The 48,288-nt window shown below is 44.1% G+C and carries 44 protein-coding genes; 19 read left to right on the forward strand and 25 right to left on the reverse strand.

The annotated features are described in order from the left end of the window. The first annotated feature begins 211 nt into the window (after positions 1–211). Positions 212–757 carry a gamma carbonic anhydrase family protein gene (locus CWC03_RS00915; RefSeq protein WP_138580211.1) on the forward strand — a complete coding sequence of 182 codons (546 nt, stop codon included), beginning with the start codon at positions 212–214 and terminating at the stop codon, positions 755–757. Here CWC03_RS00915 and CWC03_RS00920 read toward each other — a convergent pair. Continuing rightward, a complete protein-coding gene (locus tag CWC03_RS00920; protein WP_095729685.1) occupies positions 743–976 on the reverse strand; it encodes a DUF1488 family protein in 234 nt (77 codons plus the stop codon). The genes CWC03_RS00915 and CWC03_RS00920 overlap by 15 nt on opposite strands. Continuing rightward, complete coding sequence (aroE, locus tag CWC03_RS00925) at positions 973–1,791, reverse strand: shikimate dehydrogenase (RefSeq protein ID WP_138580212.1); 819 nt, start codon at positions 1,789–1,791, stop codon at positions 973–975. Before aroE ends, CWC03_RS00920 begins: the two co-directional genes overlap by 4 nt. Positions 1,792–1,820: 29 nt before the next feature. Between aroE and CWC03_RS00930 the strand changes: the two genes are divergently transcribed. Together CWC03_RS00930 and CWC03_RS00935 are read left to right on the forward strand one after the other, a co-directional pair. Then, complete coding sequence (locus tag CWC03_RS00930) at positions 1,821–2,270, forward strand: group II truncated hemoglobin (RefSeq protein ID WP_010379482.1); 450 nt, start codon at positions 1,821–1,823, stop codon at positions 2,268–2,270. A gap of 105 nt (positions 2,271–2,375) precedes the next feature. Further along, positions 2,376–3,983: a methyl-accepting chemotaxis protein gene (locus tag CWC03_RS00935; RefSeq protein ID WP_138580213.1), complete on the forward strand. Its 1,608-nt coding sequence runs from the start codon at positions 2,376–2,378 to the stop codon at positions 3,981–3,983. Positions 3,984–4,031: 48 nt separating this feature from the next. Here the strand turns inward: CWC03_RS00935 and hemF are convergent, their stop codons facing one another. The 6 genes from hemF to CWC03_RS00965 all read right to left on the reverse strand — a co-directional run bounded on the left by hemF (position 4,032) and on the right by CWC03_RS00965 (position 9,039). Continuing rightward, positions 4,032–4,943 carry an oxygen-dependent coproporphyrinogen oxidase gene (gene hemF / locus CWC03_RS00940; protein WP_138580214.1) on the reverse strand — a complete coding sequence of 304 codons (912 nt, stop codon included), beginning with the start codon at positions 4,941–4,943 and terminating at the stop codon, positions 4,032–4,034. Positions 4,944–4,951: 8 nt separating this feature from the next. After that, positions 4,952–5,530, reverse strand: a complete 579-nt coding sequence (tsaC, locus tag CWC03_RS00945; RefSeq protein ID WP_138580242.1) for an L-threonylcarbamoyladenylate synthase type 1 TsaC — start codon at positions 5,528–5,530, stop codon at positions 4,952–4,954. Next, entirely contained in the window at positions 5,527–6,093 is a 567-nt protein-coding gene (locus tag CWC03_RS00950; RefSeq protein ID WP_138580215.1) for a DNA topoisomerase family protein, read from the reverse strand. The genes tsaC and CWC03_RS00950 overlap by 4 nt, the downstream gene beginning before the upstream one ends. Before the next feature lie 198 nt (positions 6,094–6,291). After that, a complete protein-coding gene (locus CWC03_RS00955) occupies positions 6,292–6,765 on the reverse strand; it encodes a DUF494 family protein (protein ID WP_138580216.1) in 474 nt (157 codons plus the stop codon). A 4-nt stretch (positions 6,766–6,769) separates the two neighbouring features. After that, the gene (gene dprA, locus CWC03_RS00960; protein ID WP_138580217.1) at positions 6,770–7,852 is read right to left on the reverse strand and encodes a DNA-processing protein DprA; all 1,083 of its coding nucleotides are present in this window, start codon (positions 7,850–7,852) and stop codon (positions 6,770–6,772) included. 47 nt (positions 7,853–7,899) lie between these two features. Then, a complete protein-coding gene (locus CWC03_RS00965) occupies positions 7,900–9,039 on the reverse strand; it encodes a LysM peptidoglycan-binding domain-containing protein (RefSeq protein WP_138580218.1) in 1,140 nt (379 codons plus the stop codon). Positions 9,040–9,166: 127 nt separating this feature from the next. Here CWC03_RS00965 and def point away from each other — a divergent pair, with 127 nt between their 5' ends. Genes def through trkA form a run of 4 tightly spaced genes read left to right on the forward strand, consistent with a single transcriptional unit; the run spans position 9,167 to position 13,339 of the window. Continuing rightward, positions 9,167–9,679, forward strand: a complete 513-nt coding sequence (def, locus tag CWC03_RS00970) for a peptide deformylase (RefSeq protein WP_138580219.1) — start codon at positions 9,167–9,169, stop codon at positions 9,677–9,679. 33 nt (positions 9,680–9,712) lie between these two features. Next, complete coding sequence (gene fmt, locus CWC03_RS00975) at positions 9,713–10,660, forward strand: methionyl-tRNA formyltransferase (RefSeq protein WP_138580220.1); 948 nt, start codon at positions 9,713–9,715, stop codon at positions 10,658–10,660. After that, positions 10,657–11,940, forward strand: a complete 1,284-nt coding sequence (rsmB, locus tag CWC03_RS00980; RefSeq protein ID WP_138580221.1) for a 16S rRNA (cytosine(967)-C(5))-methyltransferase RsmB — start codon at positions 10,657–10,659, stop codon at positions 11,938–11,940. Before fmt ends, rsmB begins: the two co-directional genes overlap by 4 nt. A gap of 22 nt (positions 11,941–11,962) precedes the next feature. Continuing rightward, a complete protein-coding gene (trkA, locus tag CWC03_RS00985) occupies positions 11,963–13,339 on the forward strand; it encodes a Trk system potassium transporter TrkA (RefSeq protein WP_138580222.1) in 1,377 nt (458 codons plus the stop codon). Between the two features lie 13 nt (positions 13,340–13,352). Here trkA and CWC03_RS00990 read toward each other — a convergent pair whose 3' ends face one another. From CWC03_RS00990 to CWC03_RS01015, 6 genes are all read right to left on the reverse strand, one after another. After that, the gene (locus tag CWC03_RS00990; protein WP_138580223.1) at positions 13,353–14,036 is read right to left on the reverse strand and encodes a flagellar brake domain-containing protein; all 684 of its coding nucleotides are present in this window, start codon (positions 14,034–14,036) and stop codon (positions 13,353–13,355) included. A gap of 128 nt (positions 14,037–14,164) precedes the next feature. After that, positions 14,165–14,692, reverse strand: a complete 528-nt coding sequence (locus tag CWC03_RS00995; RefSeq protein ID WP_249313912.1) for a hypothetical protein — start codon at positions 14,690–14,692, stop codon at positions 14,165–14,167. Positions 14,693–14,849: 157 nt separating this feature from the next. Further along, positions 14,850–16,301 (reverse strand): TrkH family potassium uptake protein, encoded by a 1,452-nt coding sequence (locus CWC03_RS01000; RefSeq protein WP_138580224.1) that lies wholly within the window; start codon positions 16,299–16,301, stop codon positions 14,850–14,852. Between the two features lie 62 nt (positions 16,302–16,363). Further along, the gene (locus tag CWC03_RS01005) at positions 16,364–16,981 is read right to left on the reverse strand and encodes a YigZ family protein (RefSeq protein WP_138580225.1); all 618 of its coding nucleotides are present in this window, start codon (positions 16,979–16,981) and stop codon (positions 16,364–16,366) included. A 67-nt stretch (positions 16,982–17,048) separates the two neighbouring features. Then, on the reverse strand, positions 17,049–18,371 hold the full coding sequence (pepQ, locus tag CWC03_RS01010) for a Xaa-Pro dipeptidase (protein ID WP_138580226.1): 1,323 nt from the start codon (positions 18,369–18,371) through the stop codon (positions 17,049–17,051). A gap of 94 nt (positions 18,372–18,465) precedes the next feature. After that, positions 18,466–20,355 (reverse strand): transglycosylase SLT domain-containing protein, encoded by a 1,890-nt coding sequence (locus CWC03_RS01015; RefSeq protein ID WP_138580227.1) that lies wholly within the window; start codon positions 20,353–20,355, stop codon positions 18,466–18,468. 280 nt (positions 20,356–20,635) lie between these two features. On the opposite strand from CWC03_RS01015, the gene fadB reads away from it, so the two are divergent. From fadB to tusA, 3 genes are all read left to right on the forward strand, one after another. Beyond that, on the forward strand, positions 20,636–22,798 hold the full coding sequence (gene fadB, locus CWC03_RS01020; protein WP_138580228.1) for a fatty acid oxidation complex subunit alpha FadB: 2,163 nt from the start codon (positions 20,636–20,638) through the stop codon (positions 22,796–22,798). Between the two features lies 1 nt (position 22,799). Beyond that, positions 22,800–23,969: an acetyl-CoA C-acyltransferase FadA gene (fadA, locus tag CWC03_RS01025; RefSeq protein WP_138580229.1), complete on the forward strand. Its 1,170-nt coding sequence runs from the start codon at positions 22,800–22,802 to the stop codon at positions 23,967–23,969. Between the two features lie 209 nt (positions 23,970–24,178). Continuing rightward, positions 24,179–24,418, forward strand: a complete 240-nt coding sequence (gene tusA, locus CWC03_RS01030; RefSeq protein ID WP_010376829.1) for a sulfurtransferase TusA — start codon at positions 24,179–24,181, stop codon at positions 24,416–24,418. A 68-nt stretch (positions 24,419–24,486) separates the two neighbouring features. Here tusA and CWC03_RS01035 read toward each other — a convergent pair whose 3' ends face one another. The 7 genes from CWC03_RS01035 to dnaA form a co-directional block, all read right to left on the reverse strand. Further along, positions 24,487–24,933, reverse strand: coding sequence for an early set domain-containing protein (locus CWC03_RS01035; RefSeq protein WP_138580230.1), 447 nt, complete (start codon positions 24,931–24,933; stop codon positions 24,487–24,489). A gap of 71 nt (positions 24,934–25,004) precedes the next feature. Continuing rightward, positions 25,005–27,074 (reverse strand): glycine--tRNA ligase subunit beta, encoded by a 2,070-nt coding sequence (glyS, locus tag CWC03_RS01040; RefSeq protein WP_138580231.1) that lies wholly within the window; start codon positions 27,072–27,074, stop codon positions 25,005–25,007. Continuing rightward, positions 27,074–27,976, reverse strand: a complete 903-nt coding sequence (glyQ, locus tag CWC03_RS01045) for a glycine--tRNA ligase subunit alpha (protein ID WP_010376835.1) — start codon at positions 27,974–27,976, stop codon at positions 27,074–27,076. The genes glyS and glyQ overlap by 1 nt, the downstream gene beginning before the upstream one ends. A 176-nt stretch (positions 27,977–28,152) precedes the next feature. Further along, complete coding sequence (gene gyrB / locus CWC03_RS01050; RefSeq protein WP_138580232.1) at positions 28,153–30,570, reverse strand: DNA topoisomerase (ATP-hydrolyzing) subunit B; 2,418 nt, start codon at positions 30,568–30,570, stop codon at positions 28,153–28,155. Between the two features lie 12 nt (positions 30,571–30,582). Continuing rightward, the gene (gene recF, locus CWC03_RS01055; protein ID WP_138580233.1) at positions 30,583–31,671 is read right to left on the reverse strand and encodes a DNA replication/repair protein RecF; all 1,089 of its coding nucleotides are present in this window, start codon (positions 31,669–31,671) and stop codon (positions 30,583–30,585) included. Between the two features lie 4 nt (positions 31,672–31,675). Next, positions 31,676–32,779 carry a DNA polymerase III subunit beta gene (gene dnaN, locus CWC03_RS01060; RefSeq protein WP_128727325.1) on the reverse strand — a complete coding sequence of 368 codons (1,104 nt, stop codon included), beginning with the start codon at positions 32,777–32,779 and terminating at the stop codon, positions 31,676–31,678. Positions 32,780–32,789: 10 nt separating this feature from the next. Then, entirely contained in the window at positions 32,790–34,190 is a 1,401-nt protein-coding gene (gene dnaA, locus CWC03_RS01065; RefSeq protein WP_138522627.1) for a chromosomal replication initiator protein DnaA, read from the reverse strand. A gap of 608 nt (positions 34,191–34,798) precedes the next feature. On the opposite strand from dnaA, the gene rpmH reads away from it, so the two are divergent. The 4 genes from rpmH (at position 34,799) to yidC (ending at position 37,493) form a co-directional block, all read left to right on the forward strand. Further along, positions 34,799–34,933: a 50S ribosomal protein L34 gene (gene rpmH, locus CWC03_RS01070; RefSeq protein WP_010376846.1), complete on the forward strand. Its 135-nt coding sequence runs from the start codon at positions 34,799–34,801 to the stop codon at positions 34,931–34,933. A gap of 6 nt (positions 34,934–34,939) precedes the next feature. Continuing rightward, positions 34,940–35,374 (forward strand): ribonuclease P protein component, encoded by a 435-nt coding sequence (rnpA, locus tag CWC03_RS01075; RefSeq protein ID WP_010376847.1) that lies wholly within the window; start codon positions 34,940–34,942, stop codon positions 35,372–35,374. 173 nt (positions 35,375–35,547) lie between these two features. Beyond that, complete coding sequence (yidD, locus tag CWC03_RS01080; protein WP_010604158.1) at positions 35,548–35,850, forward strand: membrane protein insertion efficiency factor YidD; 303 nt, start codon at positions 35,548–35,550, stop codon at positions 35,848–35,850. 8 nt (positions 35,851–35,858) lie between these two features. Beyond that, complete coding sequence (gene yidC / locus CWC03_RS01085) at positions 35,859–37,493, forward strand: membrane protein insertase YidC (RefSeq protein ID WP_138522625.1); 1,635 nt, start codon at positions 35,859–35,861, stop codon at positions 37,491–37,493. Positions 37,494–37,568: 75 nt separating this feature from the next. Here the strand turns inward: yidC and CWC03_RS01090 are convergent, their stop codons facing one another. Beyond that, on the reverse strand, positions 37,569–37,784 hold the full coding sequence (locus tag CWC03_RS01090; RefSeq protein WP_138580234.1) for a DUF1496 domain-containing protein: 216 nt from the start codon (positions 37,782–37,784) through the stop codon (positions 37,569–37,571). A gap of 228 nt (positions 37,785–38,012) precedes the next feature. Between CWC03_RS01090 and CWC03_RS01095 the strand changes: the two genes are divergently transcribed. From CWC03_RS01095 to CWC03_RS01105, 3 genes are read left to right on the forward strand one after another with little or no spacing between them, the layout of a single operon-like run. After that, on the forward strand, positions 38,013–38,684 hold the full coding sequence (locus CWC03_RS01095) for a cytochrome c biogenesis protein CcdA (protein ID WP_138580235.1): 672 nt from the start codon (positions 38,013–38,015) through the stop codon (positions 38,682–38,684). 17 nt (positions 38,685–38,701) lie between these two features. Next, positions 38,702–39,160, forward strand: a complete 459-nt coding sequence (locus tag CWC03_RS01100; RefSeq protein WP_138580236.1) for a TlpA family protein disulfide reductase — start codon at positions 38,702–38,704, stop codon at positions 39,158–39,160. Further along, entirely contained in the window at positions 39,160–39,897 is a 738-nt protein-coding gene (locus tag CWC03_RS01105) for a TlpA family protein disulfide reductase (RefSeq protein ID WP_138580237.1), read from the forward strand. Before CWC03_RS01100 ends, CWC03_RS01105 begins: the two co-directional genes overlap by 1 nt. A 3-nt stretch (positions 39,898–39,900) precedes the next feature. Here CWC03_RS01105 and CWC03_RS01110 read toward each other — a convergent pair whose 3' ends face one another. Further along, on the reverse strand, positions 39,901–42,081 hold the full coding sequence (locus CWC03_RS01110; protein WP_249313913.1) for a winged helix-turn-helix domain-containing protein: 2,181 nt from the start codon (positions 42,079–42,081) through the stop codon (positions 39,901–39,903). Between the two features lie 211 nt (positions 42,082–42,292). Between CWC03_RS01110 and mnmE the strand changes: the two genes are divergently transcribed. Further along, positions 42,293–43,657 carry a tRNA uridine-5-carboxymethylaminomethyl(34) synthesis GTPase MnmE gene (gene mnmE, locus CWC03_RS01115; protein WP_138580239.1) on the forward strand — a complete coding sequence of 455 codons (1,365 nt, stop codon included), beginning with the start codon at positions 42,293–42,295 and terminating at the stop codon, positions 43,655–43,657. 71 nt (positions 43,658–43,728) lie between these two features. On the opposite strand, the gene CWC03_RS01120 is transcribed toward mnmE, so the two are convergent. Together CWC03_RS01120 and CWC03_RS01125 are read right to left on the reverse strand one after the other, a co-directional pair. Continuing rightward, positions 43,729–47,316: a hypothetical protein gene (locus tag CWC03_RS01120; protein WP_138580240.1), complete on the reverse strand. Its 3,588-nt coding sequence runs from the start codon at positions 47,314–47,316 to the stop codon at positions 43,729–43,731. Positions 47,317–47,442: 126 nt separating this feature from the next. Then, positions 47,443–47,748 carry a hypothetical protein gene (locus tag CWC03_RS01125; protein ID WP_138580241.1) on the reverse strand — a complete coding sequence of 102 codons (306 nt, stop codon included), beginning with the start codon at positions 47,746–47,748 and terminating at the stop codon, positions 47,443–47,445. A gap of 239 nt (positions 47,749–47,987) precedes the next feature. Between CWC03_RS01125 and CWC03_RS01130 the strand changes: the two genes are divergently transcribed. Next, entirely contained in the window at positions 47,988–48,143 is a 156-nt protein-coding gene (locus CWC03_RS01130) for an isocitrate lyase/phosphoenolpyruvate mutase family protein (protein ID WP_249313914.1), read from the forward strand. Positions 48,144–48,288 lie beyond the last annotated feature (145 nt).

Raw genomic sequence — 48,288 nt, forward strand, 5'->3', positions numbered from 1 at the left:
CAGCGTAGCGCCCCGTGTCAGTGGGGTCGCATTATAGGGCGATCCGATTTTAGTGCAACCCTTTTTTTAAAGAAAATTGCGAAAAAACGTTTGTTCGAGCAAAAATGAAGCGAAACGCTTATTTTTGACACTTTTACTTATCTTTTTGCAGTTTTTTCGTACTAGAGTTTTACAATTCAACACTCTACACTAGTGACACAAGACACGAAAGATGAGTAATCTAGACATGCTTAGAAGTTATAAAGGTAAATTCCCGCGCTTGGCACAAGGCGTTTATATTGATGAATCATCCGTTTTGGTCGGTGATATAGAAATTGGCGAAGACAGCAGCGTTTGGCCATTGGTTGCAGCCAGAGGCGATGTGAACTACATCAAGATAGGGAAACGAACCAATGTTCAAGACGGCAGCGTACTGCACTTAACAAGAAAAAGCGCTTCAGTACCTGACGGTTACCCGCTTATTATTGGTGATGATGTGACTGTTGGTCATAAAGTCATGTTGCATGGTTGCAAACTTGGTAATCGTATTCTTGTGGGTATGGGTGCAATTATTATGGATAACGTCATCGTAGGAGATGACGTTATTATTGGTGGTGGTGCACTTGTCCCGCCTAATAAAAACCTTGAGTCCGGTTTTTTATATGTCGGTAGTCCGGTAAAACAAGCCAGACCCCTCACCGAACAAGAACTACAATTTTTAAAAGTGTCCGCCCAAAATTACGTGGAGCTGAAAGATGAATATTTAGAGGAAAGCTAAGCTTATCTCTCCCGCCTCGTTAAACGCTTCATCCTCTATTAATTGCTCAGCCTGCATTTCATAATCGAATTGGTGCTGAGCAAAGTGCGCTATTGCGGCTTCCTGCTCAAGCTCGGTTGCAATTTTACAGCGGATCAGCTGACCACTGGCCATCGCCGTAAACGTTAATTCTCCCTGTTGATAACTGATGTCATCATTAAACAGTATTGCTTGGTTCATATTTCCCCTCTAATAAGCCTAAATGTTTCGGACGTATCAGGCCTCATCCCTCGCCATTGGTAAAACGCTTCTGCGGCCTGCTCAACTAACATACCTATGCCATCTATCAATTGCGTTTGTTGATTGTGTTGCGCCACCCAGTCTAAGAAACTTGTTTGCTGGTCGCTGTAGAACATATCGTAGGCAACTAAGCAGGATGTAATAACAGTAGGGCTAACGTCTGGCACCTCCCCTGTGATGCTCGATGAGGTGGAGTTAATCACAATATCGAAACCGATGTCGGGGGTATTGTTTAAGCCACACCCTGTAACCTCTCCATACGAGGCAAATTGCTTTGCTAGTTGCAATGCCTTTGACTCAGTACGGTTGGTCACGACGATCCGTTTTGCTCCGGCCTGAAGGAGCGGATAGATACAGCCTTTGGCTGCACCACCGGCACCAATCAATAGTACGGTAGCCCCCTCAAGTTTAGTTTGGTGTTTCACGAGATCTCGTACAAGACCTGCACCATCAGTATTGTCGCCTGTAATACTGCCATCTTGCTGTTTGATTAGGGTATTGACGGCACCAGCGAGCCTAGCTCGTTCGGTGAGGGTATCTGCAAAGGCAAATGCCTGCTCTTTAAAAGGTAAAGTCACATTCGCACCACAACCACCTTGGGCAAAAAATGTCGATGCAGTTTGAATAAAGGCATCTTCTGGTGCCAAAATAGCCTCGTATTCTAATTGCTGCTGGCATTGCTGTGCGAATTGCGCATGGATTGCTGGCGATTTAGAATGTTTTATCGGATTACCGAATACCGCGTATTTGTCCATCGTTATAAGAGCGCCTTGAAAGAGTCATTATGAAGCAGTTAATTAAACGTATCTTTAATAAAGATGCAACCGTAGAACAAACAAATAGTGCCCCCACTCCAGAAAAAACACCTTATGAAATCATTGGTGGAGAACAAGGCGCCCGCGATCTTGCCAACCGCTTTTACGATATTATGGCAACTGATCCCTATGCAAAGCCGCTTTACGATATGCATCCACAACCATTAGACAGGATCAGACAGGTATTTTTTGAATTTCTTTCTGGTTGGTTAGGTGGCCCAGATCTTTTTGCAGAGAAATATGGCCACCCACGTTTAAGAATGCGCCATATGCCCTTTCCTATCGACCAAGATTTACGGGATCAATGGATGCACTGTATGAATAAAGCATTAGACTTAGAGGTAGGAAATCCATTATTAAGAGAAGGATTAAGGCAGTCCCTCGCTCAACTTGCGACACATATGATTAATCAAGAATAAAACTAAAGTATTAGTTGATTAAAATTACACGGCTATTTTGCGCTAGGTCAAACCCCGTTCTTGAGTAGAGATGCATAATTACTGTTCTAATTATGAACAGGTGCGATGCGTGTGAAATCTATTCAACATAAAATTTATGCGTTACTGGCAGTGACGGGTGTCCTCGTTTTGATTGCCAGTATCCTCAGTAGTAGCAGTCAACAAAAGACTCTTGCTGAAGAAACAGTTGAAAGTAACATTAGGTTACTAGCAGATAATTACTTTGACTCTATCAATACTATGATGCTGACAGGCACCATGGCAAACCGTGAAATTTTGAGTGACAAAATTCGTAATCACCCTAATATCGAAGATGCTCACATTATCCGCTCCGAGCAAGTTAATAAGCTTTACGGTCCTGGTAATGCAAATCAAGCACCTAACTCTGAAGCTGAGTTTGATGCATTGAATGGGAAAGAAACCTTAGTTATAGAACAGCGCGATGGTAGTCGTATCATGACTTACTTAAAGCCAATGATAGCCAAGGAGGACTATAAAGGAACCAACTGCTTGGGTTGTCATCAGGCACAGGAAGGAGATGTGCTCGGTGTTGTGCGGATCAGTTACTCTTTGGATGATATTGATAATACGGTACACACTAATACATGGTTTAGCACTGCGCTTCTCTCTACTATCTTTATTACCACCTTTGTGATTTTAGGCGTACTTTTTAGGAAGCTCTTTATAGTGCGACTAAAAACGCTGGGCCGAACCATGCGCCTCGCAACGACGAACAAAGACTTATCATTACGAATAGACGACCAAGTCGATGACGAGCTTGGACGCTTGGCGATTAACTTCAATAAAATGATGGATAGCTTTAAAGACAATATTGCGCAGTTATCCAACTCTTCAAAAATACTTATTCACTCAGCAGAATCTATATATGCTTCAGCGGAAACTACCGAGCAGGCCATTCAAGAGCAAAAACAAGGGACGGACTCTGTTGCAGCCGCAATTAATGAGCTTGAAAGCTCTTCAAGTGAAGTAAAAAATACCACCCACTTTGCATCAGAAAAGTCTGATAGCAGCAATCACCTCGCAGAGGAAAGCATGGCTGTTGCTAATCATACTGAGCAAAGTATCAACCAATTAGCACAAGATGTAAGGCAGGCTGCAGAACAAGTTTCTCAGCTTCAAGCACAAACTCTTGAAGTGGGTAAAGTACTCGAAGTGATCAGTAGTATCGCGGAGCAAACCAATCTCTTAGCGCTTAATGCAGCAATAGAAGCCGCACGCGCAGGGGAAGCAGGTAGAGGGTTTGCAGTTGTTGCCGACGAAGTCAGAACACTTGCTACACGTACCCACGACTCAACCGATGAAATCAAACGTACTATCGATAAGCTACAGTCCGAGGCACAGCAAACCGTGGCAGCAATGAGTGCTTCTTGCGAAGAAGCAGATGATCGTGCACAGCAGGTCAAGAAAGTAGCCCAAGCGCTTAAAGACATCTCGACGCAGATGCACGAAATTAATGCCTTAAACCTGCAAATTGCCGATGCCACTGAGCAACAAAACTTGGCCGCTGAAGAAATCAATCGTAGCGTAGTGGCGATTAGCGATAATGCTGAGCGCTCGTTAGTTGATGCCCATGGCTCTAAACAGATCAGTGAAGAGTTGCTCACCCTTGCACGAGATTTAGATGAGCAAGTACGCGGATTTAAATTAAACTAAGTGAACCGCTAAAAGCAAAAAAGGAGCCGCGGCTCCTTTTTTACTCTATTACATCGCCAGCCAATTCTTTGGGGTAAGGTAATTATACAGCTCAGCTTCTTTCGACCCCGGTTCGGGCTGGAAGTCATACTCCCAACGTGCCAATGGTGGCATCGACATTAAAATAGACTCGGTACGTCCACCCGTTTGTAGACCAAACAACGTACCTCTATCCCAGACCAGATTAAATTCAACGTAACGGCCTCGGCGATATAGCTGGAATTGACGCTCCTGTTCGCTATACGGCGTATCTTTGCGTTTTTCAATAATAGGCAGATAAGCATCAAGGAAGCCATTGCCTACAGCTTGCATAAACGCAAAGCTCTTCTCAAAGCCCCATTGGTTTAAGTCATCAAAGAATAACCCACCCACACCCCGAGTCTCATCTCGATGTTTTAAATAGAAATATTCATCACACCACTTTTTGTAGTCACTGTATACTGCGCCACCAAATGGTGCACACAAATCCTTTGCAACTTGATGCCAGTGCTTCACATCCTCAAGAACTGGATAAAATGGGGTTAAATCAAAACCACCACCAAACCACCAAATCGGCTCTTCACCTTCTTTCTCAGCGATGAAAAAACGCACATTGGCGTGGCTAGTTGGAATATTGGGATTCTTCGGGTGGATCACTAAAGACACGCCACAGGCATGGAAACTTCTTCCTGCTAACTCTGGACGGTGCGCCGTCGCTGAGGCTGGCATAGAAGCGCCAAAAACATGTGAATAGTTTACCCCGCCTTGCTCAATAACATCGCCATTACGGATCACGCGAGTGCGACCGCCGCCACCTTCAGCACGTTCCCAAGCATCCTCAACAAACTGAGCGTTACCATCGGCAGCCTCTAAGCCTTGGCAGATATTATCTTGTAGTTGTAATAAAAAAGCTTTTACGGTATCTAGGTTTATTTTACTCATGGTACATTTTATCCTCGGATCACTTGGCCAGTCATTGCATTTTTAATGACGCTTGGGGTCGTATTACCGCCTAACTCACCTTCAACATAATAGCCGACTTGTGAGCCGAACTGGCGACGCGCTTCCAACAACGAAACAACCGGAGTTTGACCTGTTACATTGGCACTGGTAGATACAATCGGCTTACCAAAGCGTTGACACAACTGCTTTACAATTGGGTGGCTAGTAACACGAATAGCGATAGTGTCGTGCCCCCCTGTTAACCAATGCGGCGTACTGACTTTCGCCGGCAATAACCAAGTAATGGCTCCTGGCCATGACGAAAAAATATCAGCGCGCTTATCCATCGGGATTATATTGTCATCCACGTAGGGCAAACATTGACCATAATTGTCGGCGATTAAGATTAACCCTTTTTCTATGGGTCGAGATTTGATTGTTAGTAACTTAGTGACCGCATCTTGGTTATCAGGATCACAACCTAAACCATAAATGGCTTCCGTCGGATAACAGATCACTTCGCCGGCTTGAAGTGCTGACTCGGGCGTTTCTATTGCCACGGCATCCGCTTTATTGTCATTACTCACGGTATTTCCACTATCTTTTGACATGATTTCTGCGGGCATTGTAGCACAGCTTTACCCGCTCGGGTTTTCTCCACTAGCACGGGCCAATGACACTCAGGGCAAGCCTGCTCTACAGGCGTAGCGTTCAAGGTATACTTACAACTTGGATACGTGTCACAACTATAAAAGTGTTTACCAAACTTATTTTTACGCTGAATTAGATTACCTTTTTGACATTTTGGACACGCGGGTAAGGCCACCGAGGGTGGTGCATCTTCATGACCAATATAGTGGCAATCAGGATACCCCGTACAGCCGATGAACATGCCATAGCGGCCATTTTTTATCACTAGATCTTTGCCACATTCAGGGCAAGCCACATCTTCTAGTACTTTAATTACATGACTATCATGATGTGCTAAAGGGCGAATATAATCACAAGTTGGGTAGCTAGCGCAGCCAATAAATGGACCATTTTTACTGTTTTTGATTACCAGCTCAGAGCCACATTCTGGGCATACTTCATACTCTTTTTCTAATGCATGTTTGTCTGCATTAAATAATGCATGGTCTATTTTACTCATCGCTTTACCACCGCCCCCTTGTGCAAGTATGCGCCTAATATAATCGCCTTGTTTTTAGGGTCAAGGAAATGATGGAAATTCCCCCTGCGAATACTTGATATCCGCATTTTTAACGAAGCAAGAAGCGTTATTTGAAAGGCGGTAAGTTGAAGTTTTGACCTCAACTTACCGAAAGAAACTTATCGTGCTAGAGCAGAGCTAATGAACTACAGATGCAGGCTCGGTAAAAATCAGATCTTCCATCTGCGCATAAGCATGCTCTTTACCCGGTACATTAAATAGCACCATTAGTATCACCCACTTTAAATCATCTAGGCTCATATAGGTTTTATCCAAGGCGAATAAGCGATCCATCACCATCTCTCTGGTGGTACTGTCAATCACTCCGACTTGTTCCACAAACATTAAAAAACCACGGCTCTCAACATCTAGCATATTGCATTCGCTATCGGTGTAAATCCGCGTTGCATGGTCCGGTTTAGCATTTAAATAGGGGTTTTCGTCACTGTGTTGTAAATCTGCAAGTTGCTCAAGCCAATCAAGCGCTTTGTATATTTCGCCTTGATTAAAGCCGGCGCGAAGGAGTTCATCGGTGAGTTCGTTTTGTTCGACAAAGATTTCTGCCTCACTGTGAATATAGTTCTCAAATAAATACATTAAAATATCAAACATCTTCTTAACCCCTCGCGAGTTTTATGTAGCCGTCGAGTACACGCTCTACTTTATCTTCGAGTTCTAGGTCCAATAGTCTGGCAATCACCTGCTCTACTGGCCACTGGGTCCTTTGCGTTAAAGTGTCTACAGTCGTCACCTCAAAGCCAAGGTTTTCTAATACGGGACATTGCTCCTCTTTTTGCTCCCCTATTTCTATACTATATAGACTGTTTTCACAAAAAAAGCTCACTTCTTCCAAAATATCCTCAATATTTTCGGTGAGTTTTGCCCCTTGCTTAATCAGGTAATGACAACCGCTACTTAATCGATTTTTAATCGAGCCTGGGATCGCAAACACTTCTTTGTTTTGCTCCAGTGCATAGCGTGCGGTGATCAGCGAGCCACTTTTTACTTCGGCTTCAACCAACAAAACACCCAAAGATAAACCCGAGATTATGCGATTACGCCGTGGAAAGTGATTACTATTTGCTTGAGTGTTTGGTAAAAACTCACTGACTACCAAGCCATGCTGTACGATGTCTTCATAAAGCCGTTGATGGCGTTTGGGGTAAACAACATCAACACCTGTCCCTAGCACGGCAATGGTTCCTCCTTGAGCATCAAGTGCACCTTGGTGCGCTGCGCCATCAATCCCTCTTGCCATACCCGATGTCACCACCAACCCCGAGCGACTTAAGCCCTGTGCAAATTCATGTGCAAGCCCAAGCCCAGTTCGCGTTGAACTGCGACTACCAACAACCGCAATTTGTGGTTGCTTTAATAACGCAATATTCCCTCGGCAAAATAGTACTAAAGGAGGGTTACAGATCTCTTTAAGTTGCTCGGGGTATTCAGGAGAAAACAAAGATACAATATAAATTTTCTGACGTTGACAGTAAGCCTGTATGTGCTCGATACGAGACCAATCTGTGCTCGCTAAGTTAGTAGCAACATGTTCTTGCAGCCCAAGCTTACAAAGCTCAACTTGGCTTAATGTGAATAACTGCGCAAGGGGGACTTGATTAAGTAATGCAGTGATGGTTTTGATACCCAGCCCTTGGCACAGGCTTAATGCCAAAGCTTGAGCTAGTTTAGCTTGTTTCATACTCTCTCCTTGAGTTTGCTGACTCACTCAAGGAGAAATTTTACCACTTAGTTACTGGCAGTTTCCTTGAGTGCTTGTACATGATCACCAACGCGGATCGGCTCCGAAGTTTCGACAACCATAGCGTAGCTTAAGTCTTCATACACTTTAAAGACCATCAGCTCACCGACTTTTTCCTTTGGCATATGCCAAACTACGCTATCGTCATCGTTTTCCTCACCAAACCAAGATCCCATTTCGGTGATCAGTTTGTCGAGTCGTGATGCATCTTCAATATAGCGCGGACCGTGCTGGCTTTCTATAACTGTAGGTGATTGCCTCACGATATCAAGGACATGCCCCTCTTTTAGCTGTGCTTTACTCCCCACATCCAGCACGACTACACTCATGGTACTAAACTCTCTGAGCTTATTATCGCTCGCAATAATACGGCCCACAGTTTGCTGCTCAGGGCGAGACATAGAAAACTGTGCCGGAAAGATTTGTCCGGTAGATATGGGTAGCACGATATCCCCGGCTCTAACTTCTTGCTTTGCAACTTCCAACTGTAGCTTTGCCGGACGTCCCGCCACGATATCCCCCTGCTCAACCACATGGCCAGAACCAACTAATACGGCTTCCAAGCCAAGTAATTGTTGGCTGTCTAAGGTACGGTAGGTTTCACCACGACGATAGATGGCATAGTGCCCACCTTTGACTAAATCAGCTTTAACGTACAAAAGGTGACCCGGAGTCGCATTTTTAATATTGCGATTGGCTCCCAGTACAATTGGACTATCTGAAAATTCCGACTCAGAAAGTGCTTGCTCGAAACGCAAAAAAGGTTCCATGATGGGGAGTGGTAAGGTAGGAATGGCAGATGCTTTTTGGTTAACAATACGCGTATGCGGTGACAATTTCTTCACGCCTTTGTCTAACACCAGCATAGGATTACCATTTTCATCGTAAAGTAGCTTAAGACTGTCTCCCGGATAAATCAGATCTGGGTTTTGAATACTAGGGTTCCACTGCCACAACTGCTTCCACTTCCATGGCGAACGTAAGTACATTTTTGAAATATCCCACAAGGTATCGCCTTTTTTCACCACATAACGCTGCGGCGCATCTGCTTTTACAGATAAAGTGTCCGCTTTCACGGAGAAAATTGAGCAGCCAGCGAGTATTAATGCAGCAATCGGATATTTCATGATGGCTTCCTTGTGGTTATTTTTGGTTATTATCCACCAAAACCTGTTAAAGGGGAACTTGAATGGCTAAAATAAGACCATACACTAGCTTACAACAGCTTACACGATAAATTGATTTAGGGTAATCATGGCCATATTAGAAGTTTTAAAGTTTCCAGACGAGCGTTTACGCACCGTTGCACAGCCTGTAGCAGAGGTTAATGACGAAGTACGTCAAATAGTTAAAGACATGCTGGAAACGATGTACGATGAAAACGGTATCGGCCTTGCGGCTACGCAAGTTGATATTCATCAGCGAATCGTCGTTATTGACGTTTCTGAAGAGCGCAACGAGCCGCGCGTATTAATCAACCCAGAAATAACCAAACGCGATGGTTCAACTGTGAGTGAAGAAGGTTGCTTGTCTGTGCCATATTCATACGCAAAAGTAGATCGCGCTGAAACTGTCACTGTGAAGGCAACAAACGAACATGGTGAAACGTATGAGTTAGACGCCGATGGCTTACTTGCCGTTTGTATTCAACACGAATTAGACCATTTAGTTGGTAAGCTATTTATCGATTACCTATCACCACTAAAGCGTGATCGTATTCGTAAGAAGCTTGAAAAAGAAGCTAAGTTCGCTGCAAAGCAAGCTTAACCAATCTCCAACTAACTGACTTTAGGGTATTTCGTGAGTAATCCTTTGCGTATCGTTTTCGCAGGCACGCCTGATTTTGCAGCGCGCCACCTTGACGCTCTTATACAATCACATCATGACGTCGTGACAGTGTACTGCCCACCCGACCGCCCAGCAGGACGCGGGAAAAAGCTCAAAGCATGTGAAGTAAAAGTGTTAGCACAAGAGCACAACCTGCCAGTGCTACAACCGCAATCATTAAAAACATCGGAAGCACAGGCAGAACTCGCTGCACTTGATGCCGATGTCATGGTTGTTGTCGCCTACGGAGTATTATTACCAAAAGCCATTTTAGATACTCCTCGACTAGGTTGTCTAAATGTTCATGGCTCAATTTTACCACGATGGCGAGGCGCTGCACCCATTCAGCGTGCCATTTGGGCTGGCGACAATGAAACTGGCGTGACCATCATGCAAATGGACGAGGGCCTAGATACCGGTGATATGTTGCACATCGCTCGCTGCCCTATTACAGCTACCGATACCAGTGCAGATCTCTACAGCAAGCTTGCTGAACTTGGCCCTGACGCGCTTATTGATACGCTAGCACGCTTATCTGCGGGCGAGATCACGCCAGAAAAGCAAAACGATACGCTAGCAAATTATGCTAAGAAACTAAGCAAAGAAGAAGCCGACATTGACTGGCAGATGGAAGCTGCGCAAATTGAACGTAACATCCGCGCGTTTAATCCATGGCCGGTTTGCTTTACCAATATGGCGGGTAACAGCGTCAAGATTTGGCAGGCGAAGGTCGTTGACGAGCAAGGTGATGCAGGCCATGTGCTACGTGCAGACAAACACGGTATCGTAATTGCCTGTGGCACACAGGCATTGGAAATTCACACCTTACAACCACAAGGTAAAAAGCCCATGTCTGCACAAGACTTTTTGAATGGTCGAGCCGACTGGGTAGCAATTGGTGCTAAGGTTGGTGAAGCGTGAGTAATGTGCGCGCACTCGCTGCCCAAACCCTATTTCAAGTCGTCGATAAAGGCGCGTCGTTAAGTGCTCAATTACCACTTGCCACCAGCCAGTTAGACGGTAAAGACAAAGCCTTGCTACAGCAGATTTGCTATGGCGTATTGAGATATTTGCCTTCACTTGAACACTATTGCCAGCAGTTACTTGAGCAACCGCTTAAAGGTAAGCGCCGTGTTTTCCAGTTTTTGCTGTATGTGGGTATTTACCAACTACAACATATGCGCGTACCAGCTCATGCTGCAGTAGCCGAAACGGTAAACGCATTGACGCCACTAAGAGCGCCCGGCATGAAAGGCTTAGTTAATGCAATTTTACGCAGCTTCCAACGTCATCAGGTCGAACTAGAAACCAGTGCAGCCGAAATCCCAGCTTGCTTATACAACCACCCGGGCTGGTTTATCAATCAACTAAAAGCGGCTTACCCAACTCAATGGCAAGCTATTTTAGAAGCGAATCAACAACAAGCACCAATGTGGCTGCGTGTTAACCAATCGCAATTCTCTACTGCCGATTATGCAGCTCTGCTAGACCAAGAAGGGATAGCCTATCAGCTTCATAGCGAATACCCAGACGGGATCTTGCTTGATAGCCCGATTGACGTTTATGCGCTACCACAATTTGCCGCTGGTGCTTGCTCAGTACAAGATGCCGCCGCCCAAAAAGCCGCGAGATTATTAGCGCCACAAGCAGGTGAAAATATTCTTGATGCTTGTGCTGCTCCAGGCGGTAAGACTTGTCATATTTTGGAGTTGGCAAACGCCAAAGTGACTGCAATTGACGCTGATGGTGATCGCTTGCTACGTGTGGAGCAAAACCTTGAACGGATCGGATTGTCAGCCAAATGCCTTGAGGGCGATGCAAGTGACCCTGAAACATGGTGGGATGGCGAGCAATATGATCGCATCTTATTGGATGTACCTTGCTCTGCAACTGGCGTCATTAGAAGACACCCAGACATCAAATGGCTAAGACGCGCTTCTGATATTGATAACTTGGTGACGTTACAGGCACAAATTATTGATAAGATCTGGCCATTGCTTAAGCCCGGTGGCACACTAGTTTATGCTACCTGCTCAGTACTGCCACAAGAGAATCAGCAACAGATCACACGCTTTCTTTCTGTGACCCCTGATGCGACGCTTGTACCTTTGCACGATGCAGACACACAAACACAACCAGGCTTGCAGCTATTACCCGGCTTGAGTGATGGGTTTTACTACGCAAAGTTGACAAAACAATAATAGAAAATCGACCGTAACCAATATGAAAATCATCATCTTAGGCGCCGGCCAAGTCGGCGGAACACTGGCAGAAAACCTCGTCGGTGAAGAAAACGAAATTACTGTTGTCGACATCGATGGCGAGCGCTTAAGAGAGCTGCAAGACAAATACGATCTACAAGGGGTCACTGGCCACAGTGCGCACCCAGATATCTTACGCCAAGCAGGTGCTGAAGATGCCGACATGATAATCGCCGTAACCAGCTCGGATGAAGTCAATATGATTGCGTGTCAGGTTGCCTATAGTATTTTCAATACGCCGACCAAAATTGCGCGGATCCGTTCTGAGCAATACTTAAAGTACAAAGAAAAACTGTTTCATAATGACGACCTACCAGTCGACCATTACATCGCACCAGAACAGCTAGTAACACAATATATCCGTAGGTTAATAGATTACCCAGGCGCTTTACAGGTGCTGCAATTTGCCGAGGGCATGTTGTCACTCGTCGCGGTTAAAGCTTATTACGGTGGTTTACTTGTTGGCTATGCACTTTCTGCATTAAAAGAGCATATTCCAAACGTCGATACCCGCGTTGCCGCTATTTATCGTCAAGGCAAAGCCATCAAGCCACTCGGCACCACTGTAATTGAAGCCGATGATGAAGTCTTCTTTATCGCCGCAACTAAGCATATTCGTGCGGTCATGAACGAGCTACAAAAGCTCGAACGCTCTTACAAAAAAATTATGATTGCCGGTGGCGGTAACATAGGTGCGGGACTCGCCAGTTCATTAGACAAGAACCACAGCGTCAAGCTTATTGAGCGCAATCAAGCTCGGGCCACACAATTGTCTGAAACGCTAGACAATACGGTGGTTTTTTGTGGCGATGCCTCAGACCAAGAATTGCTATCAGAAGAACATATAGAGCAAGTGGACGTGTTCATCGCGGTGACGAACGACGACGAAGCCAATATTATGGCTGCGATGCTTGCAAAACGTATGGGCGTACAAAAAACCATGGCGCTTATTCAACGAGGAGCCTATGTCGACCTCGTGCAGGGTGGCGACATTGATATTGCTATCTCACCACAACAAGCGACTATCTCAGCGCTACTCACCCACGTTCGCCGTGGTGATATCGTTAACGTGTATTCATTGCGTAAAGGTGCAGCAGAGGCCATTGAAGCCGTCGCACATGGCGATGAAAACACCTCAAAGGTTGTTGGCCGTGCTATTCGGGATATCAAATTACCACCTGGCGCGACTATTGGTGCCATTGTCCGTGATGAAGATGTACTGATCGCACATGACGATACTATAATTCTCTCTGGCGACCATGTGATCATGTTCCTGATCGACAAAAAGCAAATCGGCGTTGTGGAAAAACTCTTCCAAGTAAGTGCTTTATTTGTCTAAAGCACTATGTTCGCTAAGTCTCTTGTTGATCTTGAAAAATAGACAAGTCGATAAGGTAATCTTTTAGTACACTACGGATTATGTCCGGAGCTGAAGTTAAGTGAATACCTAAAGAGACGATTTGATCATGGCTTTTTATACGCCGAATATCTCCCTCTAGCGTGATCTGATTCCCTTCTTTACCTTCAATGAAAACCTCACATTTCAGCCCCTCTTCCATATGCTCGGCATCAATCGACGTTAAGTCTAGCTGTAAACCAGCAAGTGAAATGTCCTTTATAACCCCGACATCTTTACTGCCATGACAGTGAAATTTTGCGGGAATCAAGGTTGGCACCCGGTTTTGCGAGCGGAGTTTGTAGGTTTGTACTTTTTCAGGTAAATAAAGAAAAATAAGCCGCGCGGGATGGACTGAGACCGCTTTTATTTGCGATTTGAATGCAATGACCTGACCATCGCCATTTTCGAGCAAAGCTCGGACGATAACCGAAGTCCCTTCCATCACAAAGTCCAGCGCCGCGCCTAATCGCTTAGGGTTGGGATGGTTAAGAATTAAAAACGCCCCTTGGAGCATACCGACGTATTCTGTTTTTACTCGCTTGCTATTTGCCGGTAAACAAATTTCTAAATCAACAATACTTCCAGCGCTGATAGCGGTGAGCAAAGTATCTTGCCCAACCTCCTGAGTTTTTAACATGGATCCAACCCTTCCTGAGTTCACTCTACTACTTTTTTATTGTAGCAGTTTTAGTGGAAGGCCATTTAAAACTGAATTCAGATTAATTACAACTCTTCGACTATCAAAAGAACCTAAAAAAGGGACGGTTATTTTACTAAAAAGTGACTTTTTAACATTATTGCGCCATCTCTTAGCGTCATCATTCTACTTTGTACTTCAAGTGAGCTTTGTGGTAGTGCGAGCTCTTCAGCTTCAATAAACAACATCATAGGTTCGCTATTGCGCTTAGCAACAAATAATATGCCCGAGACATCACGCTTGACTACACAGCCCACTGTCTCAAAATCATCGACAATTGCTGGTATCTGGCGCCTTTGCCAGAGCTCATTTTCTGAGATCACTTGGACAACGAAACGCGCACCGCTCTCACAGCCAACTTGATGAAATAAGTCATAGCTCTGTGCACGCCCTAATGTAAGCTGATTAAGCTGCAAGTAACCGACTTCATCAATTAAGCTATTCAACTGCATTACGCTTCGTTCTATAAGCTGCATACCTAAGCCCTGCTCATGGCTAGCAGCAAATCCCTTTATTACTTTAAATCCTTTATCTGAAAAGCGTGTGGCAAGCAATATCGTCGCCTCCAAGTTAAATCGTTGTAAAAATACTGACACTTGAAAACCCCGAAAATCCGAGTTTTTGAAATTTTTATTAACTTTTTCTTTGCGAAGTTCAAAAATAAGATGACAACTTGTCACTGTAGCAACAGAAGCGAAGTAATAATACTGTCAGTTGTAGGCTCTTAGCAAAAGAGCCACAACTTAAGCACAGTTACCCACGCCAGAAGGTAGGAGTAAATAAGACTAACAGTGTAAAGATCTCTAAGCGACCAAAGACCATTGCAAGCGTAAGGATCCACTTTGCAGTATCACTAATATCACCATAATGCGCCGCAACCTCTCCCAACCCTGGCCCCAAGTTGTTTAGACACGCCGCAGTTGCTGAAAATGCGGTAATGTTATCGAGCCCCGTACCCAACAATGCAATCATAATAATCACAAACACCAGTGCATAAGCCGAGAAAAACCCCCACACCGCTTCGACCACTTTGTCTGGTAGTGCCTTTCGACCCAATTTTATCGAGTATATGGCACGCGGATGCACTAAACGATTAAGCTCACGGATCCCCTGTAAATAAAGCAAAAAGACACGTACAACCTTCATCCCACCACCCGTAGAGCCAGCACAACCACCAATAAAGCTGGAGAAAATCAGCAGAATAGGTAAAAACAGCGGCCAGGTTGAGAAACTATCGGTCGCAAAGCCTGCGGTAGTGCTAATTGACACAGCCTGAAACATCGCTTGATCTAAAGTTTCATCACCCGTTTCATAGACATTGTTTGACGACAATACCGCAAAGCAAATCACCACCAACGCCAACTGGATAAATAGAAAGACTTTAAACTCAGGATCTCGCAAATAAGCTTTAATATTACGGCTCGATACAGCAGCATAATGTAGCGAAAAGTTAATGGCAGCAATCAATAAAAAGACGACACAAATAACATTAATAAATGGATTATCGAAGTAACCCATAGAAGCATCATAGGTTGAGAAGCCGCCGATGGCTATCGTGGCAAACGCATGACAGATAGCATCAAACCAATTCATTCCTGCGACCCAATAGGCCAGTGTACAAGCCGCCGTTAGCGATACATAGATATACCAAAGGTGCTTAGCGGTATCGGCAATGCGCGGTGTCATTTTTGAGTCTTTAACTGGACCTGGTGTTTCAGCACGATATAACTGCATACCACCAACCCCAAGCATAGGGAGGACGGCTACAGCTAATACGATGATCCCCATACCACCAAGCCACTGCAACTGCTGGCGATAGAACAATACCGCTTTGGGTAAGTGTTCTATACCCGTCAATACCGTGGCCCCTGTCGTTGTCAGCCCAGAAAAAGCTTCAAACACGGCATCTGCTAGAGATAGATTCGGTTTATCTAAGAAAATGAGCGGCAATGATGCAAACGACCCCAGTACCAGCCAGAATAAGACAACGATTAAGAAGCCCTCTCTGGCTTTAAGATCACCGTTTTCCTTGCGGTTTGGGTAGTACGCAAACAGACCCATTAGCACACTAAAAATGAAAGCTAAAACAAAAGGTACACCACCACCATCTTTGTATATCAAAGATACAATGGCTGGTGGCACCATAGTGATACTAAATAGAGCGACTAACTGCCCGAGTATTTTTATTATGGTACGAAATTGCATTTGTACGCTGCGCTTTTTGTTGTTTAACCTGAGGTTAATGAGTGAATGTAAAGAAGTAGATCCTACTCCTTGAGTTGCTTAAATAATACAACACCATTGGTTAATTCATAAATAGCATCAATGATTTGTTGTGTTTCACGACTATCTACTACTATTTGCCAAGTAATATTAGCAGCGTATTCTTTATCTAAATTTAGCACTGTAAACTGACTTTGTAATAGCTGTTCTATCACACCCTGAAGATGGTAATCACTCTGGCCAACAATGATAGAAGCAGGTACTTTTTTAGTCGTACTTAGCTGTGCTAGCGCGTTGTTAAGCGTGCCCCCATAGGCTCTGACTAACCCCCCAGTGCCAAGCTTTATACCGCCAAAATAACGTGTCGTCACCGCTGTGATCTCACCAATTCCAGATCCCATCAGTACATTTAGCATAGGCTTACCCGCTGTGCCATTGGGCTCACCATCATCAGAAAACCCTAATACATGACTGCCACCTGGAGCTCCAGCAATATGTGCCCAGCAATTGTGTCTTGCATCAGGATACGCATCATTAATCTGTTTTATGAACGCTTTTGCATCTTCGATGGTTGGCGTATGGGCCAAATGTACGATAAACGTACTTTTCTTAATTTCCTCGTGATGGCTTATAGACTCACTCGGAATGAAGTATTCAGACATAATGTTCCAAACTAAAAGGGAGCCAATCGGCCCCCAAATATACTTGTTTTCAGCGCTAGAAATTAGCTTACTCGAGACCGAAGTCTCGCGTCATGTTTTCTAATCTATCTTCATGCACAATGATATTATCTTCAATACGGATACCACCGTAAGGCTTCAGTGCATCAATCTTATCCCAATTGATATACTGCTTGTTATCTGTTTGCGCCAAGTCTTCTAGCAATGAATCAATGAAATATAACCCAGGCTCAATAGTGAACACCTGATTAGCCTCTATCTTACGAGTACAGCGCAAAAACGGGTGGCCTTCTGGTGGTGCTTGGTGCGTACCAGCTTCATCAGCCATAAATCCGCCCATATCGTGTACCTGCAGGCCAATATGATGGCCAAGACCATGAGGGAAGAAAGTGGAAGTAATCCCCTTCTCGACGATAGCCTGAGCATTAAGCTTAACAATACCAAAGTCACTCAATACTTGCGCCACACGATTATGACAATCGATATGCAGCTCACCGTATAGTTTGCCCGGTTGCAATGCTTTGCCTAACTCTATTTGGTGACCGTTCATGACTTTCACCAATTCGGCAAACTCACCTTGTTTAGCGAAATCATAAGTACGGGTAATATCTGACGCATAACCGTTAAAGTTTGCACCGGCATCAATTAAAAATGATAAGTGCTTGCTCGGCGCTTTACGCTCAAAATGGGTATAGTGCAAAATCGCACAATTTTCATTCAGGGCAACAATATTGCCGTATGGTGTATCGTTTTCCATATGCTGAGTCGCATTTAGATAAGCTTGTTGAATTTCAAACTCGGAGCCACCAGCAAAAAAAGCATCGCGCGCCGCCGTGTGGCCAAGCACACCTAGACGGCTTGCTTCACGTAAACATGCCATTTCATACTGAGTTTTATATGCACGATGATAATGCAAGAAGTTCATCACCGGCTCTGGATTCACTTGAGTAAAGCCAAGTGCTTGTGCAACTTCTAAATATTCACCGATATAGGCATAGTTTGCTTTGTCGTACGGTAGTAACTGTTCAACCTGATCTGGCTTAACCAGCAGTTGAATATCAAAATACTCTGCCCAAAAATCTCTTGGCTCGTCAGGCACTTTATGCCAAAAATCAACCGGGCGATAAAAAATGAGTTTCGGCTTGTCACTACCATTGACCACAATCCAGCAGTGCGGGTTATCGATAACAGGCAACCAAGCTTTAAATTGCGGGTTAACTTTAAACGGGTAGTACATATCATCAAGGAATTGGCGCTTTGCTTGCCCCGAGTGGATCACAAGCCCATCCAGCCCTTCTCTATCTACTATCGTTCTTGTACGCTGTTGCAACGTGGCAATATGCTCTGCGTATAAATTTGCTAACTTATCCATGGTGTACCCATTTTCAAAAATTCACATACTTTCGAGTCTATCATAGCTGTTACCTAAAAACGACGAACTGAGTCTAAGCACCAGCCATGTGCGGTCATTTCACAATTTTCATATCCAAGATGCTTGCCAATATATTGCCATCACGACCAAGGCGAGTATGGTAAACCTGTCGATATGCCATCACATTTTTCACGTAGTCTCGTGTTTCTCTGTACGGGATCAACTCAATCCAAAGCTCAGCTGGCATGGCCTCTGAAGGCAGCCAACGCTTAATTCTATGATAGCCCGCGTTGTACGACGCTGTCGCCAAGATCTCATTCCCGGCATTCTTACGCTTCAAATATTCTAAATAACTAGTCCCCAAGCGAATGTTTGTGGCCGGATGATAAAGGCGATTTTTTGCCACGCGCTTGCGGTTGTTGACATATTTGGCGGTGCTTGGCAGCAGCTGCATTAAACCGTGGGCATTCGCACTCGAACGTGCATCCGGTGCGAAAGAGCTTTCTCGGCGAGCAACCGCGATACTCCACGCAACATCGACTCGATTACGCTCACTATATTTAGTGAACAGATCTTTAAACGCCATCGGGAAACGTAAATCAACGTAGTCCCATGCTTTGATCTGTGCAAGGGTAAAAATAGTGCTGTCATACCAATCAAACTCTGCAGCCAATATGGATGCAGCAAGCTTTTCTTCTTTGCTTGAGGTGTTAGTAAGGTAGTTCCACTCTCGGCGTGCTTGAGTATACCTTTCCAGTTCGTATAAAGCCTTTGCCCGCTTAAAGCCAGGCGCATGGGATACCCGTTCTACAATGCTAGGTTCAACATTTAACGGCGTTTCATTCAGTGATACTGGTAATCCTAATCGGGCAGCAGCCAAAAAGCCGTAGTAATCACGCTCTTGTGCTAATTGCTGCCAAATCTCGTTAGCTTTGGCCAACTCGCCACGCTTCGCGAGGCTGTATGCAAGCCAATATTGCTGACCATTGCTAAGCTGCTCGTGACCCACGAATAAGGCCGAGATCCCTTCCCAGTCTTGCTCTTTTAGCATGTTACTCATCAACCACTGTAGTAGCTTTTTGTCCTGCAGCGATTTAGGCACTTTATTAAGCCAAAATCGTGCATCTTCGTGGCCTTTAGACGCAAGCGCTAAAGCAAAGCGATAAGCAACGCTATCCTTTTGCTGCTGAGTAAAGGTAAACATATCCTGCATTTTCTGCCAGGCACGCAGCGCTAAATCTGGATCGCGCCAAACTAGGCGTCTTACACCATATACCGCAATTTCGGCTTCTTTTTCAGTACGCTTACTAAACCGATAAAGTCCAGCAGCCGCACTCGGATCTTGGCGAACTTTTTTATAAAGCTCGGCAAGATAAGCCTCATTTTTTGGTAACAGCTTCTCAAGATAATCTAGCAATGAAGTCTGACCGGATTGCGCGGCATTAGTAATTCGCTGCCAGACGCGATCGGGCGTCCTATACCCCGCTTTTTGCCATTGGTTAAAAAGACCATCACAAGCTCTGGGCTGAGACTTCCCCACCGTCCAAATATCTGTCACCTGATCAAGAATCGCTTTTTTGGGGGCGCCCAAATCCAACTGATACGCCAAATACGTACACTTGAGTTCAACATCACTGGTCTCACGATAGAACTCAATGAATCGTGCTTTCTTTTTATACCGCTTTAAATAATCGAGCCAAGCAGAGCGTACTGGCCATTCTAATGGGGTATGCTCGTATACCGTTAAAAAGTGCTGAATTTCTTGCTGGTACTTGAGCTTAGGGTGACGCTTGTAAAACGCCATTTCAACGTATGGCTTAAGTGGGTGATCGAGCTGCGCTATTGCAGCTTTAAAATTACTATAATTACCAGACCAAGCGACACGCTCGGCCTGTTTAAATTCGTCGTGAGTGCTATCGGCTGCACAGAGCCAGCTCACCATACATAAGCTGCCTGCAGCTAAGCGGGGTAACCAATATGTCATGCAAACCCTTTTTTATCTGCCAAAAGAATACACACCTAAATTGAAATACAGCCAAATTATGCTTATCTAAAGGTGGCGCTGAAGACCAAAACTCGGCTTGTCATTTGCGAGCATGCTCATAAACGACACTAAATGCGAGGTGCGTAAAGCCACCATAGCAAACCGACTCAGGTATTTCAGTAAATGCGCGGTAAATTTTTCATTGCAATTTGCCGCCAAAGGATCCACACTGATTGAAATTACAACTCATCGTACCAGTGTAAAGCACGGGAGAACATGTATGTTAATCAAACGCGAGTCCTTTGTAGTTGATTTTTGCAAAGGCAATATCGCTGAGTTTAAGTTTTGCCTACCAGGCTCAGTAAACAAACTATCTCAGCAAGTACTTAAGGAAAGCCACAAAGCGCTTATCGAATTGAGCCAGCGCGACGACATTGATGGCTTAATTTTTACCAGCGACAAAGACCACTTTATTGTTGGCGCTGATATTTTTGAATTCCTTCCGACTTTCCAACGCCCAGAAGAAGAACTTGTTGGCTGGATTAAAAGCGCAACCGATGTCTTCGACGCAATAGAAGATTTACCTTTCCCTACACTATCTGCAGTAAATGGCCTTGCGCTTGGCGGTGGCTGCGAGTGGTTGCTCGCCACGGATTACCGTATCGCAACTGACAACGCAAAAATTGGCCTACCAGAAGTTAAGCTTGGCATTATGCCGGGCTTTGGTGGTACCGTAAGGCTTCCTCGCTTAATCGGCGCTGACAACGCAATGACGTGGATCACCACAGGCCAAGAAAACCGAGCGAATGATGCGCTAAAAGTTGGTGCGGTTGACGGTGTAGTGCCTGCTGACAAACTCATGGCTGCCGCTATTCGTACCTTAGAGCAAGCTATTGCAGGTAAATTGGATTGGCGCGCAAAACGCCAAGTTAAGCTTGACCCATTGAAAATGAATCGTGTTGAGCAAGGCATGAGCTTTGGTATGGCAGAAGGCATGGTAATGGCAAAAACCAAGGGCCATTACCCAGCACCAATGATGGCGGTACAAACGCTTAAAGCGGCAGCTAACCTTAGTCGCAGCGAAGCGATGGCACTCGAAAATCAAAACTTTGCTAAACTTGCCAAAACGGCAGAAGCGGCAGCGCAAACTGGTATTTTCTTAGCGGATCAATACATCAAAACGGTTGCTAAGAAGCAAGCGAAACAAAGCAACACCGAGATTAAGCAAGCGGCTGTGCTAGGTGCTGGAATTATGGGTGGCGGTATCGCTTACCAGTCAGCATACAAAGGCACACCAATCGTCATGAAAGACATCCAGCAAGGTGCCCTAGACCTTGGTATGGGCGAAGCTGCAAAACTACTCGGTAAGAAAGTACAGCGCGGCCACATGTCGATGGATAAAATGATTGCCACTTTAGGTAAAATCAAACCAACGCTTAACGACCAAGACTTGCAAGGCTCAGATATTATTGTTGAAGCCGTTGTTGAGAATCCAAAGATCAAAAAATCGGTCTTGGCGAGTCTTGAATCGCAACTGCCTGAGGGCACAATTCTCACATCAAACACATCGACTATTCGTATTGATGAGTTAGCAACCGCACTTGAGAAGCCAGAAAACTTCTGTGGCATGCACTTCTTTAACCCAGTGCCAAAGATGCCATTGGTAGAAATCATTCGCGGCGAACAAACATCGGATGAAACCGTTGCCGCAGTAGTAGATTATGCCTTAAAGCTTGGCAAGTCTCCTATCGTTGTTAACGATTGCCCAGGTTTCTTCGTGAACCGCGTCCTATTCCCTTACTTTGCTGGCTTCAGCCAACTTGTTGTAGAAGGTGCTGACTTCGCAAAAGTAGATAAGGTGATGGAAAATGTCTTCGGCTGGCCAATGGGTCCTGCGTACTTACTAGACGTAGTGGGTATCGATACGGCAAACCATTGTACTGGTGTAATGGCTGATGGCTTCCCTACTCGCATGGCACGTAAAGACAAAGACCCTGTCGCTGTACTTGCGGCTGCCGAACGCTTTGGTCAGAAAAACCAAAAAGGCTTCTACCAATACGCACCAGATCGCAAAGGTCGTCTGAAGAAGAGCAAAGACGACAGCGCGCTTGAGTTGCTGAGCAGCATTTGTGACGCACCCACTGAATTTGATAAACAAACGATTATTGAGCGTTGTATGGTGCCAATGATCAATGAAGTGTTACTGTGTCTACAAGAAAACATTGTTGCTTCACCGCAAGAAGCAGACATGGCACTGATCTACGGTATCGGCTTCCCTCCATTCAGAGGTGGTGCGTTCCGCTATCTAGACCAAATAGGCCTCGCAAACTTTGTAGCAATGGCTGACAAGTACGCTCATCTTGGTGAAATTTATCAAGTTTCTGAGCAAACTAGACAGTGGGCAGATGAAGGTAAAGTGTTCTATCAAGTGGAGGGCCAGTAACATGGAAAACGCGGTAATCGTAGATTGTATTCGTACCCCAATGGGCCGTTCAAAAGGCGGTGTATTTAAGCATAAACGTGCCGAAGACCTCAGCGCACATTTGATGAAGGGCCTACTTGAGCGTAATCCTCAAGTAGCACCAGACTCAATTGACGACATCTACTGGGGCTGTGTACAGCAAACGTTAGAGCAAGGCTTTAACGTTGGTCGTAACGCTGCACTCTTAGCTGGCATTCCTCATACTGTACCTGCGGTAACGGTTAACCGTCTATGCGGTTCATCAATGCAAGCATTACATGATGCAGCTCGCGCTATCATGACAGGTGCTGGTGACACTTACCTTATCGGTGGTGTTGAACACATGGGTCACGTACCAATGACACATGGTAATGACTTTCACCCAGGCCTTGCGACATCTGTAGCACAAGCTGCCGGTGTGATGGGGTTAACAGCTGAGTACTTAGCGCTGATGCACGGTATCAGTCGTGAGCAGCAAGATGAATTTGCAGTACGCTCACACCAACGCGCACATGCCGCAACCCTTGAAGGGCGTTTCGCAAAAGAAATCCTGCCAATGGAAGGTCATGATGCCGATGGTACACCAGTACTTGTCGAGCATGACGAAGTTATCCGCCCAGAGACAAGCCTAGAAGGTCTTGGGCAGCTACGTCCTGTATTTAACCCAGCATCGGGGACGGTCACTGCTGGTACCTCTTCAGCGCTGTCTGACGGTGCTTCTGCTATGTTGGTCATGAGCGAGTCTAAGGCAAGAGAACTCGGCCTTCCAATTCGTGCTCGTATTAAGTCAATGGCAGTAGCAGGTTGCGATCCTTCCATCATGGGTTACGGTCCAGTTCCGGCATCACAAAAAGCCTTGAAGCAAGCGGGCATTACTATTGATGATATTGATGTTGCTGAACTAAACGAAGCCTTTGCAGCGCAATCACTACCAGTGCTAAAAGACCTAGGCCTACTAGACAAGGTAGATGAGAAAGTAAACCTCAACGGTGGTGCAATTGCACTCGGTCACCCACTTGGTTGCTCAGGTTCACGTATTAGCACAACGCTTATCAACCTAATGGAAGAGAAAGACGCGAAGTACGGCCTTGCAACTATGTGTATTGGTTTAGGCCAAGGTATTGCTACCGTATTCGAGCGCGTAGATAACTAATTCCAACCAGCTGGTACTGGACTTTTATAAGACAATACCAGCACACAACTTCAACTTGGTGACCAAGGCAAAACGGCACAACTGTTTTGCCTTTTTTATTACCTGCATTTACCTTACCTCGGTTGGCTAAGACTTGAGTTATCCAAACTTGAGCTTACTTACAACATGCGGTTAAAATAGCGGTTTTCGTAACTAACAAGGCCACCACAATGAGTTTTGATAATACCGACCATACCTTAGATGCAGTAGGCTTACGTTGTCCGGAACCGGTAATGATGATTAGAGGCATGGTGAGGCGGATGAACTTAGGTGAGACGTTGTTAGTTATCGCAGATGATCCCTCAACGACAAGAGACATTCCGAGCTTCTGTGAATTTATGGATCACACTTTGGTAGCCAAAGCAGTGGCTGAATCTCCTTACAAATATGTGATTAAGAAAGGTCAGTGATCTCCTCTTTAACACACTGTTTGAACTCATAAGTCATAGACAATAAAAAAGCGGCATCTGCCGCTTTTTTAAGATTTTACAATCACCACCTTTGGTGAGCGAGGATTACGATAATCTAAGCGGATTTCGTACCAACCTTTTTTACTTGGCTTAAAGCTAAAGTAGTTATACACCGTGTTACAATCCGCGACCAGCGGTTGTCCTAGCGTTAACTGCCCTTCACTCTTATAGCCACAGTTGTAGCCTTCACTCCACTGCTCATCAGCAATTTTAAATTCATACACTTTACCTGGGCTCATGAATCTTGCTTTTGTTGCGTAGATCCCCGGTTGTGCTTCTTCAAGGCGATACTGAGGTTCGGCATCCCACAGAGTGAAGTCACCGCGTAAATACATTGTCTTATCCAACTCACCAGCAACAACCGGTGAAGTTGACGTTGTTGGCAATTGAAAGTTACTACTACAAGCGGTAAGTGCTAATAGCGCAATCGCCATTGCCCCTTGTTTTTTAATCATAGCTAGACAGCCTTTTACTTGCTTTTACCAATCAGCAAAAAGCCAGCAGTTGCTGGCTTTTGTATCAGCAATTAATTTTGTAACACTGAAATATCTGCAGTATTAAGGAATAACTTACTCAACTGACTAAGTAGTGCTAAACGATTGGCTTTAACCGCTTCATCGTCCGCCATTACCATAACGTTATCAAAGAAGTTATCTACTGCTTCACGTAAACTCGCTAAACGCGTCAGTGCAGTTTGATAATCACCTTCAGCATAAACAGGTGCAAGCTCAGCAGTTAACGCAGCAACTTGTGCAGCCAATGTTTGCTCAGCTTCTTCTTGCAGGAGTGAGCTCTCCACCGCAGCTTCTGACGCGACGTTATTCTTCGCTAGAATGTTGTTTACACGCTTATTGGCAGCGGCTAACCCCTCAGCTTCCGTCAACGTTCTAAAGTGACTAACCGCTTTTACTCGGCGATCAAAATCAACTGGACTCGTTGGACGTCTTGCAAGTACAGCCTGGATCACATCAACGCTAATACCTTCATCTTGGTACCAAGCACGGAAACGACCTAACATAAACTCAACCACTTCATCGGCAACATTTGCATTGCTTAGCTTATCACCGAATAACGTCATTGCTTTGGCAACGATATCCTGAATATCTAATGGTAGTTCTTTTTCTACCATAATACGCAATGCGCCGATGGCAGCACGGCGAAGTGCAAACGGGTCTTTATCGCCTTTTGGTGTCTGGCCGATACCAAAAATGCCAACCAGAGTATCAAACTTATCCGCAAGCGCCACAGCAAAACTGATTGGGTTAGACGGTAGATTATCACCAGCAAAACGCGGCATATATTGCTCATTTTGTGCTAGTGCGACTTCTTCCGCTTCACCATCAATACGCGCGTAATGCATACCCATCACGCCCTGAACATCAGTAAACTCCATGACCATTTCAGTCATAAGATCCGTTTTACTTAGCAAACCTGCACGCTCTGCTAGCGCCTTATCAGCACCAAGCAGCTCCGCAATAAAACCTGCGAGTGCCGAAATACGCTCTGACTTGTCTTTTAGTGTGCCAAGCTGCTTCTGAAATAACACTGAATCAAGTGACTCAAGACGGCTTTCCAGCGTTTTCTTCTTATCCGTTTCAAAGAAGAACTGAGCATCTGCCAGACGCGGGCGAACCACTTTCTCGTTACCCGAGATCACTACGCTCGGATCTTTACTTTCAATGTTAGAAACAAACAAGAACTTGTTGATCAAGTTGCCTTGCTTATCTAATAGTGGAAAGTACTTTTGGTCGTCTTTCATGGTGTAGATAAGTGCTTCATCTGGCACTTGCAAGAAGGCTTCTTCAAAAGAAGCAACTAAAGTGACTGGCCACTCGACTAGCGATGTAACTTCTTCAAGAAGGTCTTCATCCATCGCGACTTGCGCGCCGAGCTTTTCAGCTTCAGCTTCAATTTGGCCTCGAATTAACGCTTTACGTGCTTCGTAATCCGCAATAACGTATGCACCTTTTAGCACTGCATGACTATCATCCGCATGTTCAACACGAACACGCTCAGGGTGATGGAAGCGATGTCCCTGCAGCTCATTGCTGATAGCTTTACCTAGCACTTCACCTTCAACTTGTTGACTACCAAGTAGTGCAGCCACGGTATGTACTGGACGGATAAATTGCGTCTTGTTCGCACCCCAGCGCATCGGCTTTGGAATAGGTAACTTAGCCAGTGCTTTATTGATCACATCGCTTAGTAACGCTAAGGTCTGTTGCCCCTCCACTTTCGCTTTGTGTAGCAGCCAAGTGCCTTTATCAGTTTCTAAACGCTCAGCATCATTAATATCAATACCACAACCACGAGCCCAACCTAGCGCCGCTTTAGTCGCGTTACCATCGGCGTCAAATGCTGCCTGAATAGCAGGACCACGCTTTTCGACTACTTTGTCGGCCTGTTGCGTTTGTAATGCTTTAACTTGAATACCTAAGCGACGAGGTGATGCATACCAGCTCACGCCTTCATGACTAAGCTCTAATGCTTCAAGTTCTTGCCTAGTATTTTCTGCGAATGACTCAGCAAGGTTGCGTAACGCCTTTGGTGGTAGCTCTTCAGTACCAATTTCTACGAGTAAGTTTTCAGTCGACATTATTTATCCTTACAAAGCGGGAAGCCAAGTGCTTCACGTGCATCATAGTAAGCCTGTGCACAGGCTTTTGATAAAGCACGAACTCTTAATATATAGCGCTGACGCTCAGTTACTGAGATAGCGTGACGTGCGTCTAACAGGTTAAATGCATGAGATGCCTTCATTACCTGCTCATAAGCTGGTAGAGGAAGACCTGCTTCAATTAGTTTTTCGCTTTCTTTTTCACACTGGTCAAACTGTTTGAATAATGCCTCTACATCCGCATATTCAAAGTTATATGTCGACTGTTCTATCTCGTTTTGCATGAACACGTCACCATAAGTTACGCGTCCCATTGGACCATCTGTCCAAACGAGATCATAAATGCTATCTACACCTTGTATATACATTGCAAGGCGCTCTAAACCATAAGTAATTTCACCCGTTACCGGTGAACATTCAATACCGCCAACTTGCTGGAAGTAGGTAAACTGAGTCACTTCCATGCCATTCAACCATACTTCCCAACCTAATCCCCAAGCACCTAGCGTTGGTGATTCCCAGTTGTCTTCAACAAAACGTACTTCGTGCGTCAATGTATCAATGCCCAGCGCTTCTAGAGAGCCGAGGTAGAGTTCCTGAATATTCTCAGGCGATGGCTTCAATACAACTTGGAATTGGTAGTAATGCTGAAGACGGTTAGGGTTTTCACCATAGCGACCATCTGTCGGGCGGCGACAAGGTTGTACGTATGCGCTCGACATTGGCTCAGGACCAATGGACTTAAGGAAGGTCATCGGGTGGAATGTACCCGCACCAACTTCCATATCTAAAGGTTGAGCTACAACACAGCCTTGCTGCGCCCAGTAATCCTGTAAAGCCAGGATCAAACCTTGGAAGGTTTTGATATCGTATTTTTGCATAGTTGGCTTATTTTTATCTGGTACTTATCGTATGTAAACGCCTGCAGTAATTTGGCGCTCACGCTAGATTCAATGATTGAAAATTATGCTCAGTATACCGCGAGCGCAGAAGGGTTTTAAGCTTTAAAGCATAAAAAAAGGAGGGAAAACCCCTCCTTTTTACTAGATGTTTGAGTTTACACGTCTAAGTTAACAACTCTCAGTGCATTTGTTTCGATAAACTCTCGACGAGGTTCAACTTGGTCACCCATCAAGGTTGCAAACAATTGGTCTGCAGCAATGGCATCTTCAATGGTCACACGTAGCATACGGCGAGCATCTGGATCCATCGTTGTTTCCCAAAGTTGGTCAGGGTTCATCTCACCCAATCCTTTATAGCGTTGTGTATACAAGCCACGCTTAGACTCTGAGATAAGCCATTCAAGACCAGCCTCAAAATACTCGATTGCTTGAGTCTTCTCACCACGCTGTACGTAACCGCCTTCGCTGATCAAACTACCAATTTGACGACCCGTGTTCGCAATGCGGACATAATCTTTAGATGTAATAAAGTCGAAGTTCAAAGTATGCGCTTTATCAACACCGTGCTGACGAATATTGATCACTGGATAATACATGTGGCGCTCTTCATCAAATGCCACTTCCGCGTTAAAGATAGTAGCATCTTCGTCTTTCTTCACAAGATCAGCTACAAGGCTTTCAGTCCATGCCGTTACCTTAGCTTCATCAGATAAATCAGCCTCTGTCAGCTCAGGCTGGTAAAGCAAGCGGTTCATGATTGAAGACGGGTACTTACGCTTTAAACGTTCAATGATATCTATCGTATTTTGATAATCGTGCACTAAGTTTTCTAACTTGTTACCAGAAATTGGCTCAGCACCTTCTGCTGGGTATAACGCAGCATCGTTAAGTGCCAATGTTGTTAGGTATGAAGTTAGTGCATTATCATCTTTAATATAGCGCTCTTGCTTACCTTTCTTCACTTTGTATAGTGGTGGCTGAGCAATATAGACATAACCGCGTTCGATGATTTCTGGCATTTGACGATAGAAGAAAGTCAGTAGCAGCGTACGGATGTGTGAGCCATCCACGTCCGCATCGGTCATGATGATGATGCGGTGATATCTTAGCTTTTCAGGGTTATATTCATCACGGCCAATACCACAGCCTAATGCAGTAATTAGTGTTGCCACTTCCTGAGAAGAAAGCATCTTATCAAAGCGTGCTTTTTCTACGTTCAGGATTTTACCTTTAAGAGGCAAGATAGCTTGGTTCTTACGATTACGACCTTGCTTAGCAGAACCACCCGCCGAGTCACCCTCCACTATATATAGTTCAGAAAGTGCAGGATCTCGTTCCTGGCAGTCAGCGAGTTTACCCGGTAGACCGGCTAAATCCATGACCCCTTTACGACGAGTCATTTCACGTGCTTTACGTGCAGCTTCACGCGCGCGCGCCGCATCAACGATTTTATTTACAACGGTTTTCGCATCGCCTGGGTTTTCAAGCAAAAATTCAGTTAGCTTTTCAGCCATCATTTGCTCAACAGCCCCTTTCACTTCGCTAGAAACGAGCTTGTCTTTTGTCTGTGAAGAGAACTTAGGATCAGGAACTTTAACACTAACAACAGCGGTCAAACCTTCACGGGCATCGTCACCCGTAGCACTGGTTTTATACTTTTTATTAAAGCCTTCTTTTTCCATGTAGGTGTTAAGCGTACGTGTAAGCGCTGCACGGAAACCTGCTAAGTGAGTACCACCATCGCGTTGAGGGATGTTATTCGTAAAACAGTAGATGTTTTCTTGGAATCCATCATTCCATTGCATAGAGACTTCTACGCTAATGCCATCGTCGCGTTCCGTCGAAAAGTGGAAAACATTTTGATGAACTGGTGTCTTCTTACGATTTAGATACGCAACGAATGCTTGAATACCGCCTTCGTATTTGAAGTGATCTTGTTTATTCTCTTCGCGCTCATCACTCAAAATGATGCTTACACCAGAGTTAAGGAAAGATAGTTCACGTAGGCGCTTGGCTAGAATATCGTAGTGGAAATTTGTATCTGAGAACGTTTCAGCACTTGGCCAGAATCTCAATTCTGTACCAGTAGATTCCGCTTCACCGATAACACCTAACGGCGCATCTGGAACACCCATAGTGTATTTTTGCTGATGCACTTTGCCATCACGGCGGATTGTTAATTGTAGTTTTTCAGAAAGTGCATTTACAACAGAAACACCTACACCGTGCAAACCGCCAGATACTTTATATGAGTTATCATCAAATTTACCACCGGCATGTAGTACAGTCATGATAACTTCTGCCGCAGAAACCCCTTCTTCTTCGTGAATTGAAGTTGGGATACCACGACCATTATCTCGAACAGATACAGAGCCATCGGTATGAATTGTTACGAAAATATCGTCACAATATCCTGCTAGTGCTTCGTCGATTGAGTTATCAACGACCTCAAACACCATGTGATGTAAACCAGTACCATCGTCTGTGTCACCGATATACATTCCCGGACGCTTTCTTACAGCATCCAATCCTTTAAGTACTTTAATACTCGACGAATCGTAATTTTCCGACATGGTTTCTTCCAATTATTTTGTTATTAAGCTGCCATGTTCCACGTGGAACATTTTAATTTCACGTTCCATTGGTTCAATAACGGCGGCAATACTTTCTGGAGTGATAGCAGTGATAAATAGCTGTGACTGACATTGCGCCAACAGACGCGATACCGCCACCTTAGTATCTTCACTAAGCTCCGAAGGTAAATCATCAATAAGCAGAATTGACTGCTTATTACTCTCTTGGTCAATCAAACTGTTTTGCATTACTTTTAGTGCATACAGTAATAACTTGAGTTGGCCACGAGAAAAAATATGTTCTACGCTGTTTCCTTGAGTATAAAAGTTAAAGTCAGCCTTATGCGGCCCTTTACTTGTATAGCCAAGTTTTACATCTCGCTCTAACTGATTCGTTAATACCTCAGCTAGCTCCCCCTTCCAGCCCGCTTGAAAGCGAATTTCAAGGCCTTTAAATATAGGGCTTATATCCCCTATCTTATCAAAAAAATGCGTCTGAAACCTACCTATATAAGCCTCTCTAAACATATTTATTTGCTCAGCAAGGCGTACAAACTCCTTATCCCAATAACTTAGATGGGATTGGAGATCTCTCGGTTTAGATTTCAATAAAGCATTACGTTGCTTGAGCACCTGATTGAACATTTTCCATGTGGAATAGAACTGATGTTCCACGTGGAACACACCTAAATCAAGAAACTTACGACGCTCTTTTGGACCACCAAAAAACAGCTCATAGCTTTCTGGTGTAATAACTTGAACAGGTAAAACCTGTGCCAATTCTGCCACTTTCCGACTTGCCTGCCCCTGAATTCGAAGCTTAGTTTCACCACTGGTATATTTACTAATGCCAAGCGGTATAGACAAGTTATATAGTTGTTTTTTAGCATGAACAACGCAATGAGAAGCTTCATGCTTGATCATTAATTTTTGCAGATTGGTACGGAAAGATTTACCACTGGAGAGAAAGTAAATGGCTTCAAGCAGACTGGTTTTACCGCTACCATTTTCACCGAGAATGACATTAACGGCATTGCTAGGTGAAAGCGCCATCGCCTCAATGTTTCGAAACGCATTGAGGCTAAGGTGAGTTAAACTCATAAATCTATAAACGCATCGGCATAACTACATACATTGCATGTTCGTCACCAGCGGCTTCAATAAGCGCACTGCTGTTTGCATCAGAAAGCGTAAATTGCACATCTTCAGACTTTATTGTATTTAACACATCTAATAAGTAAGAAACGTTAAAACCTACTTCAAGATCATCGCCTTGATAACCTACCTCAACAATTTCTTCAGCTTGCTCCTGCTCTGGGTTATTGGCACTAATTTTCAATTGCCCACTACTCAGATTCAATCGCACGCCGCGAAACTTCTCATTAGAAAGAATAGATACGCGCTGAAATGCACTACGTAGCCAATCGCGGTTTGCGGTAACCAGCTTGTCCCCGCCACGAGGTAATACGCGACGATAATCAGGGAATCGCCCATCCACCAGCTTACTCGTAAAAGTAAATTCGCTGTCGATGATACGCACATGATTAGCGCCAAATTGAATGGTGATAGTTTCATCATCCGCAGGCAATAAGCGCATGATCTCTTGTACGCCCTTACGAGGAATGATCAATTGACGTTGCGTTTGTAATGACTCAGGTAATTTTTGCTGCGCAATTGCCAGACGGTGACCGTCAGTGGCTACCGTTTTAATTTCACTATTATCTACTTCAAACGACATACCATTTAAATAGTAACGTACGTCTTGGTTAGCCATAGAAAAGTGCGTTGCTTCTAGCAATTTTCTCAGCTCTAAACGCGTTATGGCAAACTCAACCTCACCGTCCCATTCTTCAAGATTAGGGAAATCTTCGGCTGCTAAGGTTGTCAATGAAAAGCGACTTTGACCGCTAGTCAATAAAAGTTGATGCTCCTGACTACTCAGCACTAAATCAGAGTTATCAGGCAAGCTCTTACAAATATCTAGGAGCTTTTTCGCCGGCAAAGTGATCTTGGCGTCTGGCACATTTGTTTCAAGGGCAACAGATGCAACAAGCTCTATCTCTAAATCTGTACCTGTCATATGTAATGCGCCATTTTTCACTTCTAGCAATACATTAGACAAAATAGGTAGTGTATGTTTGCGCTCAATGGCACCCGACACCTGTACCAGTGGCTTTAAAAATAGTTCTCTTGGAATCGTTATTTGCATCATTTAACCCTTAAGAAGACAGCGTTCTAATTAAGTTTTGATAATCTTCTTTTACCTCATGACTTTCATCACGAAGTGCTTTTACTTTTCTACACGCGTGTAACACGGTGGTATGGTCGCGGCCACCAAATGCATCACCTATTTCTGGTAAGCTGTGGTTTGTCAGTTCTTTAGACAATGCCATGGCAACTTGTCTTGGTCTTGCAACTGAGCGGCTACGACGTTTTGACAATAAGTCAGAAACACGAATTCGATAATATTCCGCTACGGTGCGCTGGATATTATCGATGGTAACGAGTTTGTCCTGTAGCGCTAGTAAGTCACGTAGCGCCTCTTTAACAAAGTCGATAGAAATTGGACGACCAGTGAAGTTGGCATTAGCTATCACGCGGTTTAACGCACCTTCTAACTCTCGCACATTTGAGCGTAATTTCTTAGCGATAAAAAAGGCAACTTCGTGTGGCAAGTTAATATTACTTTGCTGCGCTTTCTTCATTAAAATAGCAACGCGAGTCTCTAATTCTGGTGGCTCAATAGCAATAGTTAACCCCCAACCAAAACGCGACTTCAGTCGGTCCTCAACCCCTTCTATTTCTTTAGGGTAACGGTCAGAAGTTAGAATAATTTGTTGGTTTCCTTCAAGCAGCGCATTAAATGTATGGAAGAATTCTTCTTGCGAACGCTCTTTGTTTGCAAAGAATTGGATATCATCAATCATCAATGCATCAACGCTGCGGTAGTAACGCTTAAATTCTTCAATGGCATTATTTTGTAGTGCTTTAACCATGTCCTGAACAAAACGCTCTGAATGCATATAAACAATTTTTGCATCCGGTTTTTGTTCAATGATGCCATTACCTACGGCGTGTAACAGGTGCGTCTTACCCAAACCTGTACCACCATAAATAAATACGGGGTTGAATGCAGAACCTGGATTATCAGCAACTTGTGTTGCAGCAGCTTTAGCCAGCTGGTTAGATTTACCTTCTACAAAGTTATCAAAGGTATAATTCTCTTTGATATTAGACTTGTGTGAAGATTTAGGAGCCGGCTCAACTTTTTCTGCCATTTTTGGCTGAGTGCCTTGCAGCATAGACACGTTATCCGCTGCATGACCTACACTTGCAGCCTTTTCGCTGGATACACTGGGTTGTGCAGCCAACACAGGTTTGCTACCTACATCAAAGCGCAGCTCTGGTGCTTCATCACCACAGATCTCAATCAGTAGTTCATTGATGCGGTGGAGATACTTTTCCCGTACCCAATCTAATACGAAACGATTTGGCGCATAGATAGTTAGCGTATCATCAGTACTTTCTGCCTGTAGTGGTCTAACCCACATGCTAAATTGCTGAGATGGCAATTCATCTTGCAAAACATATAAACAACTTTGCCAAACCGACAGATACACTCTGAACTCCAATAGGTTTTGATTCCCGGGAATAAAAAATAGAGCATTCAGATCTAGAATAGTCAGATCTAAATGAAAGGATCGCCGGAAATACTTAGTTTTTATTACAAAATCACTGGTGGAAGCGGGGTATTATGAAGTGATCTTATCCACAAGTTCAATATTGACATTTAGAAAAAGCAAGATCTCACCCTAGTAAAAAAATAAACGCATGAAATTTAAAGGTTTTTATTTTTTACCCACAAGTAAGATCATAGCAAAAAACTCTCCCGATCTCACCCCAAAATTAAGATCAAATTTAGTTTTCCAGAGCTTTTCCTATTCTTACTAAATGCTATAATGCCGCCCATCGGATCAGATCTATGCAGATCGATTTCGTATTGATCCTACTTTATGTAGATCGTCTATGTTTGCTCGATAGCTTTGCCAAGTTTTGTCTATATAAAGGATATAGAACCTCTCGCTGTGGATTATTTAGTCACAGAGAACAGATTTTGATTGACTTTAGACGCGCTCAGCTTTAATATCTCGCGCTCGCAATGGCACCTGTGCCAGGATCGCGACCTGCATAGGATGTTTTAACTTTTAACCGATCGGATGGAATTGTTATGAAAAGAACTTTTCAACCTAGCGTACTTAAGCGCAAGCGCACTCACGGTTTCCGTGCTCGCATGGCGACTAAGAACGGTCGTAAAGTATTAGCACGTCGTCGTGCTAAAGGCCGTAAAGTACTTTCTGCTTAATATTTAGTGGAAGACTTTAGCTTTAGCAGGGAGTTACGTCTGTTAACTCCCTCGCATTACTCCCGCATATTTCAAGAGCCAGCTCGCGCTGCTACGCCTTATTTTACTCTACTCGCAAAACCAAATGATGTTGGTCATCCAAGACTCGGTTTAACTGTAGCTAAAAAACGCTGCAAAAAAGCATGTCAACGAAACCGTATCAAACGACTTGCCCGAGAAAGCTTTCGATTAAATCGTCATAAACTTGATAATATCGATATTGTGTTGATGGTCAAAACTGGTGTTGACGAGCAATCTAATGAAGAGCTAACTAAACAGCTCACTAAAATGTGGCGCAAAATAAATGAGCGTTGTAAGCCAGGTGCACCTAAACCACCTTTTAAGCCAAAGCCTCAGCACAAACGTTCAAAAAATCCTCAAGCTAACGCGAAAAAGCAATAATCTGCTTTAGCCTTTCCTTTTTACGGCGCATTTACCCTTGCTAGCATAGTAATTTTACGCCAATTAAGGTAAGGTTAGCTCACCTTTTAATCAGCTATATCAATGGAAAAATAGTCTGTTTTTGCCTACCTGGGTTGAAGCAGTAAATTGAGGAAATTGATATCTACAAAGCCATGAATTCAACTTCAGGGCGTAGCAAGATCAGAAATCAGTTCAAAGCAGTTTGTTCGCTTCCCAAGCACCTGCTTATATTGCTGATCCGCGGTTATCAACAATGGATTAGCCCCCTACTAGGGCCTCATTGTCGCTTTAACCCGACCTGTTCTAGTTATGCAATTCAAGCAATTAATTTACATGGAATTGCAAAAGGGAGTTGGTTAGCGGTTAAACGCATATTAAAATGTCACCCTTTGAGCGCAGGTGGAGATGATCCTGTACCTGTGAAGTCGACTAAAGTTAAACAACACGAGAAATAAGAGCTGTTATGGAATCGCAACGCACGTTTTTATTTATTGGTTTGTTGTTGGTTTCGTTCCTATTGTTCCAAGAGTGGACACAAGAACAAAACCAGCCACAAGCTGATACCAGTGCCGTCACACAACAAGTGGCGAACTCAACCCCAACAGAAGAGCAAGCTGATGTGCCAGCATCAAGCCAATCCGATGTCCCAGTTGTAGCAACTCAGGCAACACGTTCTGTCATTAGTATCACTACCGATGTATTTGCGGTAAAAATTGATACCAAAGGCGGTGACATCGTTGAAGCCAACTTACTACAACACGCAGAAACCCATGGCAGCGACACGCCTTTCATGTTACTTGGTGAATTTGAAGGCAAACAGTATGTTTCACAGAGTGGTTTAATTGGTTTAAACGGCCCAGATGCAAACAAAGCTGGTCGCCCAGTGTATGAGTCGGCACAACAGCAATACGAGCTTAATGGCGATACATTACGTGTACCACTGACTTTTACTGATGAGAAAGGCGTACAGTACACAAAGACCTATATATTTAAAGCAGGAAAATATGATGTTGACTTAGAATATCAGGTTAACAACACCACCTCATCACCTGTTCAAGTACAACTGTACACACAAATCAAACGTACACGCCAAGATAAAGGCAGTATGGTTGATCAGACCTATTTAGGCGCAGCCTATGGTACCGCTGAAGAACCTTATGAGAAATACAGCTTCTCTGATATGGCGGATGCAAACCTAAATAAAAATACCCAAGGCGGCTATGTTGCTTTCTTACAGCACTACTTCGTCAGTGCATGGGTGCCTGATCAGCAAACCAATAATACTATCTATACCGCGCTTAGAAATGGTAATGGTATTGTTGGTATGAAGAGCGAGCCAACTAATGTTCAAGCAAACAGTACGGCAACTATCCATGCGGTGTACTACATGGGTCCTAAAGACACAGAAGCGCTTGAGGCAATTCAAGAAGATCTAGATCTCACAGTAGACTATGGCTGGTTATGGTTTATTTCACAACCGCTACTGACACTGCTTAAGTTCCTTTACGGTATTTTAGGTAACTGGGGTCTGGCGATTATTGCTATCACTTTAATTGTGAAAACGGCGCTATACCCACTAACTAAAGCACAATACACCTCAATGGCTAAAATGCGCATGCTACAGCCTAAAATGCAGGCATTAAAAGAGCGTTATGGCGATGACCGCCAGAAGTTCGGCCAAGCGATGATGGAAATGTACCGTAAGGAAAAAGTGAACCCAATGGGCGGCTGTTTCCCACTGTTACTACAAATGCCAATCTTCCTAGCCTTGTTCTACGTATTCCTTGAATCAACAGAACTACGTCATGCTGAGTTTATGTTATGGCTAACAGACCTTTCAGCTATGGATCCGTACTACGTACTACCAGTGCTTTTTGGTGCAAGTATGTTCCTAACACAAAAACTGCAGCCAATGACAGTTACAGACCCAATGCAACAAAAGATGATGACTTACATGCCAGTCGTGTTCTCAATCTTCTTTATTTGGTTCCCATCAGGTCTGGTACTTTACTGGTTGGTTTCAAACCTTATCTCTATCGCTCAGATGCTTATCATCTACCGTGGCATGGAGAAAAAAGGCATGAAAGTACGCGGTTAATGCTCGTACACCTTGAATAAAAAACGCCAGCTTCACAGCTGGCGTTTTTTATTTGCGCATCATATGAAGTTGTCGCTATTGATCAACCCACTGAAGCTCACCATTTGGACCGCCGTCAACACAGACTTTCCATTTGTTATTTTGCTTTTCTACCGCTCCCTTAGAATATGCCTGATCGGCATAATAACAATACTTTGTCGGGTCGTAGTCTGGTTTTACACTCTCACCGCTTAGTGCAGAACCAGATACCGCACATGCTGCAGATACAACCGTTAGTGTTAGTCTATTCATAATATCTCCCTTTACGCATAATTTTAACTTACCTAAACTCGGTAACTTACCTTATCTTATAAACACAGCAAGCAACAAGCACTTTCCCTTTTAAACTCATAGCAATTAAAATATCAAATAAAAGCAAGCACTTGATAAAATTTGATAGCGATTTTATGACGATTTGATAGGTCAAATCTGGGCTATCCTTCATGCTCTTTTGCAGTTAAAAAATGCAAAGAGAAGACGATGCTTGAATCTACGTTACTAAAGGCACTCTCCAGTGCCGAAACTGATTGGTGGTTAGTGCCTATTGCACTCTTAGTAGGTGTACTCACCAGCTTTACGCCCTGCGTATATCCCATACTACCCATAACTGTTGCGACTCTTAGCCAACAACGCCATATTCGCCTTGCCCCAGTCTGGTATGCGCTAGGCTTTGCAGCGGTGTACGCCGCGCTTGGATTTATTGCAGCATTAACCGGTAGCTTCTTTGGCCAGGTAGCAACAAACCCTTGGGTGCTGCTTATTTTTGCCAATCTATTACTCTACTTTGCTGCGGTATCAAAAGGCTTAATCTCGCTGCCACGCTTGCCAAAAGCGATTTCAACAGGCTCGCCAGCACCTCTTCTAATGGGCATGGCCAGCGCTCTTGTTGCGGCTCCCTGTACGTCTCCAATTCTAGGCGGCTTATTGCTCTTCGTTGCTAATGCCCAGCAACCTCTATTAGGAGGCGCACTGCTGTTTAGTTTTGCGCTCGGTATGAGCGCCCTATTACTGCTAGCAGGGCTAAGCACACGCTTTTTACAAAAATTACCAAGATCTGGAGCTTGGCTAAATCACATCACCACAGTAACCGCACTTATCCTAGTCGCGATGGCGCAATATTTTCTTATTCAAGCTGGCAAAAGTTGGCTATAAAACGCAAAGGAACCACCATGAAAAAAATCGTATTTTATTCACTCTTTATGTTATTCAGCACAATGTCTGCAGCAAAGGACTATCCCGTACTTACCGCCAATACGCTTGCAAACAATACCGTAACCAGTCAAGGCAAAGTCACTTACTTGAAGTTTTGGGCAACGTGGTGCTCCTACTGTGTAGAAGAAATGCCATTGCTTGAGCAAAGCTTCCAGCAAGCCAATAACCACTATCAGGTTATCGCCGTCAATATTGGCTTCAATCAGTCGAAAAAAGGCGTGCAAGCTTACCTTGATAAACATAATTATCAGTTTCCAACGGTATTTGATGGTAATGGCAAGATAACTCAGCAGTTTCAAGTGTTAGGCACGCCACAACACATCCTCATTGATGAAAACGGCAAAGAAATCTATCGCAGCGCATTGTTTACAGATGAGCTGCAACAACATCTGAGCACACTTCAAGGAGCAAACTAATGTCATTAATTAAAGCCCTGTTTATATTCGCCGCTGTGTGTCTCAGCTTATTTGTGCGCGCTAACACGCAAGAGTATGTGTTTATTAATATTTGGGACGAGTACGTACAGCCCACAACTCTACCAACGCCACTAGCACCAAGGAGATTGCTACAGCCCGATATTAATATTGATGAGGCAAGCTTAGCGCAATTTAAAACGGCCTACCCAAGCTATTCTGAATTAGCCATTGATAAACAAAACCAGTTGATGCAACGGTTTGCAATAAGGCAAACACCTGTTCGTGTTATCGTTAAAGACGACAAAGTTATCAAACGAGAGTTATTGACGACTAACAGTGCACCAAGCACAGAAAAAGAAACACGGATCCCGTTGCAAACACTCACAGGTACGCCATTTTCGATAGCGACTATAAACAGTCAATACAGAGTGTTATTTTTCAGCGATAGTTTGTGTCCGTTTCAACATATTCCTGCCTGTGAAATGAGAATAAAGCAAAACAATCAACTCGCTGACTCGAGTGCGTATCCGGTCGTTACTCTGATTAAGCCCTTTTATGTGGAAGAACAAAGTGCTCGAGACTACCAACAACGCTTTGAGGTCAAACACGATATTGTGTTCGATCATCACAACGAAGTATTTAGCCAGTTTGAGATTAGAGAGCTACCTTACTGGGTGGTACAAGACAAACACGGTGAAATCGTTTATCGCGGCAATCAGCCACCCAACATAGACTAGGGCCTAATTTATCGTCCATTTACTTTGACAATAGACGCTGTAAGGGGCATCGATAAGCTCAGCAATAAAGTGCTTATCGATGCGGCTTTGCTGGCGTATTTGCAGCAACTGTTGCTGTAATAATTGGCTGTTTTCGAGTCCGGCCAATTTATCTGAAAAGCGTTTTTGCAGCGCTTCTTCATTTAACATATCAGCCGCAACAACACCGTAAAGCAACAAAAGATGTGAATTGGTATGTTGATGTGCAGTAATGATCTCAAGCGCTTGTTGAGGCTCGTTTCTCAAAAGGTGGATATACATTTGCGTATAGAGCGCATAGGTCTCAACCTCTTGTAGCTGTAACGTTTGATAGTCTTGCATTGCTTCAATCGTCAACGGCTCTGCTAATTCGAGCTTGCCCGCTTTGATCCAGGTCCAACCCAGTAACAATTTAACATTGGCACGCGTCACCGAAGAAATATAATCGCTTTCTAACAGCATTTGATATTGCGTAATTGCACTTTGCATTGCATCCGTATCACCCGTTTGCAATGCGATATCCATATGCGCCATGCCAATCAGTAATTGCTGTTGCTCATAGCTTGGAATAAAACGCGGCTCGCCGTTAATGTCTTTTAAATACCGTAGCGCCTTTTCTCCCTGATGTAGCTGAATATAGTAGAATCCTAGGTAAGTGAGTATTTGCTTTTCTAAATATCGATATCCATTTTTCTGAGCTAAAGCGAGGGCTTTTAATAAACTAGGCTCACTTTCAACCACTGGCACTAAGTAATTTTGACCATAAGCAAACAAAGCTTTTATTAGATTCATGGTCTGCTCTGTTTGCTCATAATAGGCAATGGCTTGCGCGAGTACAGGTTTACTCTTCTCTAAGTTCAGTAACGTTTTTTCAGCGGGACCAGCCGCTGGTGGATTGGCAAGATAGAAACTCCGCTGTGCTTCGCTATAGGCAAACGATCGACTACCTATCAAAACATGCGCTGAACTCATCGCTTGCTGATATTCATCCCAGCGTTGTAACACCCAAAAAGCATCTGCTTTGAGTTGATATGCCATCGCAATCAACTCAACTTGCTGGCTTTGCTCAGCAGCATCGAGAGCGAGCTGAGCTTGCTGCAACGCTTGCTGATGTAAGCCTTGTGCCTTGAAAAACTCTCCGTAATAGAGGTGGTAGCGAGCACGAGTCGCGATTGAAGCTGAACTTAGTGAAATCTGTTCGAATCGACGTGTGGCAGAATCAATATCACCGAGCTGCCAACAGATTTGCGCAAGCTCCATCTGACTTTCTAAATGTTCCGGCATTTGTGCCACAGCCGCCTCAAAATATGCCTTTGCCAGTTGAGGTCCCTGTTCATTTAATGCTTGTACACCGCGGTAATAGTCATTCATTGCTAGATTTAAGGATGATTTTTTGGCGGTTTTAGTGTCAACGCCTAGCGCTAACTGCGCAATAACCTCTGTTGCAATTGCTTCAAAGCTCTCATCTAACTGTTCAACAATTATCTCGCTTTGCTTATCTCCATAAGTAACACTGAGTAAAAAACGCTGTTGTATCGGCTTGAGTGAAAGCGTGAGCTTATTAACCGCACTATTCTCTGCAAGCTCAGGATATTGGCTTCGCGGTACTAATTGATAATGAGACTGCAAATGTTGTCTCAATGCTGCTTCAAGCGCATAACCCCACCACGCATTGGCTTGTACACCTGTCTCATTCACCATAGGCACAATGATTAACGAGTCTTGCTCAGCTTGTACACGAGCGACAACGGGTGCTGAACTAGAAACGAGGTAAACACTCGCTGCGACTCCACTTAACGCAACAGCGCCAACGACAAGCATCGCTTTTATTGTTGTAGTGAGTTTGAATGTGGTAAATGTGCGGCTCTCAACAGGACAAATCCACTGATAACCTTGCTGTGGTATGGTTTTAATAAAGGTGGGTTGCTGGGCGTTATCTTTGAGGGCTTGTCTTAGCTCAGTGATACTCTGTGTTAGTGCAGCTTCTCTAAACTCACCGTGTTGCCACAACGTACTGAGCAATGTTTCACGTGTAACAATTTGATTTGGATGAGCTAAAAAATAAGCCAACAGCTGCGCAACTCTCGGCCTCAGTGGCACTTGCTCAGCATCACGATATAAACACGCGATATTTGGATCGAAGCGGTATTGAAGAAAGTGCAGCACAGCGTTAGTTTCCCTTATACAACCTTTGCTAGTAAGAACAGTAAAAACTGTGACCATAATTATACCTGACAAAAGCGCATAACCGTATCATTAAGGTCATCAACCACCCAAAACGCAATGGGCAGACTTAGATATTACCCACCAGCTATACCTGAGATATATCAATTGCTGTACAATTATGGCTATTAACCAGACAGTCTAAAGAGTCATCATGATCGCACAAGACACCATAGCAGCACAGGCTACCGCACCGGGTCGCGGTGGCGTTGGTATTATTCGAGTTTCAGGCAGTAAAGCCCGAGAGGTCGCAGAGCTAATCTTAGGTAAATGCCCAAAAACTCGCTATGCCGAATACCTGCCATTCAATACCCTAGCAGGTGAACAACTAGACCAAGGTATTGCATTGTTCTTCCAAGGGCCGAACTCATTCACCGGTGAAGATGTCCTTGAGTTACAAGGCCATGGTGGCCCTGTGGTACTTGATATGCTGTTAAAGGAAATCAGCAAAATTGAGCAAGTGCGGTTGGCAAAGCCTGGTGAGTTCTCAGAACGTGCTTTTATGAACGACAAGCTAGACTTAACGCAAGCAGAAGCTATCGCAGACTTGATCAACGCCACCAGCGAGCAAGCTGCAAAAAGTGCACTACATTCACTACAAGGTGACTTTTCGAAACATATCAATACTTTGGTTGAGAAAGTAATTCATCTGCGCATGTACGTAGAAGCCGCAATTGACTTCCCCGACGAAGAAATCGACTTTCTTTCCGATGGTAAAGTCTCGGGTGACCTAGAAGCCATTATTCAGCAACTCGCTGAAGTGCGTAAACAAGCCAAGCAAGGCAGCATCATGCGTGAAGGCATGCGGGTGGTGATTGCTGGCCGCCCTAATGCCGGAAAATCTTCACTACTCAATGCCTTAGCAGGCCGTGAAGCCGCGATTGTTACAGACATCGCAGGTACCACACGAGACGTACTACGTGAACATATTCATATTGATGGCATGCCACTTCATATTATCGACACCGCAGGACTTCGTGATAGTCCAGACAAAGTAGAACAGATAGGCATAGAGCGTGCTTGGGAAGAGATCCGCGGCGCCGATCACGTACTATTTATGGTGGATGGCACCGAAACCCACGAAACCGATCCTGCGAAGATCTGGCCTGATTTTATCGAGCAATTACCACAAGGTATGGAAATTACCGTGATCCGCAATAAAGTCGATTTAAGCGGTGAAGCCGTTGGCGCAACAACGAGTGATGGCCATACCCTTATCCGTCTAAGTGCTAAAGATATTCAAGGCATTGATTTATTGAGAGAACACCTAAAAGCCTGTATTGGATTTACTGGTGCAACTGAAGGTGGCTTTATGGCTCGCCGTCGTCACTTAGATGCTCTAGAGCGCGCTGCTGAGCACCTAGAAATAGGTCAAACTCAGCTAGAAATGCATATTGCCGGTGAAATTTTGGCAGAAGAGCTGCGCCTTACCCAGCAATACCTCAATGAGATCACCGGTGAATTCACCTCCGACGACTTGCTAGGCAAAATCTTTAGCTCATTCTGTATTGGTAAATAACCTGAGCTTCGGATAAATAATCCAAATATTTGAGTTGTCATACGCCCGATGTTCGGGCGTATGACTATACACTAACTACAGTAATGGCTTACTGCTTCTTTTACCTTACGAGATTTGTCTTTTTTCAATAGAGCTAGCAATACTTCAGCATCTGCTTCTTGGCTTAATATTTCAGGAAGTTCAGCGCGGCGACCTGCGTGTAGGTAGCTCAAACTCTGTTTAAAACTGCCATATTGGCCACGGGCATGTGCCACAATAAACTCACGACACACGTCAAAATGGCTGCGCTTAATACAAAACAGCATCAGGTGTTCGGATTTAACGCCGATATCAAATAACCAGGCGAGTATAAATGCCATACCGGTCTCGGATGCTTCACCTTCATACTCATCGCTGTTTGATAGATAAGTCTCAAAATCAATTTCATTGTGTGCCAGTTGGTGTAACAACCAAGGTTGCTCCATTTGTGCTTCAATTAATTTAAAGCCGCGATAGTCATGATTGAGAAGCAGACGTACCAGTTTGTTGCGACGCTTAACATCTAGCATCCACACAAATTGACGCAGACTATACATGTGGTATTCATCGGCATCGATACGCATAAACTCGGTGGATATTTGCTCTTTGAACAGCGCAGCCATGGCGTCAAACTCCATTTCGTTATCTAGATAAGCCATCGTTTGTTCAACAATCCCGTTAATACGATTGGACTGCACTTGAAGTTCAGCAACGCGCTTTACAATAGCAGCACGTTCAACCTGCTCTGAGAATACCAATAAGGGTCCCGATGGCAGTTTGTCTTCATACCAAGCAAGCGGCACCTCATGATCGGCCATCACAATCACGTAATTGTCTCCTTGCTGCTGTAACACAGTGCAGGCTTCCCAACTTCGACCATCAACATGACAAGGTTTATCATGTATTGAAAGGCTATCTGCCACAATGGCTTTATGCAGCTTCTTTGGTAACTTTTCACCTTCACCGAAATACAGACAATCCTTACCTGACTCGTGTGCCAACGCATGCTCCCAAGAGTGCAGATTTAATTGCGCAAAAATATCTATCGCGCGGCGCAAATCATGATCAAAATCCACTGCAACTTCAGGATGTTTGAGTGATACATGATGTAAAAACTCAACTTTCGTGCACTCATTAATATACGCAAGCCCCCGCTCCATGGCTTTGGCTTTTTTACGCCCCATGCTGCCAAACATACTGGTATCATCACTGACTATTTCGCTGTAAATCTCTATCCAATTTACGTAACGCCCGAAGTCATAACGTTGATAACTCATTTCATAGGCATTCAGAATACCGCTATCTATTCCAGCTTTACTTAAGTGCTCATAGACATCAATCCCATCGAGTATATTGTTAAACTCTATATCCCAATGATCATCTGAATAAGCACGAAGCACATTGCGTGCAACCCTAACTGGCGCCAATGCAATAATAAATTGCCACAAACGATCTGCTTTATTTTGTAAGGGTAAAGGTAATTGCCGCAACCAAAATGCGGCTAAGGTAAAGCGCTGAAAGTCATCATCATGATCTTTAAAAAGCTGATAACTGGGTTGCTGCTCACTAAATTTGTTTAAGTAAAGATCGCCGCGACAGCACTCATCTCGATACAAGTGTGGCTGTACTAGTGCCAATATACTGACCAAATCATCTTGCGGCGTGTCTGCAGTGAAGTGGTCACAGATCCGCGCTATTTGTTCCTCAGATAACCCTAGATTTTCAGGGTTATAATGGTCTGACTTTTTATGACATTTTTGAATTATGTGCTGGGCAGCGAGTTGCCAAATATGATTGTCGTTAAGATAAGTTACCAGTGCCTCTGTAATATCGTCGCCAATACGCTGATTGTAATCACAATGAAGGTGATAGCTGGCCAGTGTCATTAAGCCCATATCCGATTGTGGCCACTGCTCTGGATGGCACAGCGCACGGGATGAGCGAAAATGCTCATCAACCAACTTAAGATGCTTGCGGCACAGTAATTCATCTTGGTTGGTGAAGTGATGAAATATCGATTGGATGTTTTTGGCTTTGGCACTTTCTGCTGCGCTCTTGATATCAGACACGGAGAGTTGAGTATAACGCTGATAATAGGCTTCTCTAGAAAGTAGCGCCTCATCACCTTCGGTAAGTGATGCCATCATATATTTACTAAACTCACGTTTGCCAAGAGCATGGTAAAATACGTCAATCACGCGCAAGTATTGCTGAGCGCGAGCTTGTAGTAAGCTCGTTTCTGTATCTTTGCGTACCGTAAGCGTCAGCACCATGCCATTTGGTTGTGTATATTCAACTTCTTCACTGAAGTGATCAGTCAGTAAATCGCCCCGTACAAGACTGAGCACCGACTCCAATTCGTCGGCTATACCTTGGTTATTGCGCTCGAAACTACTCAATTGATCAATAAGATGCTCAGCCATGTCACTGGCATGCAGTTTCGCTAATTCAAGTACATCAACTTCACAGAGTGTTTCTAACACGGTGTGTGGCTCACCACTTTCAATATAGCGCCACAATGATTCACCTTGGGGCATAGCTAGCACTAAGGGCTTCAATAAATTGCTACCATAGTTAAGTTCATATTTTCTCTCGTCTCTTGCGAGATAGGCGCGATATTTTGCACGCGCAGTAATGGCACTCTGTGCTATTTTAACGAGCGGCCCTACAACCTGTGATTGGACTTTTTGCTGTAAATCATACGCTTCATTTTCGAGCGTGCTGCCAAAAAATGGCATTGCCATAAAGCTATCTTTGGCTTCTTCATCGTCATAAAAACAAGTATGAGGGAATAGTGATTGGTAGAGAGACACGACGGGTTGATAAGTACTTAAGTCTTCTTCTTCATCCTCATCGCACATAGTATCGACATGCTCAAGTAATACAGGCTCTGCTTGGAAACGTGCAACGACTAATGCTTTAAATTGTTCGTAGTGCTCGGGGTGCTGGCATAAATATTCCCCCAATGGCTGGTAGCTACAATCGTCACTATATCGATCATTTTGGAACATACCAGATCTAAAGTTATCGTTGTCACACCATATAAATGCTTTGATTATTTCTTTGTGCCAGCCATGCTCATGAAGCAACGAACTTAAATAGCTTTCGTAACCGCAGGCATGCTCATCATCCCAGTAAGGCACAAAAAACTGTGCAAGCAAGAAGGTGTACCGTATATCCGTCTTTGCAAGCATATATAATGCTTCTACGCCAAATACCCGCATATCATCAAGCCACATTTCATCTGTGTCGTTTTGGCGTCGACTATAAGCAACGATGGCTTGGGCGGTTTCTACAACAACCTCTTTAATTTCAGGATATTGCAGAGCTGCTGCAAACAGAATGACTTCAGAAATATAAGTTTCAGTATCATCATCTATAGGATGGTTATAGTGGTGCGATCCGCCTTCTTGGCCTAAGTTTAACGCAGACTGCAGCAAATTAAGGTTGTTGCCGCTATCTTGTGGTTGTAGGCGGCGTTTACCGTCTTTTCCCAGTTGCTTAAACTCAACATCAAATTGACTATCGCTAAAAGCCCTATCCTCATCTAATAAAGCTTTATATTGTGTTAATGCTAGTTTGATTTGTTGCGGGTCTTGAATATCCAGCGTGATAATCTGGTTTTTATCGAATTGATTCATATCGTTATTTCTAATTGAATTTAACGTATAGCCGCACTAATCGGACTATAGAGTAGAAAAATAATGAAGCACAGCTCTGTAAACTGCGGTAATTTCAAGTAAATATTAAAAATCAGCGGGTGTCGATTACGAGCTAGTATCGTCAGCTTGCAGCTCTTTTAATCTATCGATATCTATTTGGCAGTCCTGCTTTGCCTTTTTCTGTTGATCGGGTGTCATATCATTCCAATGAATATAACCACCGTGCGCGTGTGGTGCATTGTATAAATAGTTAGCGAATTTCTTGTTGCCACTACCTGAGACTAACCCTCTTACAGAGCCCTGTTTATCAGCAGCCCACAGTGCAACACGTTTAAATTCTAGTTCTCCAGAAGCGCTAATACGAAATGAATACCAATCTTCAGCGGCACTAATGTGCAGTTCCTTATCCATGCTTTACCTTTTATAGTTCCTTAATATTAACACTATTATTTCGAATCCATATAACTAGGTCAACATCAAACTGATCGTTAAGTTTTTGATAAATATTAATAAAAAGTAAAAAATTGCACACTTATAATAAGGTTCTGAGCGATAACCGCAAATCTACTCAATCACGTTAAGTGCTAGATCTGGCCAGTCCAACATCCGTACACTGCGTATCCTAAGCGCTTCAACTTAGGAGAAATAACATGGCTCTATCTACAACTTTCAAGGCACTACACCAACAATCAGCCCCGCTTTTTCTAGCTAACTGCTGGGATCCATCATCAGCGCTTATCATAGAGCAGGCTGGTGGTCAGGCCGTTGCGACAACAAGCTGGGGTATGTCTAATCATCAGGGCTAGAAACCTGAGCTTCGGATAATTAATGCCTTTCTAGCAGCCAGTTTTAGCGCTACCTGCGTTGAATTCACTTCCAATAGCCAGCTATTGGTGCGTAAATTCGCCTTGCCTACAAGGATGTAGGTACCTGGGCGGTAGCAGGACGCGA

Source organism: Pseudoalteromonas sp. S2755, assembly GCF_005886535.1.
In the GTDB taxonomy this organism is placed as follows: Bacteria; Pseudomonadota; Gammaproteobacteria; order Enterobacterales; family Alteromonadaceae; genus Pseudoalteromonas.

Bases quoted from the DNA above. Each gene is read 5' to 3' on its own strand.
- CWC03_RS00915 (WP_138580211.1), top strand. From the start codon at position 212: ATGAGTAATCTAGACATGCTTAGAAGTTATAAAGGTAAATTCCCGCGC.
- CWC03_RS00920 (WP_095729685.1), bottom strand. From the start codon at position 976: ATGAACCAAGCAATACTGTTTAATGATGACATCAGTTATCAACAGGGA.
- aroE (WP_138580212.1), bottom strand. From the start codon at position 1,791: ATGGACAAATACGCGGTATTCGGTAATCCGATAAAACATTCTAAATCG.
- CWC03_RS00930 (WP_010379482.1), top strand. From the start codon at position 1,821: ATGAAGCAGTTAATTAAACGTATCTTTAATAAAGATGCAACCGTAGAA.
- CWC03_RS00935 (WP_138580213.1), top strand. From the start codon at position 2,376: ATGCGTGTGAAATCTATTCAACATAAAATTTATGCGTTACTGGCAGTG.
- hemF (WP_138580214.1), bottom strand. From the start codon at position 4,943: ATGAGTAAAATAAACCTAGATACCGTAAAAGCTTTTTTATTACAACTA.
- CWC03_RS00950 (WP_138580215.1), bottom strand. From the start codon at position 6,093: ATGAGTAAAATAGACCATGCATTATTTAATGCAGACAAACATGCATTA.
- CWC03_RS00955 (WP_138580216.1), bottom strand. From the start codon at position 6,765: ATGTTTGATATTTTAATGTATTTATTTGAGAACTATATTCACAGTGAG.
- dprA (WP_138580217.1), bottom strand. From the start codon at position 7,852: ATGAAACAAGCTAAACTAGCTCAAGCTTTGGCATTAAGCCTGTGCCAA.
- CWC03_RS00965 (WP_138580218.1), bottom strand. From the start codon at position 9,039: ATGAAATATCCGATTGCTGCATTAATACTCGCTGGCTGCTCAATTTTC.
- def (WP_138580219.1), top strand. From the start codon at position 9,167: ATGGCCATATTAGAAGTTTTAAAGTTTCCAGACGAGCGTTTACGCACC.
- trkA (WP_138580222.1), top strand. From the start codon at position 11,963: ATGAAAATCATCATCTTAGGCGCCGGCCAAGTCGGCGGAACACTGGCA.
- CWC03_RS00990 (WP_138580223.1), bottom strand. From the start codon at position 14,036: ATGTTAAAAACTCAGGAGGTTGGGCAAGATACTTTGCTCACCGCTATC.
- CWC03_RS01000 (WP_138580224.1), bottom strand. From the start codon at position 16,301: ATGCAATTTCGTACCATAATAAAAATACTCGGGCAGTTAGTCGCTCTA.
- CWC03_RS01005 (WP_138580225.1), bottom strand. From the start codon at position 16,981: ATGTCTGAATACTTCATTCCGAGTGAGTCTATAAGCCATCACGAGGAA.
- pepQ (WP_138580226.1), bottom strand. From the start codon at position 18,371: ATGGATAAGTTAGCAAATTTATACGCAGAGCATATTGCCACGTTGCAA.
- CWC03_RS01015 (WP_138580227.1), bottom strand. From the start codon at position 20,355: ATGACATATTGGTTACCCCGCTTAGCTGCAGGCAGCTTATGTATGGTG.
- fadB (WP_138580228.1), top strand. From the start codon at position 20,636: ATGTTAATCAAACGCGAGTCCTTTGTAGTTGATTTTTGCAAAGGCAAT.
- fadA (WP_138580229.1), top strand. From the start codon at position 22,800: ATGGAAAACGCGGTAATCGTAGATTGTATTCGTACCCCAATGGGCCGT.
- tusA (WP_010376829.1), top strand. From the start codon at position 24,179: ATGAGTTTTGATAATACCGACCATACCTTAGATGCAGTAGGCTTACGT.
- CWC03_RS01035 (WP_138580230.1), bottom strand. From the start codon at position 24,933: ATGATTAAAAAACAAGGGGCAATGGCGATTGCGCTATTAGCACTTACC.
- glyS (WP_138580231.1), bottom strand. From the start codon at position 27,074: ATGTCGACTGAAAACTTACTCGTAGAAATTGGTACTGAAGAGCTACCA.
- glyQ (WP_010376835.1), bottom strand. From the start codon at position 27,976: ATGCAAAAATACGATATCAAAACCTTCCAAGGTTTGATCCTGGCTTTA.
- gyrB (WP_138580232.1), bottom strand. From the start codon at position 30,570: ATGTCGGAAAATTACGATTCGTCGAGTATTAAAGTACTTAAAGGATTG.
- recF (WP_138580233.1), bottom strand. From the start codon at position 31,671: ATGAGTTTAACTCACCTTAGCCTCAATGCGTTTCGAAACATTGAGGCG.
- dnaN (WP_128727325.1), bottom strand. From the start codon at position 32,779: ATGCAAATAACGATTCCAAGAGAACTATTTTTAAAGCCACTGGTACAG.
- rpmH (WP_010376846.1), top strand. From the start codon at position 34,799: ATGAAAAGAACTTTTCAACCTAGCGTACTTAAGCGCAAGCGCACTCAC.
- yidD (WP_010604158.1), top strand. From the start codon at position 35,548: ATGAATTCAACTTCAGGGCGTAGCAAGATCAGAAATCAGTTCAAAGCA.
- yidC (WP_138522625.1), top strand. From the start codon at position 35,859: ATGGAATCGCAACGCACGTTTTTATTTATTGGTTTGTTGTTGGTTTCG.
- CWC03_RS01090 (WP_138580234.1), bottom strand. From the start codon at position 37,784: ATGAATAGACTAACACTAACGGTTGTATCTGCAGCATGTGCGGTATCT.
- CWC03_RS01095 (WP_138580235.1), top strand. From the start codon at position 38,013: ATGCTTGAATCTACGTTACTAAAGGCACTCTCCAGTGCCGAAACTGAT.
- CWC03_RS01100 (WP_138580236.1), top strand. From the start codon at position 38,702: ATGAAAAAAATCGTATTTTATTCACTCTTTATGTTATTCAGCACAATG.
- CWC03_RS01105 (WP_138580237.1), top strand. From the start codon at position 39,160: ATGTCATTAATTAAAGCCCTGTTTATATTCGCCGCTGTGTGTCTCAGC.
- mnmE (WP_138580239.1), top strand. From the start codon at position 42,293: ATGATCGCACAAGACACCATAGCAGCACAGGCTACCGCACCGGGTCGC.
- CWC03_RS01120 (WP_138580240.1), bottom strand. From the start codon at position 47,316: ATGAATCAATTCGATAAAAACCAGATTATCACGCTGGATATTCAAGAC.
- CWC03_RS01125 (WP_138580241.1), bottom strand. From the start codon at position 47,748: ATGGATAAGGAACTGCACATTAGTGCCGCTGAAGATTGGTATTCATTT.
- CWC03_RS01130 (WP_249313914.1), top strand. From the start codon at position 47,988: ATGGCTCTATCTACAACTTTCAAGGCACTACACCAACAATCAGCCCCG.